51 protein-coding genes, 2 tRNA genes and 1 pseudogene (2 of these 54 only partly in view) are annotated in these 57671 nt (G+C 49.9%); 44 read left to right on the top strand and 10 right to left on the bottom strand.

Features of this window, described 5'->3' with window-relative positions:
- Both gyrB and gyrA read left to right on the top strand, forming a co-directional pair.
- Positions 1-1283: the 3' portion of a DNA topoisomerase (ATP-hydrolyzing) subunit B gene (gene gyrB / locus ACS5WU_RS08940; protein ID WP_046443431.1), read on the top strand. Its footprint begins 628 nt before the window's first position; the window shows 1283 of its 1911 coding nt (coding positions 629-1911); the start codon falls outside the window, past its left edge; the stop codon is at positions 1281-1283.
- A 39-nt stretch (positions 1284-1322) separates the two neighbouring features.
- Positions 1323-3863, top strand: a complete 2541-nt coding sequence (gyrA, locus tag ACS5WU_RS08945) for a DNA gyrase subunit A (protein WP_413815489.1) — start codon at positions 1323-1325, stop codon at positions 3861-3863.
- Positions 3864-3999: 136 nt separating this feature from the next.
- Here the strand turns inward: gyrA and ACS5WU_RS08950 are convergent, their stop codons facing one another.
- The 3 genes from ACS5WU_RS08950 to ACS5WU_RS08960 form a co-directional block, all read right to left on the bottom strand.
- On the bottom strand, positions 4000-5061 hold the full coding sequence (locus ACS5WU_RS08950) for a nucleoside/nucleotide kinase family protein (protein WP_302760558.1): 1062 nt from the start codon (positions 5059-5061) through the stop codon (positions 4000-4002).
- A complete protein-coding gene (locus ACS5WU_RS08955; RefSeq protein WP_046443432.1) occupies positions 5036-5578 on the bottom strand; it encodes an ECF transporter S component in 543 nt (180 codons plus the stop codon). Before ACS5WU_RS08955 ends, ACS5WU_RS08950 begins: the two co-directional genes overlap by 26 nt.
- 221 nt (positions 5579-5799) lie before the next feature.
- A complete protein-coding gene (locus ACS5WU_RS08960) occupies positions 5800-6204 on the bottom strand; it encodes a DUF3842 family protein (protein WP_302760554.1) in 405 nt (134 codons plus the stop codon).
- A gap of 206 nt (positions 6205-6410) precedes the next feature.
- Here ACS5WU_RS08960 and ACS5WU_RS08965 point away from each other — a divergent pair, with 206 nt between their 5' ends.
- From ACS5WU_RS08965 to ACS5WU_RS08975, 3 genes are all read left to right on the top strand, one after another.
- On the top strand, positions 6411-6968 hold the full coding sequence (locus ACS5WU_RS08965; RefSeq protein WP_131924776.1) for a sugar O-acetyltransferase: 558 nt from the start codon (positions 6411-6413) through the stop codon (positions 6966-6968).
- A gap of 152 nt (positions 6969-7120) precedes the next feature.
- Positions 7121-7211, top strand: a tRNA-Ser gene (locus ACS5WU_RS08970).
- Positions 7212-7424: 213 nt separating this feature from the next.
- Positions 7425-7518: transfer RNA gene (locus ACS5WU_RS08975), tRNA-Ser, on the top strand.
- Between the two features lie 74 nt (positions 7519-7592).
- Here ACS5WU_RS08975 and ACS5WU_RS08980 read toward each other — a convergent pair.
- Positions 7593-8711 (bottom strand): tyrosine-type recombinase/integrase, encoded by a 1119-nt coding sequence (locus tag ACS5WU_RS08980; RefSeq protein ID WP_302760552.1) that lies wholly within the window; start codon positions 8709-8711, stop codon positions 7593-7595.
- A gap of 326 nt (positions 8712-9037) precedes the next feature.
- Complete coding sequence (locus ACS5WU_RS08985) at positions 9038-9460, bottom strand: DUF4368 domain-containing protein (protein ID WP_302760550.1); 423 nt, start codon at positions 9458-9460, stop codon at positions 9038-9040.
- Positions 9461-9501: 41 nt separating this feature from the next.
- On the opposite strand from ACS5WU_RS08985, the gene ACS5WU_RS08990 reads away from it, so the two are divergent.
- The 5 genes from ACS5WU_RS08990 to ACS5WU_RS09010 all read left to right on the top strand — a co-directional run bounded on the left by ACS5WU_RS08990 (position 9502) and on the right by ACS5WU_RS09010 (position 13135).
- Complete coding sequence (locus ACS5WU_RS08990) at positions 9502-9684, top strand: hypothetical protein (RefSeq protein WP_082103477.1); 183 nt, start codon at positions 9502-9504, stop codon at positions 9682-9684.
- Between the two features lie 77 nt (positions 9685-9761).
- Positions 9762-10379 carry a TetR/AcrR family transcriptional regulator gene (locus ACS5WU_RS08995; protein ID WP_046443658.1) on the top strand — a complete coding sequence of 206 codons (618 nt, stop codon included), beginning with the start codon at positions 9762-9764 and terminating at the stop codon, positions 10377-10379.
- 61 nt (positions 10380-10440) lie between these two features.
- Positions 10441-11043 (top strand): MptD family putative ECF transporter S component, encoded by a 603-nt coding sequence (locus ACS5WU_RS09000; protein ID WP_302760567.1) that lies wholly within the window; start codon positions 10441-10443, stop codon positions 11041-11043.
- Complete coding sequence (locus ACS5WU_RS09005; RefSeq protein ID WP_302760548.1) at positions 11043-11741, top strand: energy-coupling factor transporter transmembrane component T family protein; 699 nt, start codon at positions 11043-11045, stop codon at positions 11739-11741. The genes ACS5WU_RS09000 and ACS5WU_RS09005 overlap by 1 nt, the downstream gene beginning before the upstream one ends.
- Positions 11738-13135: an ABC transporter ATP-binding protein gene (locus ACS5WU_RS09010; RefSeq protein ID WP_302760546.1), complete on the top strand. Its 1398-nt coding sequence runs from the start codon at positions 11738-11740 to the stop codon at positions 13133-13135. The genes ACS5WU_RS09005 and ACS5WU_RS09010 overlap by 4 nt, the downstream gene beginning before the upstream one ends.
- A gap of 197 nt (positions 13136-13332) precedes the next feature.
- Here ACS5WU_RS09010 and ACS5WU_RS09015 read toward each other — a convergent pair whose 3' ends face one another.
- Entirely contained in the window at positions 13333-13815 is a 483-nt protein-coding gene (locus ACS5WU_RS09015) for a TspO/MBR family protein (protein WP_059109715.1), read from the bottom strand.
- Between the two features lie 261 nt (positions 13816-14076).
- Here ACS5WU_RS09015 and ACS5WU_RS09020 point away from each other — a divergent pair, with 261 nt between their 5' ends.
- The 11 genes and pseudogenes from ACS5WU_RS09020 (at position 14077) to ACS5WU_RS09070 (ending at position 26319) form a co-directional block, all read left to right on the top strand.
- Positions 14077-16218: an ATP-dependent helicase gene (locus ACS5WU_RS09020; RefSeq protein ID WP_046443662.1), complete on the top strand. Its 2142-nt coding sequence runs from the start codon at positions 14077-14079 to the stop codon at positions 16216-16218.
- A 156-nt stretch (positions 16219-16374) separates the two neighbouring features.
- Positions 16375-16992: a TetR/AcrR family transcriptional regulator gene (locus tag ACS5WU_RS09025; protein ID WP_059109713.1), complete on the top strand. Its 618-nt coding sequence runs from the start codon at positions 16375-16377 to the stop codon at positions 16990-16992.
- A 184-nt stretch (positions 16993-17176) separates the two neighbouring features.
- Positions 17177-18964, top strand: coding sequence for an ABC transporter ATP-binding protein (locus tag ACS5WU_RS09030; protein WP_302760387.1), 1788 nt, complete (start codon positions 17177-17179; stop codon positions 18962-18964).
- Complete coding sequence (locus tag ACS5WU_RS09035; RefSeq protein ID WP_059109711.1) at positions 18961-20706, top strand: ABC transporter ATP-binding protein; 1746 nt, start codon at positions 18961-18963, stop codon at positions 20704-20706. Before ACS5WU_RS09030 ends, ACS5WU_RS09035 begins: the two co-directional genes overlap by 4 nt.
- Positions 20703-21083: pseudogene (locus tag ACS5WU_RS09040) on the top strand (metal-dependent transcriptional regulator); the annotation flags it as partial. The gene ACS5WU_RS09035 and the pseudogene ACS5WU_RS09040, both read left to right, overlap by 4 nt.
- A gap of 110 nt (positions 21084-21193) precedes the next feature.
- Positions 21194-21796 (top strand): class I SAM-dependent methyltransferase, encoded by a 603-nt coding sequence (locus tag ACS5WU_RS09045; protein WP_235811598.1) that lies wholly within the window; start codon positions 21194-21196, stop codon positions 21794-21796.
- A gap of 155 nt (positions 21797-21951) precedes the next feature.
- Positions 21952-22587: an HMA2 domain-containing protein gene (locus tag ACS5WU_RS09050; RefSeq protein WP_160295622.1), complete on the top strand. Its 636-nt coding sequence runs from the start codon at positions 21952-21954 to the stop codon at positions 22585-22587.
- Positions 22584-22985 carry a heavy-metal-associated domain-containing protein gene (locus ACS5WU_RS09055; RefSeq protein WP_059109710.1) on the top strand — a complete coding sequence of 134 codons (402 nt, stop codon included), beginning with the start codon at positions 22584-22586 and terminating at the stop codon, positions 22983-22985. The genes ACS5WU_RS09050 and ACS5WU_RS09055 overlap by 4 nt, the downstream gene beginning before the upstream one ends.
- The gene (locus ACS5WU_RS09060; protein WP_302760388.1) at positions 22982-25186 is read left to right on the top strand and encodes a heavy metal translocating P-type ATPase; all 2205 of its coding nucleotides are present in this window, start codon (positions 22982-22984) and stop codon (positions 25184-25186) included. Before ACS5WU_RS09055 ends, ACS5WU_RS09060 begins: the two co-directional genes overlap by 4 nt.
- Positions 25186-25932 carry a hypothetical protein gene (locus ACS5WU_RS09065; protein ID WP_052740471.1) on the top strand — a complete coding sequence of 249 codons (747 nt, stop codon included), beginning with the start codon at positions 25186-25188 and terminating at the stop codon, positions 25930-25932. Before ACS5WU_RS09060 ends, ACS5WU_RS09065 begins: the two co-directional genes overlap by 1 nt.
- Before the next feature lie 96 nt (positions 25933-26028).
- Positions 26029-26319: a hypothetical protein gene (locus ACS5WU_RS09070; RefSeq protein ID WP_046443670.1), complete on the top strand. Its 291-nt coding sequence runs from the start codon at positions 26029-26031 to the stop codon at positions 26317-26319.
- A 177-nt stretch (positions 26320-26496) separates the two neighbouring features.
- Here the strand turns inward: ACS5WU_RS09070 and ACS5WU_RS09075 are convergent, their stop codons facing one another.
- From ACS5WU_RS09075 to ACS5WU_RS09085, 3 genes are all read right to left on the bottom strand, one after another.
- A complete protein-coding gene (locus ACS5WU_RS09075; RefSeq protein ID WP_046443671.1) occupies positions 26497-27036 on the bottom strand; it encodes a DUF6144 family protein in 540 nt (179 codons plus the stop codon).
- A gap of 284 nt (positions 27037-27320) precedes the next feature.
- Positions 27321-28205 carry a glycyl-radical enzyme activating protein gene (locus tag ACS5WU_RS09080; protein WP_302760389.1) on the bottom strand — a complete coding sequence of 295 codons (885 nt, stop codon included), beginning with the start codon at positions 28203-28205 and terminating at the stop codon, positions 27321-27323.
- Between the two features lies 1 nt (position 28206).
- Entirely contained in the window at positions 28207-30570 is a 2364-nt protein-coding gene (locus tag ACS5WU_RS09085) for a glycyl radical protein (protein WP_059109706.1), read from the bottom strand.
- A gap of 286 nt (positions 30571-30856) precedes the next feature.
- Here ACS5WU_RS09085 and ACS5WU_RS09090 point away from each other — a divergent pair, with 286 nt between their 5' ends.
- The 14 genes from ACS5WU_RS09090 (at position 30857) to ACS5WU_RS09155 (ending at position 46729) form a co-directional block, all read left to right on the top strand.
- On the top strand, positions 30857-32410 hold the full coding sequence (locus ACS5WU_RS09090) for an aldolase/citrate lyase family protein (protein ID WP_059109705.1): 1554 nt from the start codon (positions 30857-30859) through the stop codon (positions 32408-32410).
- A 77-nt stretch (positions 32411-32487) separates the two neighbouring features.
- On the top strand, positions 32488-34029 hold the full coding sequence (locus ACS5WU_RS09095; RefSeq protein ID WP_046443675.1) for an FGGY-family carbohydrate kinase: 1542 nt from the start codon (positions 32488-32490) through the stop codon (positions 34027-34029).
- A 3-nt stretch (positions 34030-34032) separates the two neighbouring features.
- Positions 34033-36111 (top strand): BglG family transcription antiterminator, encoded by a 2079-nt coding sequence (locus ACS5WU_RS09100; RefSeq protein ID WP_302760391.1) that lies wholly within the window; start codon positions 34033-34035, stop codon positions 36109-36111.
- Between the two features lie 79 nt (positions 36112-36190).
- On the top strand, positions 36191-36496 hold the full coding sequence (locus ACS5WU_RS09105) for a PTS sugar transporter subunit IIB (protein ID WP_082103479.1): 306 nt from the start codon (positions 36191-36193) through the stop codon (positions 36494-36496).
- A complete protein-coding gene (locus tag ACS5WU_RS09110; RefSeq protein WP_082103480.1) occupies positions 36493-37728 on the top strand; it encodes a PTS transporter subunit IIC in 1236 nt (411 codons plus the stop codon). The genes ACS5WU_RS09105 and ACS5WU_RS09110 overlap by 4 nt, the downstream gene beginning before the upstream one ends.
- 93 nt (positions 37729-37821) lie before the next feature.
- Entirely contained in the window at positions 37822-38088 is a 267-nt protein-coding gene (locus ACS5WU_RS09115) for an HPr family phosphocarrier protein (RefSeq protein ID WP_046443678.1), read from the top strand.
- A 156-nt stretch (positions 38089-38244) separates the two neighbouring features.
- A complete protein-coding gene (locus ACS5WU_RS09120) occupies positions 38245-39744 on the top strand; it encodes a sugar ABC transporter ATP-binding protein (RefSeq protein WP_320606799.1) in 1500 nt (499 codons plus the stop codon).
- Complete coding sequence (locus tag ACS5WU_RS09125) at positions 39737-40711, top strand: ABC transporter permease (protein ID WP_052740473.1); 975 nt, start codon at positions 39737-39739, stop codon at positions 40709-40711. The genes ACS5WU_RS09120 and ACS5WU_RS09125 overlap by 8 nt, the downstream gene beginning before the upstream one ends.
- Positions 40704-41750: an ABC transporter permease gene (locus tag ACS5WU_RS09130; protein ID WP_302760445.1), complete on the top strand. Its 1047-nt coding sequence runs from the start codon at positions 40704-40706 to the stop codon at positions 41748-41750. The genes ACS5WU_RS09125 and ACS5WU_RS09130 overlap by 8 nt, the downstream gene beginning before the upstream one ends.
- A gap of 35 nt (positions 41751-41785) precedes the next feature.
- Complete coding sequence (locus ACS5WU_RS09135) at positions 41786-43030, top strand: sugar ABC transporter substrate-binding protein (protein WP_046443682.1); 1245 nt, start codon at positions 41786-41788, stop codon at positions 43028-43030.
- A gap of 254 nt (positions 43031-43284) precedes the next feature.
- Positions 43285-44592, top strand: a complete 1308-nt coding sequence (locus tag ACS5WU_RS09140) for a sensor histidine kinase (RefSeq protein WP_302760444.1) — start codon at positions 43285-43287, stop codon at positions 44590-44592.
- A gap of 332 nt (positions 44593-44924) precedes the next feature.
- Positions 44925-45344 (top strand): RrF2 family transcriptional regulator, encoded by a 420-nt coding sequence (locus ACS5WU_RS09145; RefSeq protein ID WP_046443684.1) that lies wholly within the window; start codon positions 44925-44927, stop codon positions 45342-45344.
- 18 nt (positions 45345-45362) lie between these two features.
- Positions 45363-46073 (top strand): LytR/AlgR family response regulator transcription factor, encoded by a 711-nt coding sequence (locus ACS5WU_RS09150; protein ID WP_059109701.1) that lies wholly within the window; start codon positions 45363-45365, stop codon positions 46071-46073.
- A gap of 191 nt (positions 46074-46264) precedes the next feature.
- Positions 46265-46729, top strand: coding sequence for a cell division protein SepF (locus ACS5WU_RS09155; protein ID WP_052740475.1), 465 nt, complete (start codon positions 46265-46267; stop codon positions 46727-46729).
- Between the two features lie 270 nt (positions 46730-46999).
- Here the strand turns inward: ACS5WU_RS09155 and ACS5WU_RS09160 are convergent, their stop codons facing one another.
- A complete protein-coding gene (locus ACS5WU_RS09160) occupies positions 47000-47275 on the bottom strand; it encodes a GIY-YIG nuclease family protein (protein ID WP_302760443.1) in 276 nt (91 codons plus the stop codon).
- Positions 47276-47511: 236 nt separating this feature from the next.
- Between ACS5WU_RS09160 and ACS5WU_RS09165 the strand changes: the two genes are divergently transcribed.
- The 9 genes from ACS5WU_RS09165 to ACS5WU_RS09205 form a co-directional block, all read left to right on the top strand.
- Complete coding sequence (locus ACS5WU_RS09165) at positions 47512-48447, top strand: DUF1848 domain-containing protein (RefSeq protein ID WP_302760442.1); 936 nt, start codon at positions 47512-47514, stop codon at positions 48445-48447.
- Between the two features lie 603 nt (positions 48448-49050).
- A complete protein-coding gene (locus ACS5WU_RS09170; RefSeq protein ID WP_302760441.1) occupies positions 49051-50547 on the top strand; it encodes a rhamnulokinase in 1497 nt (498 codons plus the stop codon).
- On the top strand, positions 50544-51716 hold the full coding sequence (locus ACS5WU_RS09175) for an apurinic/apyrimidinic endonuclease family protein (RefSeq protein WP_302760440.1): 1173 nt from the start codon (positions 50544-50546) through the stop codon (positions 51714-51716). The genes ACS5WU_RS09170 and ACS5WU_RS09175 overlap by 4 nt, the downstream gene beginning before the upstream one ends.
- A gap of 79 nt (positions 51717-51795) precedes the next feature.
- Positions 51796-53289, top strand: coding sequence for a sugar ABC transporter ATP-binding protein (locus ACS5WU_RS09180; RefSeq protein WP_302760439.1), 1494 nt, complete (start codon positions 51796-51798; stop codon positions 53287-53289).
- Positions 53290-53313: 24 nt separating this feature from the next.
- Positions 53314-54321 (top strand): ABC transporter permease, encoded by a 1008-nt coding sequence (locus tag ACS5WU_RS09185; RefSeq protein ID WP_046443690.1) that lies wholly within the window; start codon positions 53314-53316, stop codon positions 54319-54321.
- 22 nt (positions 54322-54343) lie between these two features.
- On the top strand, positions 54344-55339 hold the full coding sequence (locus tag ACS5WU_RS09190; protein ID WP_046443691.1) for an ABC transporter permease: 996 nt from the start codon (positions 54344-54346) through the stop codon (positions 55337-55339).
- A gap of 52 nt (positions 55340-55391) precedes the next feature.
- Positions 55392-56489 carry an autoinducer 2 ABC transporter substrate-binding protein gene (locus ACS5WU_RS09195; protein ID WP_302760438.1) on the top strand — a complete coding sequence of 366 codons (1098 nt, stop codon included), beginning with the start codon at positions 55392-55394 and terminating at the stop codon, positions 56487-56489.
- 85 nt (positions 56490-56574) lie between these two features.
- Entirely contained in the window at positions 56575-57603 is a 1029-nt protein-coding gene (locus ACS5WU_RS09200; RefSeq protein ID WP_160295624.1) for a LacI family DNA-binding transcriptional regulator, read from the top strand.
- A 27-nt stretch (positions 57604-57630) separates the two neighbouring features.
- Positions 57631-57671, top strand: partial view of a sugar phosphate isomerase/epimerase family protein gene (locus ACS5WU_RS09205; RefSeq protein ID WP_302760437.1) — the 5' portion only. Its footprint extends 943 nt past the window's final position; the window shows 41 of its 984 coding nt (coding positions 1-41); its start codon is at positions 57631-57633; its stop codon lies beyond the right edge, outside the window.

The following is a 57671-nucleotide window of genomic DNA, read 5'->3' on the forward strand; positions in this document are numbered from 1 at the left end:
GCGGGGACGAGCCGGTACGGCAGAATTACTGCTATGAGGGCGGTATCAAATCCTTTGTGCAGCACCTGAATAAGAATAAAAATCCGTTGTTTGAAGAGCCGGTATATTTTTGCGCGGAAAAAGGGACCTCTGTGGTGGAGGTTGCGATGCAGTACAACGAAGGCTACGCGGAAAATATTTATTCCTTTGCAAATAACATTTCCACGCATGAGGGCGGCACGCATTTAAACGGTTTTAAAAATGCGCTGACGCGCGTTGTGAATGATTATGCGAGGCAGTATAAGCTTGTAAAAGAAAACGAGCCAACGCTTTCCGGAGAGGATATCCGCGAAGGCCTTACGGCAATTATCAGCGTAAAGCTTACGGAACCCCAGTTTGAAGGACAGACGAAAACAAAGCTTGGCAACAGCGAAATGCGCGCATTGACGGATAGCACGGTAGCGGAAGGCCTCAGCACGTTCCTGGAGGAGAATCCGGCGACGGCAAAGGTGATCATTGAAAAATGCCTGACCGCAAAACGCGCAAGGGAGGCCGCGAAAAAAGCAAGGGAGCTGACACGCAGGAAAACTGCGCTTGAAAGCGCGGCGCTGCCGGGCAAGCTTGCGGACTGCTCGGAAAAAGATGCGAGCAAATGCGAAATATTCATCGTTGAGGGAGACAGCGCAGGCGGAAGCGCAAAACAGGGCAGGGACAGACGGTTCCAGGCGATCCTGCCGTTGCGTGGAAAAATACTGAATGTGGAAAAAGCGCGCCATGACAGGGCGCTTGCCAATAATGAGATCAAGGCCATGATTACCGCTTTCGGAGCGGGCATGGGCGAAGAATTTGATGTGGAAAAGCTGCGTTACCACAAAATTATCTGCATGACGGATGCCGACGTTGACGGAAGCCATATCCGCATCCTGATGCTGACGTTCTTCTACCGCTATATGCGCCCGCTGATCGAAAAGGGCTTTGTGTATATCGCGCAGCCGCCGCTTTACAAGGTGAGCAAAAAAGGTCTTGAAGATAAATATCTTTATAAAGACGAGGATTTGCAGGAATACCTGAAGGAGGTCGGCGACGGCGCCGCGATCCAGCGGTATAAAGGCTTGGGGGAAATGAACCCGGAGCAGCTTTGGGATACCACCATGGATCCGGATAAGCGCGTGCTTTTGCAGGTGGACATGGAAGACGCGATGGAAGTGGAAGAGACGTTCTCGATCCTGATGGGAGACAGTGTGGAACCGCGCCGCGACTTTATCGAGGAGAATGCGAAGCTGGTCGCGGATCTGGATATCTGATCATTGTATCGTTAATTAGGTGAGCAAAAGAGGTAATTTATTTTGGAGAAACCATTAAACAGCATTATACCCATAGACATCAACCAGGAAATGCAGAAATCGTTCATTGCCTATGCGATGGCGGTTATCATAAACAGGGCGCTTCCTGACGTAAGGGATGGACTAAAGCCCGTTCACAGGCGTATTTTATATTCTATGAGCGAGCTCAATATGTATCCGGACAAGCCTTACCGCAAAAGCGCGCGCCTGGTGGGCGACGTGCTTGGTAAATACCATCCCCACGGCGATACGGCGGTTTACGACGCAATGGTCAGGATGGCGCAGGATTTTTCCACGCGCTATATGCTGGTGGACGGACACGGAAACTTTGGTTCTGTGGACGGCGACGGCGCGGCGGCTATGCGTTACACGGAAGCACGTATGTCAAAGATTACGCTGGAGCTCCTGCGCGATATCGATAAGGATACGGTGGACTTCTATCCAAACTTTGACGAGACCTTGGAGCAGCCGGCGGTTTTGCCCGCGAGGTTTCCAAATCTGCTTGTAAACGGTACGGGCGGTATTGCGGTTGGTATGGCTACGAACATCCCGCCGCACAATATGGCGGAGACAATCAATGCAACGATAGCGCTGATCGATAATCCCGACATTTCGATCGACCAGCTGATCGACGTTATGCCCGGCCCGGATTTCCCGACCGGCGGCATCATTATGGGCGTGTCCGGCATCCGCTCGGCGTATAAAACAGGCCGCGGCAGGATTCGTGTACGTGCAAAGGCGGAAATTGAAAAGTATAACGAGGACAGGGAACGCATTGTGGTAACAGAGCTTCCCTATCAGGTTAATAAGGCCGCTCTGGTAGAAAAAATTGCGGAGCTTGTGCATGAAAAGCGGATCGACGGGATTTCAGACCTGCGCGACGAATCGGATAAATCCGGTATGCGCGTGGTCATCGAACTCAAACGCAATGCAAATGCGAATGTTGTGCTCAATCACCTGTACAAACACACGCAAATGCAGGATACGTTCGGCGTGATCATGCTTGCGCTTGTGGACAGCGAGCCGCGCGTTTTGAATTTAAAGCAGGTGCTGGAATATTATATTGAGCACCAGAAGGACGTTATTGTACGGCGCACCAAGTTTGAGCTGGAAAAGGCCCAAAAACGTGCGCATATATTGGAAGGGCTGATCATTGCCCTCGATAACATCGATGAAATCGTAAACCTGATCAAAAAATCTCCTGACGCGGCTTCCGCACGCGCGTCGCTGATCGAACGGTTCGGGCTGTCAGAGATACAGGCACAGGCGATCCTCGATATGCGCCTGCAGCGCCTTACCGGACTCGAACGCGATAAGATCGAAGGAGAATACAGGGAAATACTGGCGAAGATCGATCATTTCAACAAGATTCTTTCCACGCCGCAGATGGTGCTTGACATCATCAAGGACGACCTGATTGAGATTCGCGATAAATATTCCGACGCGCGCCGTACGCAGATCACCTTTGACGAGGACGATATCGATATCGACGAGCTCATTGCGCGCGAGGATATGGTGGTGACGCTCACGCATTACGGCTATATCAAGCGCATCAGTCTGGAGACCTACCGCGCGCAGCGGCGCGGCGGCAGGGGCGTAACCGCGATGTCAACCCGCGAGGAGGACTTTGCGGAGCAGGTGTTTGTGACGTGTACGCATAACCAGCTGTTGTTCTTTACCAATAAGGGAAAGGTATACATGAAAAAATGTTACCAGATACCCGAGGCGGGAAGGACTGCAAAGGGAACCGCGATCGTTAATATGTTGAACCTTGATCCGGATGAAAAGATTTCCGCAGTGTTCCCAATCGAGAGTGAGATCGAAAAGGATTCGAACCTGATGATCGTTACAAAGCGCGGCGTCGTCAAGAAAACGCCGTTCACGGAATATTCCAATATCCGCCAGAACGGCTTGAAGGCAGTTAATTTAAGGGATGACGACGAGCTGATATCCGTCATGGAAACAGACGGCTCGAAGCAAATCATCGTGGGAACGCGCGACGGAATGTCGATTATCTTCAGTGAAGAAGACGTTCGCCCAATGGGCAGGGTTGCGACCGGCGTGCGGGCGATCAAGCTGCGCGCGGGAGACAGCGTAGTGGATGCGTGTATCTCAGAAAAAGACAAGCAGATACTTGTAATCACAGAAAAGGGCTATGGCAAACGCACGCTGGCAAGCGAATACAGGCTGCAGTCGCGCGGCGGTATTGGCCTCAAGTCCATGAACATTACAGATAAAACCGGAAAGCTGTGCGGCCTTAAGGTTGTGGACGGAACAGAGGATATCATGCTCATCAACGACGCGGGCGTGGTAATCCGCATGAGCGTAGAGGAAATATCGCTGATCGGGCGTTCTACGCAAGGCGTGCGCCTTATGCGTGTGGATGACGATACAAAGGTTGTGTGTGTGGCAAAGATCGTCGAGACTGAAAACGACGACGAGGAGCTCGAGGGCTGCGGCTGCGCTGAACAGGAAGACGGACAGGCGCCCAAGGCGGAAGAAACACCGGAAGCAGAGCCGGAAAGCGAAAAGACGGAATAAATTGTTTCATAAAAACGGTATGGCCTTGGCCATACCGTTTTTTGATGCGTTAAAGGATAGTCCATTTGCCTTCCTGCAGTTGGTAAAACATTTCCATCTGAATTTGAATAATTAAACGACAAAGCGCTCGCATAGTTCAAGTGTGTAAAATAAAATCACAGTGTTCACGGACAGAGCAGCCGTCAAAATAAAGCTGCTCCATTGGAATCCACCGTTTCAAAAAGATATCAAGGGCATGCGCGCCGTCGCGTTTCAAAATGCGGCGCTTTTGCTCGCGTGCATCTATGGATAAAAAAGAAGTCAAATCATACTGTGCGCGAAAACGCGGATGCAGGCTGTAGGAGCCCTCGATTAACGTGAGCTTTTTGGGGGAAACAATCCTTTTCCCGGAATACCCGCCTTTTTCACAGTCAAAAATATGGTAAGAAAAAGGAACTTCCTGCGAAAGAGGCAGGAGAACCTCCGTTTCAAAGCGTTCATAATGGATGTTTCCGCCAGGCTCCCGCAGCCGTGCTTCGTTCCGCAGGGCGGGCGGCAGGAAAAAGTCGTCCATATGGATTATGTTCAGGTCAAAAAGATCGCCAAGCAATGCGGCTGCAGTCGTTTTACCCGCGGCTGCATTTCCGTCGATTGCAACGATAACGTGCTGCTTTTGTTTCAGCAGAAGGCCGATCCTGCAAATAAGAGGCAATAGCTGCATGTAGCGTTTACAAACAACGCGGTATGCCGGATGGTAAGCGCTCACATAGCCGGCGCTGTGGCTCACCGCAGGATAGCCTGCCTCTCGATATTGCCTGAGGTAGCAATCCAAATCCGATATAGAGAATGTAAAAATATGTTCCGCAGCCATCCCACGTAAAATGGCGAGTTTGTCCTGAAAGGCTTCCTGCGTCCCATGGGCATGCTTTGACGATGCAATGAAGATCCTGTTCAAAAGCTCCAAAGAAAGCTTCTGACGGCCTGCTGGCGACAAATAGAGCCTCTCGTAGCCATTTCCGATATCCTCGCGCAACGGGCTGCCTGCATCCGCTGCAAGAGAGGCAGCCTCAGCCCGTAAGCGCTGAAGGCTCAGGGCCTCGTCTGTAACGAGGTGCCCGCCGCCAAACTCGTGCTGGTACAGAAGCTTGACCACATCGCAGGGCTGCATCAGCGGGTATTTATGCGCGTGTGCCTTAACCAGCGTGACGAAGGGATTCATGGTTAATCAGCCTTGCTTTTTGCAGGGCAAAAACAAGAATTGGAATTACGACCAGCTGTATAATGATACCGGGGATCGAAGTCACAAAAGCGGACGTCAGCCAGATTTGCATAGAATAATCCCCGGCCTGGAAAATCAGCGAATTCAGGATACCGTAGGTGACGCGTCCACAGATCATTGCCCCAATCAGGGAAATATAGATGTTTGCGATGTTGTGCTTTGTATTCACCACGCGCAGCAGGATTCCGGAAACCAGCCCGTATACCGCAAGCTCGCACAGCATCCCGGGGAGATAGCCCATTGGGGGCATTCCGGTGATAAGGCTGGATAACAACGGCGCAAGCACGCCGCATGCAAGCCCGTAGTAAGGCCCGCAAATCAGCCCGCACAGCAAAACGGGGATGTGCATCGGCAAAAAGATGCTGCCGGCATTTGGAATCGAGTGAAAGGCAACCGGCAGAACAATACCAAGCGCAATACACAAAGCTGTCATAATCAGGTTTTTTGTATGATTCATAATAATACCTCCAAACAGAAAAGATGACGTAAAAAAAGATACCGGCTTTCTTCTGAAAGCTGATATCTTCCTGATATCATCCATAATCATTTTATAAAGATTAAAAAACTTTAAGGGCTATAGGGATATCCGGCTTCTGCCGGCAGGCATTGGCTTCGTGCCAACGACAGATTCAGTATAATAAAATTTGTTGTTTGTGTCAATGGTATGACCAAAACCCGTCAGCCGAGATCCTTCAGGGCGGCCACCGCATATTGGATTAAGCCTGTAATGGTCTGCCCCTGTGTGCCCGCTACGATTGCGCCGCATTTATTGATGGGAATCAATATTTTTTGTGCCGTACTGCTTCCTACCGCTGCCGACATCGCGGGAGTAATCTCACCAAAAAGGGCGTCCGCAAGCACAATGCCAATCGGGCCAATGATTACATCGGCGGTACGGCAACCTACGGTTACGGCGTTTTCACCGGTTGCGGCGTTTTTTGCGCCGCCTTTCATCATATTTGAGGTTGCAGTGCTGTTTGTACCTACTGCAAGGATTTCTGCCCCGGAAACACTGGCCAAAATCGTTTCGATCAGTTGCCGGCCGATTTTTCCGCCTTGTCCGTCAATCACCAATATTTTCAAAATGACGCTCCTTCGCGTACCTTTTATTGAACAAACGGGTACTATATCTATTTTACCACAGCCGTAAAAACAATGGCAATGGAAAAAACCGCATTGCGAAGCGGGTTACCGGCAAGCGAAAAACGCTGTGAAAATAAACGTTCAAAATGACAAAATAGAGCGGTCAAATGGTATAATAGAGGGGATTTTTGATTGAGAAAGGGAGCATAAATATGACAGAAAAAGAAAAGATGCTGCGCGGCGAACTTTATCTTGCATGCGATCCGCAGCTTTCCTCTGAGCACAGGCGTTCTTTAAAGCTGTGCAGGGAATATAACGATACAGATCCGACAGACGATCAGGAGCTTGACAGGATTATTCGCGAGCTTGTCCATGTGGATGGAGACAGAGTGGTGGTAAAGCAGCCGATCCGGTTTGATTACGGATGCAACACCTATTTTGGAAACAACGTATACATCAACTATGGCGTGCAAATCCTTGACGTTTGTGAGGTTCGCATTGGAAACGACGTCCTGATTGCGCCAAACGTTCAGATATTGGCTGCCTGCCATCCGCTCGATCCTGAGGAGCGCAGAAGCGGAAAGGAATTTGGAAAGCCGATCACAATCGGCGATAATGCCTGGATTGGCGGAGGCGTGATTATTTGTCCGGGCGTTAAGATCGGTGAGAATGCCGTGATTGGTGCGGGCAGCGTGGTCACAAAGGATATTCCGGCGAACTGCGTAGCAGCAGGCAATCCGTGCAAGATCATGAAAAAGATTTGAAGCCGCCGGTCATTTTAGGCGGGAAGAAAAAGCTGTAAAACCGCAGGGATACCGTATCATTAGAGAGCGGATTTATCATGACACAGTATTCCTGCGGTTTTCTATTGACAATAAAGGAATCTCTTTGATATAATATTAAAGCGTATTTGAATGGAGAGATGTCCGAGTGGCTTATGGTGACGGTCTTGAAAACCGTTGTGCGTTAGTAGCGCACCTAGGGTTCAAATCCCTATCTCTCCGCCATTTTTTACTGAATGGGAGAGGGGGAAGACGCAGAACCAATGGTTCGTCCTATCCGCTCCGCCATTTTACTGAATGGGAGAAGGGGAAGACAGGAAACGTAAGACTGCGGTTCGGTTTATCCCCGCTGCCGCTTTTTATTCGCGAAGGATGGGAAACGCAGGATCTGTGGTAGAGCCTATCTGTCAACAAAGTAAATAAAGATAAAATTCAGTTGGAGAAGTACCCAAGTACGGCTGAAGGGGCTCCCCTGCTAAGGGAGTAGGCTGAGGTAATCGGCGCGAGGGTTCAAATCCCTCCTTCTCCGCCAAAAAGAACCGCTTTGTTAAGCGGTTCTTTTGCATATAATTGAGAAGAATAACCCACTTTATAACCCGCTGCTGTTTATTGTGCCTGAATGAGTCTTGCAAAAACATTGTTTATAAGGGCGGCGGCTCTGTACTGTTCATCTCCTAAAATATGGCCGTAAGTACCAAAAGTATCGAAATCTTTTCCGTGCCCTACGATTGGTTTAATCAATTCAAGAGGGAGCTCCTTGTTTGCCGATATAAAAGTATGGCGCAATTCGTACAGAGTGACGGGAGAGATTTTATTGTGATTCCTATAATTTCGCCATCTCTTATAGTAGGTAATTTGTTTTGCGTGCTCGCCGTTTTGGTCTGGGAAAACATACGGGGAACTTACATCTGCATTTCTTAACATTGTACGCTGTTCATCCAATATTTGGAGCGCAATATCGGGCAGCACAAAAGAACGAAGCGCATTTTTATTTTTTCCGGTAGTGTGCTCGTTATAGACATTGATTGCGCCGTGCAGGGTACAAATATCGTCTTGTATATCTTCATTTTTTAAACCAATCAGCTCTCCCGGTCTTAACCCTGTAACTACCTCAAAACGATAAGCATGGATATACCATTCATCAATTTCTTTTTGATGATAAACTGTTTTTGTGCATGAGAACAAAAGCGAAAAATCATTAGGCTGTAAGACTTTTTTCTCACTTTTTTTTGCGGCTTTCGGAATATAAAGGCTTTCTGGGAACAATGTTGTTGCTTTATTCTTTCGACCATACTTAATAAACGCGCTCAGACAAGCTCGAATATTGCGAAGCGTTTTATCCGATAACTTCTTTTTATCATTTCCATTTTGATATGCAAATAAAATGACCTCCTGTAAATGCTGTTCATTAACATTTTCTAACTTTATTGTTCCTATCTGTGGTTTGATATAATTTCGCCCATATCCCTCATATTGCCGCCAAAAACTTTTGGATGTCGTAACTTTTAATTCTTCTATCCAACGGTCAAATAGTGTAGCTACCTTTACCGAGGCGTTAATGATATTATCATCCAACCAAGCATCAGCTTTTGCATGGCATTCGCGCTGTCCTTTACGCCCTTTTGTGGACGAATAGAACGTTTTGCGAATCCCGTCCTTCTGCACCTTGATTTGCCACCTGTTATATTTATCCATCCATACGGCACTATTTGTTCTTTTTCCCATTTCTAAAACCTCTTTTCTTTTTCGGACAATAACCAATCTTTATATTCCCCTATTCAAAATCATAACCCACTTTGTAACCCACTCCATCTCACAAAAACGGGTTATTAACCCACATTGAGAAAAAACAATCAATCATTGCTCATGCAAGAAAGTGCTTTGTTAAGCGGTTTTTATGAGCCGTTTTTTGGGGTGTGTTATGACTCTAAGGCTTCAAATCCCTCCTTCTCCGCCAAACAAATGGCCTTTTTGGCCTGAGAGATAGTTCTTGGTTAGGATATCTCTTAAAAACCAGATATTGCATGGGTTTATGCTCATGCAATATTTTTTTATTCAGCCTTCTGCAGCGTTTGCATCCATTTGCCGGAGTATTGCCAAAGCGGCCGATCGCCATTTGCTATTAAGGATAATAAATCACCAACAAACTTATAAGTGATTTCAACATCCTGTGTCCGTTTGCCATTCACCTTATACTGGGCGGATACTCGTATCTCTTCGATCAACGCAAGCACCATCTCCCGGTCGATTTTCTTTACCCCAATATATTTTCTCACTGTCTCGATCCATTTGTCAGCGTTTTTCTCATGGCGTATTTCGACCTCTTCGCGTATTGTATGCGACGCGCAAGTCTCCTTACCACTGTTGGTATATTTGCTACATCGATAGGTCATTTTACGGACTTTTCCTCCACCACGCAGCGAGGCGCACATCGTAGTACCGCAGTCCATACATCGTACTAACCCGGCAAACACAGAAATCTCCCGATCGATCTTAGGCGTGTAATAGCGCCCTATTGTATCACGCTACATCGATTGCGCACAGGCTGGCCACAGTGAAGAATGCCGACCAGATATTGGTGGTAGATGATGGAAAAATTGTCCAGCAGGGCAAACACAAGGAGCTGGTTAGCCAGCCAGGCATATACCGCGATTTTATCGACATCAGAAAAAAGTCGGCGGGTTGGCAGATCGGTTAACGCCTGCCCGGCCAGACACTTGACAAAGAGATGGAATTACAGTAATATATCACTGATATATTTTTTCGGAGGTTGCTTTGGCAGAGTTGAGCGACACACAGCAAAAGCTGTTGGACATTGGCAAAAAAGAATTTTTGGAGAAAGGCTTTCGGAATGCTTCTCTCAGGGGGATTGTCAAAGAAGCCGGTTTTACTTTGGGTGCATTTTATGGATATTATCCAGATAAGGAAACATTGTTTGACGCGCTGGTAGCGCCTGCTGCGGATGCGCTTGTATCCCGATTCAAAGAGGCGCAGGACAAACATTTTGATTTGATCGAGCAGGAAAATACCGCGCAGAGCAGACAGCTTTCCACAGAATATTTGATTCGATTTGTCAATGATATTTACGACAACTATGACGCGTTCAAGCTTATCATATGCTGTGCGGACGGTACAAAATATCAAAATTTTATTCATGAGCTGGTAGAGCTTGAGGTGCGTGTAACAGAAAAATATTACAGGAAACTAAAGAAGCTGGGCAAGATAGCACATACGGTCAGCAAGGATGTTCACCACATGCTCACCAGCGCATATTTTACAGCGGTGTTTGAGGTGGTGGCGCACGACATGAGCAGGGCAAAGGCGCTGCGATATGTACGGAAGATCGCCATGTTTTTTAACTGTGGATGGGATGGAATTTTAAAAATACAATAATTTTTTTAACAACGAGTTAGCTTATGCTAATTCAAGCGTTGGATTGGAGGAACATATGAGCATGGAGAATTGGAACAAATGGGTGGCAAGGGATATCATCACAACAGTGCTGTTGAGTTTGTTGCTGATCGTAATTCAGTTGGTGATCAACATGGTAGCCATGTTGAATGATTTTGTCAGTATGGTGCTATCCGTGGGGATCAGCTGTTTTCTATGTGCGCCTATCTATTTTCTTTTGGTGCGGCGGGTACGTAAACGCTTTGTTTCGCTCATTTATATGCTGATTTTGGGCGTTGTATTTTTGATCATGGGCGATTGGTTTTTGCTGCCGTACTTTGCAGTGGTGGGATTGATCTGTGAGGCGATCTTGTGGAAACAGGGCTCTTACGATAATCCGTGGCGGATTACGGCTGCGTGGACGATATACAGTGTGCTGTACATTGGTGTGAACCTTTTGCCGATGTGGTTTTTTTGGGATTCGTTTCACCAAAACGCGTTGGCCAGCGGAATGACGCAGGAATATATCGACGCATATGTGCGCTATTATTCTCAACCCGGTTGGCTGGTTGCCATTGTAGTAATCACTGCCGTTCTTGGCTTTTTGGGATGTATGGTGGGCAGACGGATGATGCAAAAGCATTTTAAAAAAGTGGGCGTTTTGTAATGAAATCAAATGCACGATATGAATTTGCCGTTCCTGCAAAATTATGTGCATTTTTCTGCACGCTGATTACTGTTTTTTTGATAACAGATAAGGACAACCTGTGGATGCTTACGGTGACGGGGCTGCTGTATGTTTTGGTGCAGAGGCAGTGGAAACAAGGTATCGGATTTGGAATATTTTATCTGGCATTGAGCCTGTTGCTGCTGCTGATACGCCAAGGAATGCGGATGCCTGTACTTTCTGAATTCCACATATTTATGTTTTGGTGGCTGACGCCTGTTTTTATTGTTGCATGGAGCTTGATGACCACGCCGCCTGGCAAATTGAGCGCGTTTTTTTCTAAACTGCATGCGCCGCGCAGCCTGACGTTGGGGATGTTGGTTGTGTTTCGCTTCTTCCCCACGATGCGCGCGCAATGGAGAGGCTTGCGGGAGTCCATGCACAACCGCGGCCTTACGACAGGCAAACAGATGGTCGCCCATCCGGCGGCAACCTTTGAGTATACGCTTATCCCTGTATTGATGAGCTGCCTGCAAATATCCGACCAGCTGGCAGTGTCTGCCGTCTCGCGCGGGCTGGATACACCAGGGCGGAGGGAAAGCTATTATGAATCAAAAATGAAAGCGGCAGACTATGCGTGCATGGCTCTTTTTATTGCTGCAATGATGGCATTGCTTATAGGTGGGAAAATGGCATGATAGAGCTCAATAATGTATCTTTTGCGTATGAAGGACAGGAGAACTGCATTCATAATGTAAACCTGACAATCAGACAAGGCGAATGTGTTGTGCTGGTGGGACGTTCGGGCAACGGCAAGACGACATTGACAAGGATCATAAACGGGCTTGCGCCTGCGTATTATAGAGGAACCCTGACAGGTGAAGTGAAAATCAATGGAAAAGATATCAGGGAGTATCGGGACTGGGAGCGCGCCAAGGCGATCGGCAATGTATTTCAAGATCCAAAATCGCAGTTTTTTTCTGGAGAGCTTGTGGGCGAAGTGGCCTTTGCGTGTGAAAATCTGGGATATGGGAAGGAGGCCATAAAAAAACGCACCGACAAAACAATCGCAGAAATGGGGTTAACCTATATAAAATCGCGAAGGCTGGATGTGCTGTCCAGCGGCGAAAAGCAAAAGGTAGCCATTGCTTCGGTGCGGGTGGTGGAACCGCAGATATATGTGTTTGACGAGCCTTCTGCCAATCTGGACGGGCAGGCCTCGCTTAAACTGACAGAAACGATGCGGCAGTTTAAGCAACAGGGGTATACCTTGGTTATATCAGAGCACCGGCTGGCTTACCTCACAGGGATTGCGGACCGCTTTGTGTATATTGAAAATGGAAAAATAATACGCAGCTATACAGCCAAAGAATTGATGGCGCTGGATGAAGGCGCCAGAAAAGAAATGGGTTTGAGAATTCCCTTTCCATACATTCACGCTGGATTGCCCGTGCCCAGAAAAGACAACACAAACCGCCCGTTGCTGACACTGGAAAATGTATCGTACCGTGCAAAAAAGCAACAGATATTGTCGTCAATATCGTTTTCAGCCTGTTCTGGGCAAATCGTTGCGGTCACAGGTCAAAATGGTGTGGGAAAAACGACCCTTGCCAAAGTAATTTGCGGATTGAAAAAAGAGAGTGGCGGCGCATTGTTTGTGAAAGGAAAGAAAGTGCCTGCGAGAAAACGGTGGCAGAATGTGTGGTACAGCTCTAACGACATCAATACGCAGTTGTTTACAAACAGCGTAGAGGATGAGCTTTTGCTGCAATCCCGAAACGGCAATGATATTGAAGCAGCCAGAAACATTTTGAAAGACTTTGATTTGTATGAATACAGGAGCTGTCATCCGCAGGCGCTCTCCGGTGGGCAAAAGCAGAGACTGTCCATTGCGTGTGGATTGTTGTCCGGCAGGGAAATCCTGATTTTTGATGAGCCCACCAGTGGACTGGATGGAGAAAACCTCGTGCGTGTTGCAGGGGCGTTTAAAAATGCTGCCAAAGACGGCAAAGCGATCATCCTTATAACGCACGACAACGAATTAATGAAGGAATGTTGTACCCATAGCTATGTGATGCAGACTGGAAAATAAAAGAATATCATTCACCATCCGGTCAAAATCGATCTGATATTGATAACCCTGTTCAAACGCAATAAATCGCAAAAGAGCTTGGAGGTTTATTGCTTCGCGTCCACTGTGAAACAACAATCCTGCTTTTGCGCGCAAAACATAAGGACAAATGAATGGGCCGGGAAGGCGGCTATCGATCCACATTGAAAAATATTTTGTCATGTATGCTTTTTATTGAGCTTTGCAACACCAAAGCTCAGGAAGGTTGCAAACAGGCACCAGCACAAATATGGAATCTGAAGCATCGTTGCAAGCGGGCTGTACGGATAAAATGCGGCCATCATCCATATGATCGAGCCAATCAGGGCCAACAGCCAAACAGAACCTGCAAGGTAGCCGCGGTTCCTGAAAAAGATGATCGACCATGTAAAGTTCAATGCAAGCTGGATAATATATGGCGTCAGGATAACCGCAACAGAAGCCCCTGCCAAGGCCGCTCCCTTATAGGCAAGATAGGACGAGATTCCCATCAACACATATAGAATTGTCCAGACGATCGGGAACAGGAACCCGGGCGGGCTTAACGGAGGCTGGCGGAAAGCTTCATATTTCTTTTTCGAGTTTCCCGCCGCCCTCGCAGAAAGCATCCCAACTACAAGTGGAACCGCAATAAAAACAATGACCATAATAACGTCTGACATATCAAAACCTCCGGAATTATCAAAATCCTTTCAATGCAGGTATTTTAAACAACCTGTGCTGTTTTAATCACCATTTTTTATGTTATCGTGCGTTTTTTTCGCTGGCGGATACCCGCGGCGATATTTTATCATTTCACAAAATGACGCTGCGCGGCCAAAATGCCCGTTCTTTTTTGCCAAACCGGGAAAAGTCCCGTATTCTTAACACATTTTGTACCATATGGATGATATAATAAAAGAAAAAGTAATCGGGAGATCGTTTTGGCAGGAATTTTGGAACAACTCAACGACAGGCAAAGGGAAGCGGTACAGCAAACCGAGGGGTATGTACGCGTCATTGCGGGAGCCGGAAGCGGAAAAACAAGGACGCTTACTTCACGCTATGTTTATCTGGTGGAGGAACTGGGCGTGTCGCCGGGCAAAATCATGTCGGTCACCTTTACCAATAAAGCGGCGGGAGAAATGAAGGCGCGAATCCGTAAAATGCTGGGGGATGTGGATACGGGCTTCATCAGCACATTTCACGGCTTTTGCCTGCAGGTGCTGAAAGAGGACATCCACAGGCTGAATTATCCGCAGTCGTTTTCGATTATGGATGAAACGGACCAGAAAAGCCTTCTTGAGGAAATCTACCATGAGCTCGGCCTGAGCCTGCGCGACTACACCTTCCGCGATATGCTCAAGGTAATCGATTTGTTTAAAGCGCCGTACGAATATGTCGGGCAGGTAACGGAGCCGGACGAGCAAAAGGCAATCCGGTATTTTGCAAGCTTTACAAGGGACGACAGGGACAGAATACTCGGCAAGTACGTCCAAAAGCAGCGCCGTAACTTTATGCTTGATTTTGACGACATTATCAATTACACGCTGTATTTGTTTACCCATTACGGGGACGTTTTAAAAAAATGGCAGGAAAAGCTGCAATATATACAGGTTGATGAATTCCAGGATGTGGACGGCAAACAGGCAAAACTTGTGTATCTGCTGTCCGGCGGATATGGAAACCTGTTTGTGGTGGGCGATCCGGATCAGACGATCTACTCATGGCGCGGAGCCGACGTTCACATTATCCTTGATTTCAACAAAGAATTTCCACAGGCAAAAACAATATACCTTAATTCAAATTACCGTTCCACCCCACAGATTCTCAGCGTGAGCAACGACCTGATTTCAAAAAACAGGGAAAGGCTTAAAAACGCACTTTTACCTGTCAGGGACGACGGCGCAAAGGTGTTTTATAAACACACAAAGTCAACCGCAGAGGAAGCCGCTTATGTTGCGCGCACGATCCGGTTTCTTTTGGACAGCGGCGTAAAGCCCTACCATATTGCGGTTCTCTACCGCGCGCATTACGTTTCGCGCAGCCTGGAGGAAGCGTTTGTCAAGGAGGATATCCCATACGCCCTGTTTAACGGCGTAGAATTTTATAACAGGAAGGAAATCAAGGACGTGCTTTGCTATTTGCGTATGCCGCTTACCTTTGACGATATATCGTTCCTGCGCACCATCAATACCCCGCGCCGGGAAATCGGGCGTACGAGGCTTAACTTCCTCACGGAATATGCGGAAAACAACAACGTAAAGCTCTATCAGGCGCTCAAAGACAACCTCGACCACGAGAAAATCAAAAACACCAGGGCAAGGCGCTATGCAGAGGTGATTGAAAAATACGCGGAGCTGACAGGCCGTATGAGCGTTTCGGATTTCGTAGATGGAATCCTGCGTGAATCCGGATATGAAGAAATGCTGATGAAGAACGCGGACCAGAACCGGATCGATAATGTCAGCGAGCTGAAAAACGCGATCCAGCAATATGAGTCAAGCGCTGGGGAGAAGGTGTCGCTTGACGATTACCTTGGAAAAATTGCGTTATTCACGAATCTGGATGTGACGGAAAAGCGCGAGAGCGTAAAACTGATGACTGTGCATACCGCAAAAGGGCTGGAATACCCATATGTATTTGTAGTCAGCCTGAACGAAGGAATCTTTCCATCGGCAAGGGTACGCAGCAGGCAGGAAATGGAGGAGGAGCGCAGGCTGTGCTATGTAGCGTTTACGCGCGCAAGGGATAATCTTTTTCTCGTGGACGCCGAAGGCCGCAATAACGACAGCAGCTACCGCTACCCGTCCAGATTTATTTTCAACGTGGACTTTGAGAAGCTCGAGATCGACGGGATTCCCGACGAAGAGTTTCTTTCCCAGGCAAAGGCGTACATCGGCAGCGCGGAAGGACGGCTGTACCAGTCGCAGGCGCGCCTCATGGCAGGAGACCGTGTAATTCATCCTGTCTTTGGAAAGGGCGTTGTTTTGCGGGAAACAGACAAAAGCTATGAGATTGAGTTTGAAACTATTACGGGACACAGGGACATCGATAAAAAATATGGAAAGCTGAAAAAACTCTGAGTATCCTAATACGGAAATTGCCGTCCCTTATGGCACCATACCACGGCGGGCGGTTGTTTCCGTTTTTTTCATATTATATTGACAAGACAGAAAAAACGCACTATTATGTTAATAGTGTTAGCGAACGGTGTTCGCAAAAATAAACGGAGACTTGTTATGCCCAAAGACAAAACAGAAACCTATCATAAAATCATACGGGCGGCAAAGGCTGAGTTTTTAGAGAAAGGCTTTGAGCAAGCCTCCATGCGTAATATTGCTTCTGCAATCGGCATGAGCGCAGCCGGGCTTTACCGCCATTTCAAAGATAAGGAAGACCTGTTTGACGCATTGATCGAGCCTCTGATGCAGGCCTTTGCAAAGGCGTATGCTGCGCAGCGAAAACGAGCTTACCGTTTTTTGGAGGACGACGGCAATATGGAGGAACTGTGGATGGGCAAAAATGACCTGACCATTTTTCTGGACCTCATGCACCGTTATTATGATGAATTCCGTTTGTTGCTTTGCTGTGCAGATGGGACAAAGCATGCGGATTTTATTCACGACTTCACAAGCTTCGAGCAAAAGGAAACGCTCGAATATATGGAAGCAGCCCGCAAAAAAGGCCTTCAGGTCAATGATATCAAGCCGCAGGAGCTGCACCTTCTGTTAAGCGCTTACTATACGGCGGTATTTGAAGTTGTGGTTCACAGCTTTGAGCGGGCAGAGGCGGAGCATTACCTGGACACTTTGCAACGCTTCTTTTTCCCGGGATGGCGGGCGGTGCTGGGGCTATAATGCGGCTATATTTTTTGTGTGCGAGTTAGCTTTTGCTAACTAAATTGGTAACGGGCGCTACCCGTGCCCAAAAGACTCCGAAAACAGCGTTTTACATTTTGGGTGTCGGCGTAGCGTCTGGAATACTGAATAACGCTCAATGGGTTAGTTGTTGCTAACTAAAATGACAAAAGGAGGATGCAAATTGAAACAGAAAAAGAAAGGAAATATTTCGCAGCTTCTGGATTATGCCGGCGGCCATAAAAAGCTGACGGTTCTGGGATGCGTATTGTCCGGTGTTTCCGCAATACTTTCCATGGCTCCCTATATTTTAATCTGGTTTGTGGCCAGAGGGGTTTTTTCAGCGATGCCTGATTTTTCCTCGTCCCAGGGGTTGGTGCAGTACGGCTGGGATGCGCTATGGTTTGCGCTCGTTTCGGCGGCGGTTTATTTTGGCGCGCTGCTGTGCACGCACCTTGCCGCCTTCCGCACAGCGAAAAATATGCGTTCGCAGGCGGCGAAGCGTCTCGTAAACCTGCCGCTTGGATATTTCACCTCAAACCAATCGGGCCGCCTGCGTAAGATGATTGACGACAACGCAGACATGACAGAGACACTTCTGGCGCACGAGCTGCCGGATTACGTGGGCGCAGTTGTTACTCCGCTTGCGGCTGTTGTGCTGTTGTTTGTGTTTGACTGGCGGATGGGGCTGTTGTGCCTGATTCCAATCGTCATATCGGTCATCACCCTGTTTCGAATGATGGGGGGCAAGCAGGCAAAATTTTTCAGCAAATACCAGCGGGCCATTGAGGACTTGAGCTCGGAGGCCACGGAATACGTACGGGGAATCCCGGTGGTAAAAGTATTCCAGCAAACTGTTTATTCCTTTAAAAGCTTTTATTCCTCAATTATGAGCTACAGCAGGCTGGCGTCGGATTACGCCATGGTAAACCGCACGCCCATGACGGTATTTACAACGGTTTTGAACTCGACATTCCTTTTACTGATCCCTGCGGGCATGATTTTGTGCGGCATTGCTTCCGACGGATGGGCGATTTTGGTGGACCTTGTATTCTATATCCTGTTTACGCCGCTGTGCGCAATGATGGTCAGTCGCATCATGTATGCGGGACAGGCCTCGATGGAGGCAAGCGAGGCGGTATATAAGCTGGAACAGATCACAGACGAAAAACCACTGGAGGAACCGCAAAACCCTGTAGCGCCAAAGGGCGCGGATGTGGAGCTCAGGAATGTTACGTTCACCTATCCGGGTGCGGGAGATCCGGCGCTTTCCGGAGTCAGCTTCCATGTTCCGGAAGGAAAAACGGTTGCGCTCGTCGGACCGTCCGGCGGTGGAAAAACCACAGCGGCAAGCCTGATTCCCCGTTTTTGGGATGTACAGGAGGGCGAGGTGCTTGTGGGCGGCGTGGACGTGCGGCAGATTTCGCCTGAGGTGTTGATGGACCAGGTGGCGTTTGTGTTTCAGGATACCCGCTTGTTTAAAATAAGCATCCTCGAGAACATACGGGCGGCGCGCCCGCAGGCCTCGCGTGAGGAGGCGCTGAAGGCAGCGCACGCCGCGCAGTGTGACGATATTCTGGAAAAAATGCCAAACGGCGTCGATACTGTGATCGGTACAAAGGGCGTGTATCTGTCAGGCGGCGAACAACAGCGCATTGCCCTTGCACGCGCAATTTTGAAGGATGCACCTATTATCGTACTGGATGAAGCGACCGCTTTTGCGGATCCGGAAAACGAGGCGCTCATCCAAAAGGCGTTTGAAGTACTGACCAAAGGAAAAACCGTTTTGATGATCGCCCACCGCCTGTCTACTGTGCGCGGGGCGGATCGCATCCTGGTACTGAAAAACGGCAGGGTGGCGGAACAGGGAACCCATGATCAGCTAGTGGAGAAAAACGGTGTTTACGCAGCCATGTGGAACGACTATCAAACTGCTGCGCAATGGAAGGTAGGAAAGGAGGCGGCGTCATGATCCGCAAACTGCAAAAACATTATGCCCTGACGGAAAGAGGGGCGAAAGATCTCGTAAAGGCGACGTTGTGGACTGTGGGTGCGAACCTGAGCCTGATGGTGCCGATCGGCCTGTTGATGCTGGCGCTCATGCAAATCATAAACGCCCTCATGGCCGGAGGGGATCCCGCTCAGGGAGTATGGGGATATACGGCGCTGGCAGCAGGACTTGTCGCCGTCATCTATATCGTCCATTGGTTCCAATATAAATCGCTGTATATCGCAACCTATCAGGAAAGCGCAAACCGGCGTATACGCCTTGCGGAAAAGCTCAGGGAACTGCCCTTGTCCTTCTTTGGAAAGAGGGACCTGTCAGACCTGACGGCTACGCTGATGTCGGACAGCGCATCCCTCGAGCAGGCGTTCTCACACTTTGTCCCGCAGCTTTACGGCACAATCATCTCCACGATCATTATCGCGGTCGGCATGATTGCGTTTGATTGGCGGATGGGACTGGCGGTGCTTTGGGTGGTGCCGGTTGCCGCGCTTTTGGTGCTCGCATCCAAAAAGGCTCAGGATAAAGCAGGGACGCGCACGCTTCTTGCAAAGCGCGTTGCAACGGACGGCCTGCAGGAACTTCTCGAAACGGTAAAGGACGTAAAGGCCTGCAACCAGAAAGAAACGTATCTGAGGGGGCTTGACGAAAAGCTTGATTTTGCGGAAAAAGCAACCATCCATTCAGAGCTCGTATCGGGAACCTGCATTACCTCGGCGCAGGCGTTCCTGAAAATCGGCCTTGCCACCACGGTGCTGGTGGGAATCGGATTGCTGGTTGCCGGACAGATCGACGTTCTGGTGTTTCTGGTCTACCTGATCGCCGCTTCCCGTATTTACGATCCGGTCAAGGCAGCGTTCGAAAATATGGCGGCGGTCTTCAATATGCAAATCAAGATTGAACGGATGCGCGCGATTGAGGAACAACCGGTACAGACGGGGATGGACCATTATTCCCCCAAGGGATATGATATCGTGTTTGACCACGTAAAATTTGCGTACAACGAAGATGAAGGAGTGCTTGAAGACGTATCCTTTACGGCAAAGCAGGGAGAGGTAACGGCTCTCGTCGGCCCATCAGGCGGCGGCAAGAGTACCGCCACAAAGCTTGCCGCGCGGTTCTGGGATGTGAACGGAGGAAAAATTACGCTGGGCGGCGTGGACGTTGCCACCGTAGAACCGGAGGCGCTTCTCACCAACTATGCAATCGTATTTCAGGATGTGGTGCTGTTCCACGATACGGTAATGGAAAATATACGGCTGGGGCGAAGGGACGCGTCGGACGAGGATGTGCTGGCAGCGGCAAAAGCCGCACAGTGCGACGAATTTGTAAAAAAACTGCCGGAGGGGTACCAGACGGTAATCGGCGAAAACGGATCCACCCTTTCCGGTGGAGAACGCCAGCGCATCTCCATTGCAAGGGCGCTCCTGAAGGACGCTCCGGTTATCCTGCTTGACGAAGCAACGGCAAGCCTGGATGTGGAAAACGAGACGGCGGTGCAGGAAGCGATTTCAGGACTGGTGCAAAATAAGACGGTGCTTATCATCGCCCACCGTATGCGCACCGTAATGGGCGCGGATAAGGTCGTCGTTCTCGCGGACGGCAACGTAGCGGAAACAGGCTCGCCACAGGAGCTCGCAAAAAAGCAGGGAGCATTCGCGCATATGGTGGAGCTGCAACAGGAAAGCGCGGGGTGGAGCATCTCATGAAGAAAAAGACAAAAAACCACTCCCACGCGTCAGGTGAGGATTACCTGGAGGCAATCCTGGTATTAAAGCAAAAAAAAGGCCTGGTCAGGCCGATTGACCTGGTTCGTTATATGGATTATACGAGGCCAAGCATCAGCAGGGCGGTTGCGGTACTGCGAAAGGAAGGCTATTTACAGCCGGATACCGGCAATGAGCTTGAATTGACGCAAGCCGGAATGGAGCTCGCGCAGAAGGTTTACGAACGCCACCGTTTTTTTACCCGCCAGTTGACCGAAGCCGGAGTCGATCCCAAAACCGCCGAGCAGGATGCCTGCCGGATCGAACATGTGATCAGCGACGAAAGCTTTGAAAAACTGAAAAAACACGTCGGCAGAGACGGCGGGAAAGGCACCGGCGAACAGAAGAAAACCGATATCCGGAGCGGCGTTGGGCAACAGTTGGGCCTGTATTCCAACGTGTGGAAGGAAACGGGCAAAGGAGGTCCAAATTGAAAAGCATATTACAGAATACAAGAAAGCCCACAGGTTTTTGGGGACGCGCAATCCTCCGCGGAATGAACGCGGGGCACGCGCAGCTGGCGGATTGGGGGCTTTCCCACCTCAGTCCTGCGCCCGGTGCAAGGGTGCTTGATATTGGCTGTGGGGGAGGCGCAAATATAGAAAAACTGCTATCCCTTTGTCCGAATGGATTTGTGGACGGGGTTGATTATTCAGAGGAAAGCGTGAAGATGAGCCGAAAGAAAAATGCCGCGGCTTTGGGAAAACGTTGTGAGGTTGTGCAGGGAAATGTGATGGCGCTTCCTTATGAAGACGGCCTGTTTGATGTGGTAACGGCGTTTGAGACCGTGTATTTCTGGCCGGACCTTTCCGTCGCATTTTTGCAGGTGCACAGGGTGCTTAAGCCGGGCGGCGTATTCCTGCTTGTTTGCGAGGAGAGCAACCCGGAAAATACGGCGTGGACAGACCGGATCGACGGAATGAAGATTTATTCGGGCGATGATCTGGAAAACAGGCTCCGTTCAGCCGGATTTACGGATATCGTTGCGCATCAGCAAAAAAAGGGATGGCTTTGCCTGTCCGCACGTTCCTGATAGAACGGTTGCCTGTCAAATACAATGGAGGAAACCTGTTTTCCTCCATTTTTTGCATTCGGTAAAATGAAATATCGATGAGAATCCATCTTGACATCTTTTTCAGGAACAGGTAAACTGAAAAATGGGTAAGCAAGAGCTAACCCATATATTTTATGCGGGAATTAGCACCGGCTTACTTCATTGCCGGTCAGGGGGATATTATGAGCGGTGGATTTTTAGCGGCGGCGTTGCTGCCCATTCTTGGAAACATGATTTTAAACGGCGGTAAAAACAAGCGTAAGCCAAACCAGCTGAATCTGCCTTCGTTCCGCGGCGTGCTGGAAGTGAAAAGCGCTGTTGACGGCAGGATCCGTTTTTCCATTCCGTTTTTGAAAGGCAACGGGCAGATGGCCGCACAGGCCGAGCAGCAAATCAGCAGGCTAAAGCCGGTTTCGCAGGTCTCGATCAATACGGTCACAGGCTCGCTTTTGGTCTGCTACGACAGTTGCGCAGTGCAGCCGCAGCTTTTGCAGGCGGCTGTTATGAAACTGCTGGGCCTGGAAGAAGCTGCAAACGAAAGCGGAGGTTCCCTGCTTGGACGGGAATGCCGCACATTTGCGCAATCCATGAACCATGCCGTTGCGGATAAAACCGGCGGACTGATGGACCTGAACTTTTTGATCTCAATTCTTATGATGGGCGTTGGGATGTTTTTTGTTTTGAAAAATCCGGCGAAGTTCCCCAACGGGTATACGCTGCTTCGTTGGGGAACCAATCAACTGCTTGGACAAAGGGGCGCCGGCGAATGAGCGGATGGAAGGCAGGAGCGATCAAGTCCTTTTTTCGCGTGGTTATAAATTCAGATATCCCCGGGCGGCTGCGCATTAAAATTAAGAATTTCCGACTGATTCCGGAGACGGGCGTAAACGCCTCGTTACCGTATATTTCAAAGGCATTTGGAATATTGCCGGGCGTAAAAAGCGCCCGGCTGAATCCGAAGGTCGGCAGCCTGCTGATTATTTATGATCCGCTTAAGGCCAATACGAAAAAAATACTTGAATGGATCAATATCATGATAGAAACAGGCGTAAAATATGCGCCGGTCATTGCCCGTTCCGGTATCAGGGAACCCGCGCGCATAGAGGCTTTTTTAATTGAGCGGCTTACAAGGCGCGTGCCGGATATGGAAAAAACGGAGGAACTATGATAAACAGCAAAATTACGTTTCATGGGGTGACGCTGCGGCAAACCACGGGACGCATACGCCTGCACTATGAAGGCATTCGTTACCTGAAAGATTATTATAAGGAAATCGGCAAAAAGCTGTGCGCAATGGCGCATATTGATTCCGTTACCTTTAATTCAGTAACGGAGAACCTCTTGGTTTATTACAGGCATAACAAGCGTGTGGCGGACCGGTTGCAGGAAACCATAGATTCCGTACTGGAGCCGTATGCGATGCAGGCATATAAGGCCATAAAAGAGGAAAATGCCCGCCAGTCTGCAACAGAGACAGAACAGCCGGGCGCGGATTCCAAATCTATTCTGAAAAGGCTGGCGGTTTCAGGTACTACGGTTGCCCTTGGAAATACCCTTTTGAGAAATTATGCCAAAACGGAACTTCTGAAGGTTCCCTATCTTGGAAAGTTTACAACCTTTCCCGCGATTGTGAGCCTTGGCCTTACCGTGCCGCTTTTTCAGTCGGCGTGGAAGGGGCTTGTGCGCGATAAAAAGCTAAACGCGGATTTTTTGACCGTGACTTCTATTGTGGCCAGCATACTGCTCGGGCAAAGCTTTTCCGCCCTCACCATTATTATGCTGTCGGATGTTGCTGAATTTATGACTACTTATACGATAGAGCGTACGCGCAAGTCTATCAAAAAGCTGCTCAGCGTGGAAGATGCGTATGCGTGGAAGATGCTGGAAAGCGGGGAGCTTGAGCATTGCCCGATTGAGGATATCATAATTGGGGATACGGTGGTCATTCACACGGGCGAAAAGGTGACGGTGGACGGAGAGGTGCTTACCGGCCAAGCGCTTGTGGACCAAAGCTCCACAACAGGGGAGTTTTTGCCGGTTGTGTGCAAGGAAGGCGATAAAATTTTTGCGGGCTCTATCATAAAAAGCGGCGTTGTAACAGTGCGCGCCCTAAAGGTTGGCGACGACACGGTTGTTTCGCGCATCATCAATATGGTGGAAAACGTTGCTTCGCAAAAAGCGCCCATCCAGCACTATGCAGATCAGTTTTCCAATTATCTTGTCCCGCTTAATTTCCTCGCCGCCATTGCGGTTTATGCGGTTACGCGCAGGCCGGATCAGGCCCTGAAAATGCTGGTGATCGATTATTCCTGCGGAATTAAACTTTCCACAGCGGCGGCTTTTTCCGCGGCAATCAACGCTGCCGTGCGGCGCGGTATATTAATCAAGGGCGGCGCTTTTCTGGAGCGCATGAGTGATGCGAACACCATCATTTTTGACAAAACGGGAACCATCACGGAAGGAAAACCGGAGGTGGTGGCCGCCAAAATACTTACAAAGGAATATACGGAGCGCGAGGTGGTGGCGCTTGCCTGCGCTGCGGAGGAAACCTCCAGCCATCCGCTTGCCGGCGCAATTTTGGATTACGGTACCAGGATGGGCGTTGAAATACCGGTCCACAGCGATACTGTGACCGTAATCTCCAAGGGCAGCAGCACCATGGTGGACGGAAAATGTATCCGTGCGGGCAGCCTTGCCTATATGCGGGAGAACAAAATCAGGGTGCCGCGATCCGCGCAGATGCCGGCTGAAGTTGGCATTGCAACCTATATTGCGGCGGACCATACCCTGCTTGGCGTGCTGTGCGCGATGGATAAGCCGCGCACCAATATCCGCAGGGCAGTCAACAACCTCAGGAATAAGGGAATCGACGAAATCTCCCTTCTGACAGGAGACAGCAAAGAGCAGGCGGGTGCGGTTGCCTCCCAGATCGGCGCGGATTCCTATCAGGCGGAGCTTTTGCCGGAGCAAAAGGCGGAAGCCGTATTAAAGCTGCAGGCCGACGGAAACAGGGTGGTTATGGTGGGCGACGGCATCAATGACGCGCCTGCGCTGTCCTATGCGGACGTAGGGATTTCGCTTGGAAGCAAATCCACGGACGTCGCCATGGAAACGTCCGATATTGTAATCGGGCGAAACGATCCCATGCTGATTCCGCAGGTCAGGGATATTTCGAGCAAAACAATGGAGATCGTCAAGCAGAATTTCGGAATGGTAATCGGCATCAATACGCTGGGGCTTATTTTGGGAGCGGCGAGCAACATATCCGTTTTCTGGAGCGCGATGCTGCACAATATGAGTACGATTGCAGTGGTTGGCAATTCCTGCCGCCTGCTGTTTTACGATAAGGAACGGGAGAAGGATTTATAATGCTGCATTCGGATTTGGAAGTATTGCATACGGTGCGCGGAAGGATCAGGGTGCGCCTGCCAGAAGGGCTTTCCGATCCCGGCGCCGCGGGCTTTTTCCTGTGCGGACAGAAGGAAGTGAACGGATTTCGCTATAATCCTGTGATCAGGACGGCGCTTGTGTGGTACGAGGGGATTTCGCAGGACGAGATACTGGCGCGTCTTGCGGTCGCTTACGCAAACCAAAACGGGATGAAATACATTCATTTAAAGAATTGCCAGGCAAAGAAAACGCCTAACATTACGCCAAGCGGAAGGATTGCCCTTGCAACCATTCTTGCAAACATTGCGGTGCAGGTTTTTATGCCCGCAACAATACTTGCCAATATCACAAAATGGTGCGCGGTCGGGACAACGGCGGGTGCGGTGATCGAGCATGGATATCATGAGCTGTGCGAGCAGGGCGCCTTTGATCCGGAGGTCATGTCCATCATGTATCTGGCCAATGCGGTAAATAAAGGGCAGACGATCTATGCCACGCCGCTGGTGTGGCTGATTACATTTGGGCGGCACCTGTTTCGTCCAAGTGACCGGGGCGTTATGCTCAAAATCGAAGAGGGCTGCGAAAACGAATATTACGTGCGCGTGGTGCGGGACACAAAAAATCCTAAGAAAACAGCTTTCCTGGGAGAGTTTTTTAACCGTTACCTGCAAACCTATCCGCAGATGCCGCTTGCTTCCGGCGGGCGTTTTATCGTGCAGGAGTAAAAACCGGAAGGGGGTTCCGCCAAAGGGACGGAGCGTGCCCGGAATATAGTGTGAAACCGGCCAAAAGCCGGATCGATAAAGGAGGATAAAAAACTTATGATGAGCGGACTTGCAAAAGGACTCTTGATCGGATTTGGAATCAGCGCGGTAGGATTTTATTTCTACAAAAAAAACGAGCAGAAGGTGGATTCGTTTTTGCGCGGGCATGGACTGCCGGTTCCGGATTCCGGAAAAATGAATCTTTCAGACCTGTCGCTTGAAGAACTCATGGAAACAAAAGAGGACATCGAGGATATCATTGCAGAACGTGAAATGAGCGGCGAAAGCAGCGTCATAACCTGCACGGCAGAAACCGTTAAGCTGGAAGAAAAGCCTGAAAAAGCATAAGGTTCCTTTGAAAGAAAAACATAATTCGTAAAAAACCGTACCCTTATTTGCTGTACGGTTTTTTGCGTATTGATTGCCCGGGATAAAGCAAAAAACCATGTAAAAAAGAAAGGCCAATGGCAGAAAAATTCTGCCATTGGCCTTTTTCCTGAAGTATAAACGGGTTTGGGTTTCGTATTACCAGACCGGCGATAAGGGGGTTATCCTCATCAGGCACATATCGTCGCCCGCTTTGATGCTTTTCAGCAGGTCGACCTCCACCTCGCAGCCCCATACGTCTTCAAAAAGCTCTTTGCTGTAACCCATCGTGCAGTAGCACCATGTTTTCGTGTCGAGCCGTTTTACGTTTGCGAGCATGGGGCAGGGGCAAAACGGAAAGCTCAGGTACAAGGCTCCGTCCTCTGTGAAAAGACCGGCGTTGTGCGCTTTTTCGCTGCCCGCAAATTCCTCCATATTGTTTGCCGAGCGGGTAAGCTCCCGTACCAAAGCCTTTTTTTCGTCCATGCCGTAACCGCACTGGCAGCCCATTCGCAGGCGCTTCAAGGTCTGTGTGTCAAAAGCGGCCTCCATTCGTTTCATGGTTTCACAAACCCATGCTGCGTCGTCCATACTGCCTGCGCCGCCTTCGTATACGATTGCCGCCGCAAGCTCTTCCCCCGCGGCAGCTTTTATCCTTTCAAACAGGGCTGTTTCCTGCATCTTCCTGATATCAAACATATCATTACCTCATTTCTGTATTTCATAAATTGGGTGCACTAAAACAACTGCGAAGCATAAGGCTGTTCGCACCGTTTTATTTTGGATTGTTTTATTGATGGTTCGATATCAGCAAAAGATTGGATCGAGCATAATGATGTCCTTTCAATTCAAATTACGTATCAGTTTAGCATGAAACCGGCAGGAGGTCAAACGCACGCAATCTGTACGGCTGTTTCTCCCCAAAACATAAAAACAAAAAGAACCGCCTTTGCAGAACGGTTCTCTCTGTTTTATCATGGGAATTACCCGTTGATCCTCAGCTTCACAGGCGTTTTGATTTTTTCGATACACGCTTTTACCACGCTGTCGTCAAGCCGTTCTATCCCCGGATTCCAGTATTCGCGTCCAAGAAATGTATACTTTTTCGCGGCAAACCGGTGATAGGGAAGAAAGTTGATCTCCGCCACTCCGATTTTTTCGGCAAACCGCACAATTTTAGTCAGCGAACCCACATCAAAATTGAACGATGGTATTACGGGAACACGGATGACGAGGCGTTTTGCCACTTTGGAAAGGCGTTCGCAGTTTTCCATGATGCGTTCGCACCGTACGCCTGTGTACGCAAGGTGGTTATCGCTATCCGTGCTTTTTATGTCGAATAAAAACACATCAACAAAGGGCGCGATTCGTACAAAATGCTCCCACGGAACATAACCGCACGTCTCAATGGCGGTTCCAATACCGTTTTTTTTGCACAAAGAAAGCGTCTCCTCAAGAAAATCCACCTGCAAAAGGGGTTCGCCGCCGCTGAACGTTACGCCGCCGCCCGTACGGGCGTAAAACGACGCGTCCCGTATTGCGATGTCCAAAACCTCCTTTGGAGTAACATATTCTCCCTTAAGGTATTTAGCTTCGGCATAGCAGGTCTGTACGCATTTTCCACAGCCCGTGCACAGCGAACGGTCAATATCGATTGTTTTTGTCGCTCCCGTGGGGCATGCCCTGATGCACATTCCACAACCGATGCACAGGTCAGGGTTAAAGAGGATCTCCGGCTGAGGATGGATGGATTCAGGATTGCAGCACCACCTGCAGCGCAAAGGGCAGCCCTTCAGGAATATTGTCGTTCGTATGCCGGGCCCGTCATGTATGGAAAACCGCTGGACGTCAAAAATACAACCCTTCATGTCAATACTGTAAAAGGCTTGTGCGGTCTATAATGTCGTCCTGCACATCCTTGCCAAGCACCGTGAAAAACGCACTGTAGCCAGCGACGCGCACAACGAGCGAACGGTATTCGTCCGGACATTCCTGCGCGTGTTTGAGATCGTCCTGCGTTACCACGTTAAACTGAGTTTCCCACACTCCGCAATCTACGATGCTTCGCATATATTCGCCAAACACCCGTTTGCTGTCCTCACCTTTGAAGATAGACGGATGCAGGAGCTGGTTCAATACGGAGCCATGCCCTGCGCGTACGTTGCACAGCTTACCGGCAGACCTCAAAATTGCAGTTGCGCCGCATTTATCGTCACCATGTGTGGGCGATACGCCGCCATCGTTAAGCGGCTCCCCCGCATGCCTGCCGTTTGGCGTAGCGGCAGTGTGTTCTCCGTTGGGGACATTTGCAGTCATATAATAGATGCCTGCCGTAAAAATACCGCCACGCGCGTTCCTGGGCCCCTCAAGCGCATCGCAGAATACCGCAACTGCAAAATCGCTCATGTCGTCGGCTTTGTCGATGTCGTTGCCGTATTTGGGCGCTTTGTTTTTGAGCATAAGCCTCAGGGGCTCGTTATCTGCAAAATCGTTTTTCAGTGCGGCGACCAGTTCCGCCATACTGAGTGATTTTTCATCAAAAACAAATTTTTCGATTGCCACCAGCGAATCGCCCACTGTAATCGGCCCGACTCCAAGCGGGGAGGTATAGTTATATGTTGCGCCGCCGCGTTCAAAATCAACGCCTTTTTCAATGCAATCGTCGATCACAACCGAGCAGAAGGGCAGGGAGAGGAATTTTTTGTGGCACATATCGATCACGCGGTCATACCTGATAAGGATGTCTGTAAAATAATTCACCTGCTTGCGGTAGGCGTCCTTAACGTCCTCAATGGAGGTAAAGGAGCACGGATCACCTGTCTGCGGCCCCATTTGCTGCCCGGTGAGCATGCACTTCCCGTCGTTAAGCGCCAGCTCGAAGCACTTTGCGAGGTTGATATGCCCGCAGTTGCCCCAACTGTTCGTCTTGCCGTCGATCACGGGCTCGCTGCAGCCAAGGAAGCTGAAATTATACGCATCCGCATCACTGGCGCCGATTTGCTTTACTGCCTGCCCAATCAGTTTGTCATTATATATTTTTACTTTGTTAAGTCCGGCCTTTACGTTTTCGGTTACCGCGTCGATCAGCCTTTGGGACGTGTGCTCATGAATCCTGACGGCAATATCGGGCTGTGCAAGGCCGATTCCCCTGTCTGCCTCCAGTACGAGGATCGATACATCGTTTGTAACGTCGCTGCCGTCGGCGAGCGTGCCGCCAATCGTGATCGTCTGCCCGTGTGCCGGACCGGTGTTCACAAGGGTGGATTCGTTCGAGGAAATTTTATCGATCTCGCTCAGCTTCAGGTAAAAGCATTCCATCAGTTCAAGCGCGGAATCATGGTCAATTTTTCCTGCGTCAAGGTCGGCCTTATAATATGGATAGAGATACTTATCCAGCCTGCCGATGCTGATCGCAAGGCCGTTTCCTTCGAGCTGGATGGCAAGCTGTGTCAGGTAGATAAACTGAAGCGCCTCCCAGTAGGAAGAAGCCGGCCGGGCCGGGATATTCGCACAGTTTTCTGCAATCTGCAGGAGCTCTTTTTTTCGTGCGGGATTGCTTTCCTTCTTTGCCATGTTCTTTGCAAGTGCGGAAAACCGATTCATGTATTTGATGACCGCCTTCATCGCCTCGATGCAGGATAAGTAAAATTCGCGTTTATCCACATAGTCGTCCATAAGGGAGTCCAGTGCGGACAATTTTTCCTTGCAGATGCAAATTATGTTATCAAAGCCGGTCGCAAGCAAATACTCGTAGTTTGGAACCAGATGTCCCGGCGATTTGGACGCGTAGCTGGCATTGTAAATCACGCCAAAATCAATGATCTTCTGCAAATCATCAGGCACACAGGCCATAACGCGTTCGTCGAGCGCGCGCCCCTTCCAGTATCTGAGGCATTTGTGCATCTCCTTTTTTTGTTCCTCGGTGATTGCGAACCGGTCTCCCTGGCGCGTCATAAAGTCGTCCATTTGAGTAGAAAGCCAGCCGGCGGCATAATCGGGGAACATAGGCGTGCTGCGGACTTTTTGGGCGTGACAGCCTACGATCAGCTCGTGATCGTGAATGGAAATCGTCATGTGTTCCATAATGTGCCGAAGCGCAAGCGCCCGCTTCATGGGATCCGATTTATTTTCGTTATTTTGATAGCTTTCCGTGACGAGTACGGCGCGCTCGATATCTGCGCTGCGCGTAGCCGAGAAAAAAGCATTTTTCAGTGCCGTTATTCTGTCGCTCATATCTTAAACCTCCAAATTAAAATCTGTGTGCTTTGGCACAAAATCCGTGAACGCGATAGATAATGCCGTCCAATCGGGCGTTTCGGTGCCACGGAAGCCGTAAGGCCCCTTTGATTCTTATTATAGTAAAGGCGCCGCAGCGTCTAAAGTCACAATTATGTCGCCCGCCCAGGACAAGAATTGCACGCAACAATCGATGGTTTAAGCGTGGCTTTCTGTTTTCTTTTCGCCCGGGATGATGATATGATAGAAAGAAATGGCAAATTGGTTTTGAGGATCGGCAATTATGCAGCGTTATAAAAAACAGGATGCGAGCATCGAATGCGAATTTATCGTCCCGGCAGAAGTCTGTGGAAAGGCCGTAAGGCTTGGCCTGCAAAAAGAGCAGCCGCAAATGCAGCAGGCGGGCAAACGGGCGCAGCTCCAGAGATTTGAAAGCGCGGCGTCCGCGTTTTGCCGCTCTCTTCGTGATTTGAAACATTATGCGCACGGTAAAACGCAAAAACAGGTATTGTCAGCCCTCCTTGTTTTGGCAGAGGATACTGAGCTCCATAATGATATTGCGGGGCGAATCCTGACGGGTGAAACGGCTGAGGCTGCCGTGAAAACTGTTGCGGAGCAATATGTGGGAATTATGCGGAGGGCGGAAGACGGACAAATGCGCTCGGGCGCGGTAGAGCTGGAAAGTATTTGTACTGGATTTTTGGAGCACATGTCCCGCGGATGCGAAACGGACTACGCAGGTTACAGAGATCGCATCGTTGTGGCGCTGGAGATATCGGCGATACAAATCATGCGCCTTTCCATGGCTGGCGCGCTTGGCGTAGCAGTGGAACGGGGGAGCAAAACAGGGCATGCGGCAATTTTCGCAAAAACCGAAGGAATGCCCTATGCTATTGCGGCGGAAGGTTTGTACGATGAAGTGGCAGACGGAGACATGGTTCTATTCGATCCGGAAAAGGAGCATATTGTGATACGGCCCCCAGATATACAGGCGTCCGGTCCCAAAAAGTGCGAAGAGAGCCAGGCAAAGCCAAAGCCGTTTTTTGCAGCGAACGTAACCGGACGGCGCGGCGCGCTCAGCGCAAAGAAAAATGGTGCGTGGGGAATCGGCCTTTTGCGGACGGAAGCGCTGTTGATGCAATACCACAGGGAGCCGGGGGAAAAAGAGCAGGAAGAATTGTACCGGACAATTTTGCAGGCGGGCCTGCCGGTCTATGCCCGTCTGGCCGATATGGACGAGGATAAAAGACTTCCCTGGCTCATGGCGGAAAAAGAGGGAAAGCGATTGCGCGGCATTGATGCGGTTTGTGAAAACAGGAACTTTTATCAGACGCAAATCAGGGCGCTTCTTGGCGCGGGTTATCTTGCGCCTCATGGAATTATGGCGCCGATGATACGCTGTGCTGAGGATTTTGTATACGTAAAAAGAATGGTTGCAGAAGCCGCGCAGGACAGGAAAATACCGGCGGAACGCCTGAAAACAGGCTGTATGGTTGAAACGCCGCAAGCGGTGGAAGACATTGAGGAAATCGCGGGGCTTGCCGGTTTTTTGAGCATTGGAACAAACGATTTGACGCGATACACGCTGGGCATGCCGCGGGAAGAGGACTTATCAACGTTGTATCCGGAAATCAAAAAAAGTATCAGCAAGGTTGTGCGGGAAAGCCACAAAAAAGGGGTAAGCGTAGGAATTTGCGGCGACGCAGCTGCAAATAAAAACAACTTGCTTTTTTTCGATGAGATTGGCGTGGACTATGTCAGCGTACCGCCTTCCCTGATCGCCGGGCTTGCCGATTTACATGATAAAAATGAGGAATCTGATTTCCGCGGGCGTTGACACCATTGTTACTTTTTCTTGCCCCTGTCTGAATTTATAATAAGGATCGATGTTAATATTATTTCAGGCAGGTTATTATGGCTAATTATTTGATTGGATGCGATATTGGAACGAGCGGTGCGAAGGCCATCGTGATTGACGACCAGGGGACACTGCTGGGGAGCGGATATATTGAATACCCACTGCTTGCTTCGCAGCCCGGATGGTCGGAGCACGATCCGCAGGATTATTGGAGGGTGTTCAAACACGTGGTGCGCGGCGCGCTCCAAAATTCCGGCGTGGATAACAGGGAAGTCAGGGGAATCAGCGTAAGCTCGTGTTCGCCATGCAGCGTTTTTGTAGACCGCCAGGGGAATGCGCTGGACAGAAGCCAGACATGGCAGGACCGGCGCGCGGTGGACGAGTGCCGGTATGTGCAGCAGTTTTATAGCGCTGATGAAATATTCGAGCTTACCGCAAACACGCTGGATCCGCATATTGGAGCACTGAAGTTGCTATGGGAAAAAAACAACCGTCCGGAAATCTACCAGAAAACCTTTAAGATGCTCAACCCCGCCAATTATATTACGATGCTGCTCACAGGGGAATTTGTAACGGATTACTCGAATGCGTCGCTCACCGGCTTGGTGTTTGACATCAGGAACCGGAAATGGCGGATGGATATCGCGGAAAAGGTCGGGCTTGATCCGGATAAATTCACGCGGCTCGCCCCGTGCGACGAGGTGGTGGGGGAAGTGACGCAAAAGGCGGCGCAGGAATGCGGCCTTGCGGCAGGCACGCCTGTTGTGGCGGGAACGATGGACTGCAATGCGGGATGGCTTGGAAACGGCGCAACGATGCCGGGCGACGCGAGCTTTGTCATGGGCACCGCGGGCGCGCTTGGCGTTGTGCACCAAAATCAGGTTTTCACAAAAACGATGACGAACGTTGTGCATACCGCGTATTCCGGCCAAAACTATACGACGCTTGCGGGAACGGCCTGTTGCGGCGGGCTGATGAGGTATTTCAGGGATGCGCTCGTGGAAACCGACGCGCGGATCGCCAAAGAGAACGGAGAAGATATTTATGATATCCTGACGGCAGAGGCGCAGAAAATACAGCCGGGCGCAAACGGCCTGCTCATTTTACCGTATCTGTCCGGCGAAAGGACGCCGCTATGGAATCCGCTTGCGCGCGGGGTGGTATTCGGATTATCCTTATCGCATACGCGCGGGCATTGGGTGCGTTCAATGATGGAAAGCGCAATTTATGCGGTTTACCACTGCGTGAAAATCATGAAGGAAAACGGGCTTGAAATGAAGCTGCCGATTGTAGTGAGCGAGGGCGGCTCAAAGAGCCCGCTATGGCGGCAGATTGCCGCGGATGTGATGGGAATCGAGTTTTCCTATACGCCCAACGCAAAGGGCGCGCCGATGGGCGATGCAATCAATGCGGGCGTAGGCGTTGGGATATTCAGGGATTACGAGGTCGCGAAGGATTTTATTGAGGTAAGCGAGTTTAACAAACCAGACGGGCAGAACCACGCGCTCTACCAAAAATATTTTGAACAGTATCTAAAGCTTTATGAAGACGTAAAACCGGATTTTGAATCTCTTGCACAGTTATTGAAGGCGGAGTAAGGAATGTTAAGTCAAAAGTGCGCCCAAATCATATCATATCTTTGCCAGCAGGCAAACGGGGAAGAATTTGTCCGCGTGGAAGAGCTGGCGAAAAAATACAACGTGTCGGAACGCACGATCCGTTATGATATCGATAAGATCGATTATTTTCTGAAAAAAAACTCCTTTCACGAGCTGCTGCGCGAAAAAGGCCTTGGGATTCGCCTTGACGAATCACCGGAAAACATCAGGAAAATAAAACAAACCATGCTTGAATCAAACCTGCAGAATTACGTAATGACAAAGCAGGAACGGGTGGTTTTTATTGTCATGATGCTTTTTGACGCAGAAGGGTTTATCAAATACGATGAAATCGCCGACAAATTTTTTGTGAGCAGGAAAACGGCGATTGAGGATGTACGTTCCTTAAAGGACGACATAGGCGAAGACAGCCTGCAATCAACAAAGTATGGTATTATGCTGCACGTGGACGAACCAAAGCGGCGCAGGGTTGTAATAGACTATGCCTTAAGCGTGTTCACGCCGCTTGAACTTTGGGAGATTACGCAGGATATATTTTCCAATATCAGCATCGTTATTGAACGAAAATGGCGTAAGATGATGGATGGAAAATTCGTCGATATGTGCGGGAAAGTCCTGCGTGAAACAGAAAACAAAAATAAAAAGCTGCTGACGGACGATTATTATTACCTTGTGGTAATCCTGACCGCGCTGTCCCTTTCGCGCGCGGCGCAGGGGTTTACGGCAGGCGGGGCGGAATACAGCGGGGAAGACGCTTTCCTCAATGAGTTTTTTGACGGGGTGCAGGCAAGCCTTAAGATGGAAATAAGCGCGAATGAAAGGGCGTTTATCGAAAGCGAGGTGAAGCGCATCCTGCAGCCGGATGGAAGCGAAGGGATTGAGATCAAGGCAGACCTGATTGCCGAACAGTTCATCATACGCATCAGCGATCTTACGGATGAAAAATATTACATGGATCAAACGCTCAGGCAAAGCCTGCGCCAGCATTTTGAAAGAGCCCTTAAAACAACGGTGAAGGCAAGGGCCGTTACAGGGACATTCGACGAATATGTGAAAAAAAACAAAGAGCTGTTCGGTGAAGTCAGAAGGCTGCTCGATGAAATCAACGCGTTTGACGCGGTGGTTGATAAGGAATCAGAGGCGGTACTTGTCATGCTGCATTTTTTGGCGGCAAGCGAACGAAAATTAAGTAAGTTTAATGATAAATACAGGGTGCTTGTGGTTTGTTTGAACGGGATTGGAACCGCAAAAATGATATCGGCAATCATGCAAAGGCATTTTCCTGAGGTTGAAATTATCGATACGGCTTCCCTGCACAGGGTGGATGAGCTTGTGGAAAAGGAACAGCCTGATTTTATTCTTTCCACAGTCCCCGTTAACAGCAGGAATATCACGGTAATCGAGGTGCATTCCATGCTCAGCGGTAACGATATTGAAAAGATACGCTCGTTTATCAAAGCGCACCCACAAAAAAGTTCCCGCGGGCAGCAAAATGTATTTGAAAGGCTGATCAATGCGATTGGTGAGACTTGCGACATCCGGGATATCATCGCCCTTGAGAGCAAGCTGAAAAACATTCTCAACCTCGAAAAACCGCAGAGGGAACGCAAGCTCAGGGATATGCTCACGCCGCAGACAATTCAGGTGGGGGCTTTGGCCGCGGATTGGGAAGAGGCGGTCAGGGTAAGCGCGCAGCCCCTTTTGGAGCTTGGATTGATCGAGCAGAGCTATGTCGACGCCATGGTGGATAATATTATTGAGATGGGCCCCTACGTTGTCATTGCGCCAGGCATCGCAATGCCGCATGCCTTGCCGGAAAACGGAGTGAACCAGAGCTGCATCGGGCTGGCGGTGCTGCAAAAGGAAGTCGAGTTTGGAAATGCCGCAAACGATCCCGTTAAGCTGATTTTTTCCATGGGCTCCCGGGACGGAAAAGAACATATGAACGCCCTTGCGGAGCTGATTAATGTGATCAGCGATAAAGCCCTCGTCAGGGGAATCGAAAACGCACATACAAAGGAAGAGGTTATGGAGCTTCTCCATGAGTTTTGGCAGGAATGAAAATTAATTTTAAATATCGGCGTAGATGCGCTAAACTGGACATAAACGCATTACGGCAATCACACAGGGCGCCGGAACTATGATGCGACGAAAAGGGAACGGAATGAAAATCATCACATTGTGCGGCTGTGGCCTTGGAACTTGCTTCCTGCTCAAGTTCACAGTAGAAAAAGTATTGGCAAAGCATGGCGTGAGCGCGCAGGTAACACCCTGTGATCTTGGCAGCGCGCCGCTGGAATATGCCGATATCTATGTATTCCCGCAGGGGCTTGAAACGAAGGGGACGCTTTCTCCTGGCGCAAAGTTCGTTGAAATAGAAAACGTAATCGATGAAGCGGAAATTGAGGCAAAGCTTACGCAGTATTTGGAACATGAAACGTTATGATGGATTGGTTTATTGAAATCTTAAAACCACCGATACTGCCCGCCGCTGTGGTGGTGGTGGGTTTGTTATTGCTGAAAAAACCGTTTTCGGGTGTACTGTCCGGCGCCATAAAAACAATGATCGGGTTTATGCTGCTGGTATTCGGCGCACAAATTGTCATGTGGTCGGTCTCGCCGCTTACGGATATCATATGGAATGGCTTTGGCACGCAATCGGTGCTTTTGAACAGTGAATTCATGGGAGCCGCATTGATAGCGGATTACGGATTCGAAGGATTTTGCGTCATGTTTATCGCGATCGTGGTGAACCTCTTGCTGGCGCGGTATACAAAAGCGAACGGAATCTATCTGACAGGGCATCACCTGCTCTATAGCTCGCTGCTTATTACGGTCATCCTCGGAACGTTAACGCCGCTTCCGCCCTGGGCGGTCATTGTAACGGGCGGGGCGCTGGTGGGCGTTTACGCCTGCCTGACGGTCAAAGCGACGCAGCCACTCCTGCACAGGGTTACAGGCAGCGGCGACATTGGCTTTGCCAATTCAGGCAATACGGGGGTTTTGCTTGGAAGCCTTCTTGGAAAGCTGTTTCAAGGGAAAAAGAAGTTTGAAAAAGGCCAAAAAAGCCGGTTTGAAATGAAGGATGTCGTGGTGCTTTCCACGGTCGTTATGTTTTTTTACTATTTGCTTTTCAGCATTGCCGCAGGAAAAACGCAGGGAAACTGGGGCCTTGACTGCCTGTTATATGCGGTGGGCTTCGGCGCGGCTGTATCGGTTGTGTTTTTGGGCATGAGAATGCTGCTTGCTGAAATCATCCAAATTATGTATGCGCTGCAGGCAAGGTTTGCGCCAAAAGCAGTGAAAGGGCTGGACGCATCGGCTGTGATTTCTTATTGCCCTGCCGCGTGGATGTGGGGCTTTCTTTTGAGCTTTGCCGCAGGGATTGCGGTAATGCTCATAGCATTGCTCGCCGGGGCCCGGTGCGTTGTGCTGCCAGGCGTGGCAAGCTGCTTTTTTACGGGCGGCTCTTCCGCCGTTTTTGCAAATGCTTATGGCGGCAAGCGGGGCGTTGTGATATCGTCCGTTGCAGTAGGGCTTGTGATCTCCCTGAGTATTATGTGGATGACGTCGTCAGTCCAGGCGCTTGATGGTTATGGAGTGGCTTTTGGAGAAACAGAGTATGGCGTGTGGGGCGGCCTTGCCGCGTGGTTTGCGCGTCTATTTGCAGGTGCATAAGAATTTTGGGCAGGCCAGTTATGAAACCGCCGTCTCCTGATAGCGTCAGGGCAGGGTTCCAATAAAATTCGATAGATAATGGTAGGACAAAACATGATTTGCAAAACGATGAAAATCAAAAATAACGTCGGCCTGCACGCAAGGCCCGTATCGGTGATTGCTGCCGAAGCCCAGAAATATTGTTCGGAGATCAGCCTGAAGCACGGGTGCGACGCGGTCAGCGCAAAAAGCTCGGTTAAACTCCTCTCCCTCTGCGTAGGCGCAGGCCACACGGTAGAGCTTATTTGCGATGGTCCGGACGAAAAAATCGCCATGGAACAATTAACAAAGGTATTTGAACACATCAACGAAGAAAACTAAATCAATTTCTGCAAAACTTCCAGGAATGAAATTATTGCAAAGTAAAAATGAAATGCTTGTGACTTTTTGAATTGGTCAAAACGTATTATGCTTGTACTAATCAAAAAAATCACATCTTTTTTTATTCATGGATTATTTAGGATAAGGGGAATCTTTATGGAATACGCATTGGTCATGAAAGATATTGTCAAAACATTCCCGGGCACGATTGCAGTAAACCACGTTAATTTTGACGTCAGGAAAGGCGAGGTGCACGCACTCTGCGGCGAAAACGGGGCGGGCAAATCCACCCTGATGAAAATCATTGCAGGGGAAAACGGAGAATATGAAGGACAAATCTTTATCAGCGGAAAAGAAGTCAGGCTGACGTCGCCGCAAAAGGCAAAGGATAACGGCGTTGAGATTATTCATCAGGAATTGAGCCTGGCGCAGCCGATCTCGATTGCGGAGAACATTCTTGTGGGCAGGCTTCCCAAAAAAGGTTTTTTGCTTGACCAAAAGGAGATGATGAACCGCTCGGCGCGTTATTTAAAGAAGGTCGGGCTGGATTATGTGGATCCGGCGAGCCCGGTATCCTCCTTGAGCCAGCACGAAGCGCAGCTGGTAGAGATCGCAAAGGCGCTCTCCAACGAACCGGAGATACTGATTATGGACGAACCAACCTCGGCCCTATCGCGTGAGGAAGTAAAGCGGCTGTTTGTGATCATCGACGAATTAAAGCGCAATGGCCTTGCAATCATCTATATCTCCCATTTTCTCAACGAAGTATTCACCGTTTCCGACCGCATCACAGTCATGCGGGACGGCAAATACGAGGGGACGTATCACGCGCGGGATACGAACCCCGGCGAGATTATTCACAAAATGGTAGGCCGCGACGTTGAAGATTTCTACGCAGCCAGCCGCAACAATGCCGGAGACGAAATGCTGCGCGTAGAAGGGCTCAGCAGGTACGGATTTTTCAGGGATATTACATTTTCGGTCCGGGCAAAAGAAATAGTGGGGCTGTGCGGGCTGACAGGAGCCGGACGCAGTGAAATTGTGAAATCAATCTGCGGACTGGATCCGCTCGATGAAGGGGAAATTTTTATCGAAGGCGGGAAAACAGAAATCAAAAACTACGAGTCGTGCATTCGCCAGGGGATTGCCTATCTTCCGGAAGACCGCAAAAAGCAGGGCCTGCAGCTTGGTTTCAGTATGGCGGATAATATCACCTCGGCAGTGGTTACGGCACAATCCAAAAGAAAATGGGTAAATAAAAAAAGATATGGCAGCGAGATCAGGGCGTTCATCGAAAAGCTCAAAATTGTACCAAACCAGCCGCAGAAGGTCGTAAAAACATTTTCCGGCGGGAACCAGCAAAAGGTACTGCTTGCCAAATGGATGGCAGTCCATCCAAAGCTCCTGATTCTTGACGAACCGACAAGGGGCGTGGACGTAGGCGCCAAGGAGATGATTCACAATGCCGTCAGGGAGTATGTAGCAAAAGGAAACGCGGCGATTGTCATTTCATCCGACATGATGGAGCTGAGTGGATTATCGGACAGGGTATTGATTATAAACCAGGGGCGGCTGACAGGCACCATGGGAAAAGACGAATGTACGGAGGAAAGCCTGCTTATGGCTTCAAATGGCGGGGTGGCAAACGATGAGTGAAAACAGGATCAATCGGTCGGAATTCGTAGGAAAATATGGCGCATATATTATTGTTGTGATACTTCTTGTGGTCGGCGCGTTTGTATCAGACAAATTTTTCAGCGCAATGAACATTATGAACATACTGGAATCGGTGGCGTTCCTTGGAATACTTGCCGCGGGAATGTCCCTCGTTACATATGCCGGACAATCTGTCGATCTTTCCGGGCCTTCCGTAATAGCGGTTGCCGGATTTGTATCGATCATGACACTTGGGGCCGGCCTTGTGGTCAGCATCATCGCAGCGCTCGCAGTTGGCGCGGCAATCGGCCTGCTGAATGGTTTTGTGATCGGAAAATTCAGGACGAACACAGTTGTGTGGACGCTTGCAGTCACATTTGTGGCAACAGGGCTCATCCGCGTCATTTTTGGCAGCACCAACATTTATCCAAACACGCAATACGATGTTTCAGGATTTGAAGCGATCTCGCGCACAAAACTCTTTGGTATCGTGCCGGTCAGCGTCGTGATTATGGTATCTTTGCTGATCGTATTACATATTATTGTATCGCGCAGCAAGTATGGAGCAAAACTTAAAATGGTAGGCAGTGCGGAATCCGCCGCAAGGTTTACGGGGATCAACGTCACGCGGGTTATCTGCTCAACGTTTATCATCAGCAGCGTTTGTGCGGCGCTTACAGGAGTCTTCATTGCGTCGCTTTCCAAGTCAGCCGCATACAGCTACGGAACAGGTTACGACTTCAAGGCGATCACTGCGATTGTATTAAGCGGCGTTTTACTGGACGGAGGCAAGGGCAGTATACTGGGCGTTTTGGGCGGCGTGCTTACGATTGGGCTGTTGAACAATATACTGACGCTGCTCGGAGTCAATTCATTTTTACAGGACGTTGTGGTCGGCGCGGTATTTATCCTAGTGGTTTGGATCACTTCGTTCTCAGCTAAGAAGATGGAGGAAAAATATGCTTAATACAAAATCAAATATCTGGACAAAAGTAAACCAGAACAGGATCTATGTCATATTCCTCGTCTTATTTGTGGTCATGTCAGTGATCGCGCCGAATTTTTTCAACGAATTCAATATTACAAATATTCTGGGGACTATGGTTTTAAACGCAGTGGTCGTAATCGGCTTCACGGTTGTGATCATATGCGGGCACCTTGATTTATCCATTGTTTCGGTGATCAACCTTGCGGGCAATATCGCAATTTACGTCAGCCTGCAAACAGGAAGCTGGGCGCTTTCAATCATCGCGGCAGTGGGCGCAGGTGCGCTTGTGGGCGTGATCAACGGCCTGCTGGTCACAAAAGCAAAGATCAATTCCTTTATCGCAACCCTTGGAATGATGACGCTGGTGCAGGGCCTTGTTTATTACTCTAATAATGCGGCGACACTTTCCACTACAAATTTTGAAGCGGCGGACTTTTTGGATAACGCGGTGGTGCCGCTGTTCCCCGTGAAGGCATTGATCGCCATTGCGCTTGTAATCGTATTCCATATTATCATTGCAAAAACGCCAAAGGGAAAAGGCTTTTATATGGTGGGCGGCAATCAGGAGACGGCATGGTTTGCCGGGCTCAATACAGACCGCTACCTTACGGTTGCATTCACACTATCCGGACTGTTTGCAGCCCTTGGCGGCGCGCTGTTCTCACTGAGTATGGCTTCGGCGATGGCAAACATCGGCGAACGCGGAATCAATCCGCTTATGACGATCATCGCGGCAACCGTGCTTGGCGGGGCAAGCCTTGCCGGGGGCAGGGGAAGCATACTCAACAGTTTTTTCGGGGTTCTTACACTCACCGTATTGTTCAATGCGCTCACATGCTTCAAGGCAGGATATGAAATACAGATATTTATCAGCGGCCTGGTGCTCATGGTCGTAATCCTGATGGAGGCGGTGGACACCTATAAGAAGCAGAAGATGGAGGGGGCTCATCCGGATTTGATGCGGGAAGCCGTACATCTGCCGGAACGTGCCGGACGGACAAAGCAAAGTAAAGTTTGAACGTGAAGTTCACTAAAAAATATGAGGAGAAAATTATGAAGAAGAGAATTTTGTTAGTAGTTGTCGCAATGCTGATGGTACTTGCGCTGTTTGCCGGCTGCGCTCAGCAGTCGCCGGCAGAATCTTCGGCAGACGCTTCCACGGCGACGGGTTCATCCGCTGCGGGGGAAAGCGCCGCTGCTGGCGGAGACGGAGGATCAAACCTCGAAAAATCGCTTGCGATCGATGTTTCCGGTTATACCACGCCGGACGGGAATCCGTTGTTTATCGATACGATTATTCCTGAGCCGCCGACGCGTCCCGAAGATCCGGATTCCCTTCCGGAAACGGATTCAGGCCACTGGTACGACTTCGAATATCCCTTTGCAAACGTAGAGAAAGAAACAATGCCGGAGTCCCCCGCGGATGGTTGTATTGGAAAAAAGATCATTGTAATCAAAAACGGCGACCATCCTTATCATACGGCCTATAACGAAGCGGCCGTACAGGCAGGCGAAATTTATGGCATGGATGTGGAAGTGATGTCCCCCAACTGGGATGTAAACGTGCAGACGCAGATGGTAGACCAGGCGATCAACGAACACCCGGACCTGATCATCTATCTGCCTGTTGACCAGCAAACATCCGCGCAGCACCTGCGTAAAATCTATCAGGCAGGCATTCCGGTGATTGGCTCGAACGTTATGCCCAGCCCGGAAGGAATGAAGTACCTGCTCAGCTTCAGCGCGCCGGACGATTGGGGACAATCAAGGCTCCTTGCACAGCAAATCGCCGAGGATGCGGGCTACAAAGGCGGCTATGCGATCATCACGCACAATCCCGGAGGATCGGCTTATTATGCGCGCGCTTACGGCGTCGTTACAGAGCTTGCAAAGATTGCGCCGGACATGAAGCTGCTTGATATCCAGACGCCGGGCATGGAGGCTGAGGAAGTTAAGCGCGTCGTATCCGACTGGATTACAAAATACGGCGACGACCTGAACGTAATTGCAACCTCAGAGACGACCGGCCAGGCAATCGGAGCGATAGAAGCCTGCGAAGCTGCGGGCCGTGACGATATCATTATCGGCGGGATCGACAACAGCGAAACAGCGCTCAATTATGTCAAAGAAGGAAAGCTTGCCTGCGCGACCAACCAGCCCCCCATGCAGGACGGCGCATTGCCCGTTCAGCTAGCAGCCAAGTGGTTTAACGGAGAAGAGCTTCCAACCGCAATTCTGATGACTCCCGGCGTAATCACAAAAGAAAACGTTGAGAATTATCTGCCGGCACAATGGTAAAAATTTGATAAAACCAAATCAAAAGGCCCGGACTAGTCCGGGCCTTTTGATATTCCGTGAAAAATGCGGTGATATTAAATTTCATCAATCCGCTTGCCTGATATAAGCGCCTGCAATGCTAATTTTAATGCGCGGTTCACAGGAATGCTTGTTAATTTTTGGCCTGGTTGATATAATATATCGGCGGTATAGTATGGAACAGGGGATTGACGCCGATTCGAAAAAATCGCATGGAAAGATAGGGTAACGCAGGCATGACTACAGTGGGATATATCAACGTATCGCTTGAAATATGGGGAAGCCTTCTAACGCTGATCATCGCAATATGCCTGATGATCGGCAAAAAATCAAAGAGCAGGCAAAACCGCCTTTTCCTGCGGATATTAATCTGTAATATTGTTATTCTGGCAAGCGATGCGGCGGCATGGCTGAGCAAGGGAAGTCCTGATCCGGCAAACTACTGGATGGTGCGGATAGCAAATTTTCTGGTTTTTTCATTTGGCTACCTGCTTCTCACGGCCTTTACCAATTATCTCACCAATTATATCGGGCAAAAGACAAATGTTTCGTATGCTCCGCTCAGGGCTGTACGGGTAATGTGCGTGGTTGCGGTACTATTTGTGGTTATTTCCCAGTTTAACCATATGTTTTACAGCTTTGACGGAAACAACCTGTACCACAGGGAAAGCTCCTTCTGGGTTTCGCAGATTTGGGGTATTGTTGGGCTGTGCATCAATGCGGGCCTTTTGATCCGGTACCGCAAAAGCATGGAAAGAATCGAGCTTATCGCGTTTTCTTCCTATATTATATTGCCGGTGGCGGCAATGTGTATCCAGATATTTGTTTATGGAATCGCATTGCTCAACCTTGCGACGACAATTTCGATTTTGATCATTTTCCTGTTCATTCAGGAGGAGCAGGCGCGCAGGATCCGGCAAAGGGAGGCGGAACTTGCGGATGCAAAGGTTTCTATTATGCTAAGCCAGATACAGCCCCATTTTTTGTGCAATTCGCTGGCTGCCATTAAGCAGTTGTGCGATATCGAGCCTGAACAGGCGAAGGAAGCGGTCGTGGAATTTTCAAATTATTTGCGGGGAAACCTCGATGCGCTCACAGCCAAAGGGTGCATTCCGTTTGAACGGGAAATGATACAGGTCAAAAGCTATCTTTCCCTGGAACAAAAACGGTTTGGAGATATTTTGAAAGTGGTTTATGATCTGCGGGCACAAAGCTTCCTGATTCCGCCTCTTACAGTGCAGCCCATTGTGGAAAACGCCGTGCGCCACGGCATTACCAGAAAGGAAGATGGCGGGACGGTAACGATTTCAACCTGTGAGACGCAGGAATCCTTTGTCATAACTGTTTCAGATGACGGGGCAGGCTTCCGGGTGCCAGACAGGGACGATGGCGGCAGCCATCTGGGCCTTGAGAATGTGACAAAACGGGTAAAGGATATCTGTGGGGGAGAGGTTGTGGTAAACAGCCTGCGGAATCAGGGAACAACAGTTACGATTACAATCCCAAAGGGGGACGGCGAATGCGGAGCATTGCCGCGGTGCTGATCATTATCACCAGTGTGATTGGCAGGTAACGCGGGCGTTTCCCTGCAAAAACAGAAGCAATAAATACAAGCCCGGCAACAATTTTTGTTGCCGGGCTTTTTGTGTTGCCGAAAATCTGGCGCATGCGAACCAAAAAGCAGAAATCACACAGAAGTCACACATGCGGCGTGAGTGATCCGTTTGACTCCTTAAAATCAAGTACAAACTACCTTATCATGAAAACTCAGGAATGAATATATGAGTGTGGTTATATTCATTCGCGCGGTCTGCATATTGTAAAGGGCCGTGTATGGGCAAACCAGGCTTATGAAAGAGGAATTGCAGGAAAAAAGATGCAGTTGACAGTTACAACAGATTACGCAATCAGGATTATTATGTATCTCGCCAAAACCAAACGGGTAACCTCGGCGGGAGAGATATCTGAAAAAGTAGGGATTGCGAAAAAGTCGCTGCTTGCGACGGCGAATAAATTAAGGAGCGCAAACCTGATCACCGGGCATATGGGGGTATCGGGAGGCTACAGCCTCCTGCAAAAACCGGAGAATATTACAATTCTGGATATTTTGAAGGTAACCGAGGGACCGTTTAAGATTATGCGTTGCCAGGAGCATGAGCCGTTCTGTTCGTGTTTTGCGGCGCAGGAATGCCCAACCCACAGCTTTTATCGTGAGGTACAGGAAAAACTGGAAAGGCAGTTTGAGGAAACGACGATCCAGAAGCTGATTGACGGAAGTAAAAAAAGCACACAATAAACACCGAAGGAGATACTTGTGAACGTAGCATTTTGTGACGACTGCAAGGAAAATATAACTTTATATACGGACATACTCAGTACGATCTGTGAAAAACACCGTATTGACCTGGATATTACCCCATATCTGAGCGGAAAGCAGATGCTGTTTGAATTGAGCGACACAAAAGAGGAGCCGGACCTGATTTACCTTGACGTCGATATGCCCGGGATTAATGGCATAGAGACTGCAAACAGGCTTCGCGATAACGGAAGCGAAAGCGAGATCGTGTTTTTAACGTCGGCGACCTCGCATAACGTCATCCTGCAAGCGTTTGACGTGGGCGCCTTCCACTATGTAGTCAAAGAGGAAACCAGCCGGGAGCAGTTTGAAAAAATATTTTTGAAGGCGTTTGAAAAATGCCGGAATAAAACGCGTGAAACGCTGATCTTTTCCTGCGCGGGGGAGATACGCAAGGTTTTTGTAAAGGATATCCATTATTTTGAGATACAAGGTCACTATATCAATGTATATTATGACAACACCAGCTTTGAGTTTTATTCCACCTTCGGAAAGATAGAAAACATGCTGTATGATCACGGCTTTTTAAGAACGCACCGTTCCTATATCGTATCGGTGGATAAAATCGCACGGATTAATATAGGGATGAAGGAAATAGAGCTTTCGAACGGGGAAAAGGTTCCCATCGGAAGGGTATATTTGAAGGCGGTAAAAGAGGCATGCAGCTGAACCCGCAAGGTAAAAGGCGCGTATGCTCCCTGAAAATTTTAATCTGAAATATGCGGAGGGTTTCGAAAGTTTTGGTTTCGCGGACATTGGACGGGTTAATGTAATGTTGGCAGAGCGGCAAGCCGGTAAAGAAGAGGTCTGCCGGAGCTGCCGGAAAACATGAGAAAGAAACACAATGAAGGAGAAGCCAAATGGGAAGCTTTGGAAACAGATTATTTGCAGCAATCGGGCTGGAGCGCGTTCCGGTGGATGAAGCTTACGCATATGAACCGGAGCGGGAAGATTACGACGAACAGAAACAACCTGCCAAAAAAAGAAAGAAGAAGACGCAGAAAAGCGACGGCGATAATATAGTCAGGCTTTATGATTATGAGGCCAATATTATGATTTTCAGGCCGGAGCATTTTGAACAGGTCAATGATATTGTAGGCAACCTGGAACAAAATACGCAGGTGGTAATCAACCTTGACGATGCAAAGGAAGAAACGGCGCGCCGCATCGTTGATTTTGTCAGCGGGGCGTTGCTGGCGCTCAGGGGCAGCCTGTGCAGGGTATCGCAAAGCATATACGTCGCCACGACGGCAAATGTGTTTATTGAAACCAGCGGCAACATCGATTGCCCGTCAAACCTGGAAGAAGCTGCCGTCGCTGACTAAAACGGAACGAATACCAAAGGCCCGCACACAAAACGTGCGGGCCTTTGCCGTTTGTGGAAATAGTATGTGATATCGTACAAAGGATTCAGTGCCGGGCGCATAAAACGCCTCCCTTCGGAGACGCGCCGTACAGTTCAAAAAATCAAAACTGAGTACGGCGCGCTGCATCCGCCTATTCAAGCATAAGCGGCGCAACGTGGTCATGGCTTCTCAAGCTCCTCGGCGCGGCATCTTATGCGCTCGCCCGGTGGCCTTTTTGACACGGCAAAATCAACCGCCCGGAATTTCCGGGGGCGCGGCACGTTCGATGAGCGCAAGCTTTTCGCCGCGGGACAGCTGCTTGATTTCGTATTCGCGCCGCATGGCCGCCTGCTTGCTGTCGGCGCATTCCAGATAGACAAGCTTCACGGGCCGCCGCGCCTTGGTATATTTTGCGCCGTTCCCGCTTTTGTGGGCGTTCAGCCTTTTGCTTATGTCGTTTGTCCAACCGGTATACAGCGTGCCGTCTGCGCACAAAAGGATATAGATGCAGTTTTGCTTTTCCATTCGGCTCCGTTCCGGCCCGGATTAGGGCCTTTCTATCACAAATCATACCAAAATAAAAGGTCTGCCTCAAGCGCCGTTTTGCCGGGGACGCGTAAATGCGCTGCCATGGTGGGGGGTTAAAACGCTTACAGAAAAATCAGGTTTATCTCAGGAGGCGCTTACTGCTAAAATTAATTTGCTTTTGGCCGGGCGGGGGTGTTTACTAAAATAAAGAGAAATTGGCAAGGAGGCGGGAAATGATACTCAGTGTAAGCAGGCGCACGGATATTCCGCGGTTCTATTTTGACTGGTTTTTGAACCGGCTAACGGAGGGCTATGCGCTTGTGCGAAATCCCATGAACTTTCATCAGGTGAGCAGGATAACGCTTTCGCCGGACGTAGTAGACTGCATTGTGTTCTGGACCAAAAATCCAAAGCCCATGCTGGAAAAACTTGACCGGATTGCCGCTTATCCTTACTATGTCCAGTTTACAGTCAATCCCTACGGCAGAGAGATTGAAGGCAACCTTCCGGGGAAAAACGAGCTTGCCGATACGTTCAAACGCCTGTCGGAGCAGCTTGGCCCGGAGCGGACCGTTTGGCGTTACAGCCCGGTTCTCATCAACGAAACCTATACGGAGGCGTTTCATGTCGATTTTTTTTCGATGCTTGCGGAGCGGCTTTCGGGCTATACGGAGCAGTGTAAGCTAAGCTTTATCGACCTGTATGCCAAAATCAAAAAACGGATGGCTGCGCTTGGCGTGGGAGAGATTCCGCAGGAACAGAAAAACCGGCTTGCACAGCAGTTTTTCAAAATCGCGGCTGGGCAGGGTATTGCGGTTTCCGCGTGCGGAACCATCGACCTTGCGGCAGCGGGCGTGCCGCCCGCAAAATGTATTGACGACGCGCTTATTTCGCGTATCACGGGGTATCCCTTCCATTTGAAAAAAGATCCCGGTCAGCGCGGGGACTGTTATTGTGTTTCCAGTGTGGATATCGGCGCGTACGACACCTGCGGCAATGGCTGCGCTTACTGTTATGCCAATGATTCCGGGCAGGCCGTAACGCGTAACTGCAAACAGTACGATCCCGCTTCGCCGCTTTTGTGCGGAAGCCTGATGCAAGGGGATAAGGTTACGGAACGCGCGGTGAAATCATGGAAGGAAAAGCAGACGCAAATGCGGCTTTTTTGACTGGTTTCAGGATTTCTGCGCCCCGGACATATTTTCGGCGGCTTTGCAGACGTGCCGCATTGGTGTGAACGTTCCCCTAATCAGTGCCGGTTTTTGACGAACCGGGACGACAAAATATCAAAAATCGATTCGTTTGCCTTTAAAAAGCATGCTCTCGAAATAATTCCAATGGATGAAATATATTTCTTACAATTTGAATTGCGAAATATATTTCCAAAATAAAAAATTATCTTGACTTTGCGCCCTGATGCAATTATTGTATTAAAAAAGAGACACGGAAACAATCCAGAAAATTCTTACACATAAAAAGCAACCGAATTCGATTTTACATACGGCGTTCCCAAAACAGGGAAAAACCGCCGGTGTTTTAAAAATTCGAAATGTGGGAACGTTCACAGAATTTGTGGAAAAGCGGCTTCAGGATACTGTCAGAATCTGAACGCAAAAATACACATTTTCGTTCAGCCAGAATTTTATGGTAATCAATTTATTTTTGATTGAAAACGCCTGAACAGGCGTTTTTTTTTGCCCTTTTTTCGGGAACGAAAATGTGTACGCTGTCAGTCAGGTTACAAAAAAGCGTTTTGTTTGGGGGAAGCGGCGATGGCGGAACAAAAATATCTGGTGCTCGATTTTGGCGCGAGCCACGGAAGATGTATTGTGGCGAAATATGACGGCGAAAGCTTTGAAATGGAGACTGTGCACGAATTTGACAATATTCCGGTAAGGTTTGCGGGAACCCTTTATTGGGATGTGCTGCGCCTTGCGAATGAAGCCAAAACAGGGATCAAGGCGGCATATCAAAGGCACCGGGATCTTTGCTCGGTTGGAATCGATACCTGGGGCTGCGATTTTGGATATCTGGACAAATGCGGACGGCTGCTGGAAAATCCGGTCAATTACAGGGACGAAGCACGTTATATCTACAAAAAAGAACTGGACGAGGCGTTTGGAGAGTACGAAATTTTTAAGCTCGGCGGCACAAATACCAATAACATTATGGGCCTTTACGAGCTGTACGCGCAAAAGCAGCAGGATGCAAGCGCGCTATGCGCGGCAGAGCGGCTGCTTATGATGCCGGACCTTCTGAATTATAACCTTACAGGCGTTGCGGTAAATGAATATACGAACGCGACCATGACGCTGATGGTGGATCAGGAAAACAAGCAATGGGAAAAACGGTTTTTTAAGCGCCTTGGGCTGCCGCAGCATATCTGCAGGGAAATCCTGCAGCCGGGTACGCTGATTGGCGAAATACAGCCGGGCGTTGCACGTGAATACGAGGTTCCGCAGCTACCGGTTGTCGCCGTGGCGACACACGATACCGCAAGCGCGATGGCGGGCGTGCCGGTCAGCGCAGAGCAGACGCAGGACTGGGCGTATATCAGCCTTGGAACATGGGCGATCTTTGGCGTCGAAGGGAATACGATCCACCGGGACAGGAGAACCTTTGAGCTGGGCTTTGCCAACCAGGGCGGCTGCGAAGGCAAAACAAATCTTGTAAACCTCTTCACCGGCTTGTGGGTGATTCAGGAATGCCACAAACGCTGGAGTGAAGAAGCGGGCAGGAAGCTCAAATGGGATGAGGTAATCGATGCGGCGCAAAAAGCCGGGGGCGGCAGGGCGTTTATCGACCTTGACGCGGAGGAGTTCGCGCATCCAAATCCCAATATGCCGCTGCGGATACAGGAGTACCAGAAAAAGCGCGGCGGTTATGTGCCGCAGGGCATGGGAGAGGTCGCGCGGTGCGTGTACGACAGTCTTGTGCTTGCCATCAAATATTGCGGCCTTGCGATTGAGCGGATCACAGGAAAAAAACTGGAATTGCTCCATGTGGTCGGCGGAGGCTCCAAAAGCAGTGTTTTATGCCAGTGGATTGCGGATGCGATTGGCGTGCACGTAAAAGCGGGACCTGCGGAAACAACGTCGGTTGGGAACCTGCTGATGCAGATGAAGGGTCTCGGACATATCGGCTCGCTGCAGGAGGGAAGGCAAATTGCCGCGCGTTCGGCGAACACAAAGGATTATTATCCTGCCAAAGGCGGCGGCTGGGACGATCTATTTGAACGTTATATGAAGGCAGTGGGGAAAACAATATGAAACAGTCGCCTGAATTATACCTTGTACTCGATAACTGTTTTGCGATCAAGCGCTGGGTAAGGCCTGCTGAATGGATGCGCGTGGCAAAGGAAATCGGTTTCTCCTACGTGCAGGCCAGTACGGACAACGAAATGGATCCGTTGTTCTCTACGGAAGGTTATATGGACGAGTGGTTCCGGGAAGTGGAAAAGGCGCAGCGGGAAACAGGCGTTACGGTCGCCAACTTTTTCACCGGCTACCAAACCTACCGTACCATAGGCCTTGCGCACCACAACGCGGGTATGGCGGAGCACCTCAAACAAAACTGGATATTCGAGCTGATGCGGCGTGCAAAAGGCCTTGGGGCAAAGGGCCTTGGCTTTAGCTTCTGGGCGATACCCGAGGCGGCGATGCAGCAGCCGGATGAATATAAAAAGCGCGAAGGACAGATCATACGCATCATGCAGGAAACAGCCGCTTATGCCCGGCAGCTTGGCGGGTTTGAAGTAAGCTTCGAGCAAATGTACGTACCCTACCAGCCGCCCTTTACCATTGGACAGACGGAACGGTATTTACAGCGCGTCTATGAAGCGAATGGGAATCCGGCCTATGTCACGCTGGATACGGGGCATATGATCGGTCAGGCAAAATACCAAAAGCCCACGCGTGAACAGCTTGTGGAAAGCTTTGGCAAAGAGCGGCCCGGCATATGGCTGGGCAGCGACAGGCAGTACGCGCAGTGGCAAAGCTTTCGCAAGAGCGGCGATTACGAGAGGGGCGCGGACGAAATCCTTTCCGGCATGGAGGAATACGGGTACCTGTTTGCAGGCCCGGAGGATACGGACGAATACGAGTGGTTCCGCAGGCTCGCAAAATATTCGCCGATCGTGCATATGCAGCAGACGGACGGCGTAACCGCGGGGCACGTTTCATTTACGCCGAAGGCCAATAAAACGGGCATCATTACTGGAGAACGCCTGCTCTCAGCAATCGCGGAATCCTATGCCCGCGAGGATGAAATCATGCCCCCGGCAGAAAAGATTTATCTCAGCTTTGAGCTTTTTTATTCCAATATGGCGACCAAATACAGCATTTTCGAGCAGCTTCGCGAGACGCTTGCGTACTGGCGCAGGTTCATCCCGAGGGATGGGATCACACTTGCCGAAGCGCTCAAAAATAGAAAGGCATAACAGGAAGGGGAAGTCCTTCCGGAAAGTTTATAGGTACCTTTTCAAAAATCTAAATCGAGGGTGAAGGAGAATTTCAGGAATGAGTAGGGAAGAGTTGATCCGTCTGAAACACGTGAGCAAAACGTTTCCGGGCGTGAAAGCGCTGCAGGATATTTCCTTTGGGATCAATAAAGGAGAAGTACACGCTTTGCTTGGCGAGAACGGCGCGGGGAAGTCCACGCTGATCAAAATACTGGCGGGTACTTACGAACCGGACGAGGGCTCGGAGGTCTATATCGAAAACGAAAAAGTGACGAGCCTTACGCCAATCACCGCAGTCAAAAAAGGAATCGCAGTCACTTATCAGGATTTTTCACTGTTTCCAAACCTGACGGTTGCGGAAAACATCGCGATCAGCGGGGTGATCGAGGAAGGGAAAAAAACTGTTAACTGGAAGGCGCTCAAAAAAACGGCGCAGGCGGCGCTTGACAAAATCGGCGGAGGAATCAGCGTAGACGCGCGGCTTGGAAGTTATTCCGTAGCAAAGCAACAGCTTGTAGCAATCGCGCGTGCGCTCGTGTACGACGCAAAGCTCATTATTCTGGACGAACCGACCTCGTCGCTTTCGTCCTCAGAGGTACAGCTTTTATTCGATATCATAGACGGCCTCAAGAAAAAAGGCATGGCCGTGCTTTTCATCAGCCATAAGCTTGACGAAGTGTTCCAGATCGCCGACAGAATGACGATCATGCGCGACGGGCAGTATATGGGAACCTACGAAACAGGGGATATGGACAGGCGTAAGGTCATATCCCTTATGGTAGGCCGAAACGTGGAATTTGAGCGTACGGGTATTACGTCCGCAACAGACGTGCCGCTGCTCGAGGTAAAGAGCCTTTCCAGAAGGGGAAATTATAAGGATATCAGCTTTACCCTGCATAAGGGTGAGATACTTGGTATCACGGGGCTTGTGGGCGCGGGACGGACGGAGATGTGCGAGACGCTGTTCGGCCTTTCGAAGGCAGACAGCGGGCAGGTCGTCCTCAATGGAAAAAAGGTATCGTTTTCAAATTCCAGCGAGGCTGTAAAGGAAGGCTTTGCGTTCGTGCCGGAAAGCCGGCAGACGGAAGGGCTGGTGCTCGAGAACAATGTGGAAGAAAATATAACGATCAATATTCTGGACCAGCTGGTCGGCAAGCTCAGTATCGTGGATAAAAAGCAGCGAAGTGAAAAGGCGAAGGAGTATATCAATATGCTCAACGTAAAGCCGCCCTATCCGGAGATGCAGGTGTCAAAGCTGTCCGGCGGGAACCAGCAAAAGATTGTAATTGCAAAATGGGTAGCAACGCATCCCAGGGTAATGGTGATCGACGAGCCAACCAACGGCGTAGACGTCGGAGCCAAGCAGGACATCCACAACATCCTGCGCGAGCTTGCCGCACAGGGAATCGGCGTGATCATGATTTCTTCAGACCTGCCGGAAATACTGGCGGTGTCAGACCGGATACTTGTCATGAGAAGAGGGCACATCGTCGCCGAGTTCAATGGTGACGACGCCACGCAGGAACTGATCATGAATGAAGCAATTCTGTAAGCAAAACGATTGTGGGTGATTACTATGAATAATGTAAAAAAAGTACTAAAGACAAAAGAAGGAATGCTGCTGGGCATCATTATTATCATCGTAGCAGTTATTTCAATCGTAAATCCGGTTTTCTGGAGACTGGATAACCTGATGGACATCCTCAAAAACTGCGTTGTGCTGGGCATCCTGTCCTGCGGAATGCTGCTTGTGGTGCTCACCGGCGGCATCGACGTATCCGTAGGCGCGGTCACCGCGGCGTGCGCGTGTATTGTGGGGACGTTCCTCATGCAGGTTTCGGATAATATTTTCCTGGCGCTGCTTGTGGGGGTGGGCGCAGGCGCGCTGATGGGGCTCGCCAACGGACTGCTCGTAGCGCGGTTGCAGATTCCTCCTATTGTAGCCACGCTGGGCACGTTCAACATCATAAACGGCATCGTAAAATATGCAACGAACGGTACCTGGATCACAGGTATCCCCCAGAATTTTATCGATTTTGGGCAAATCAGCTTTTTCAATACCACGGTGGACGGCGTTACAAAGCCGGTCGGCCTGCCCATACAGGTGGTGTTCCTGATCGTTGTGGCGGTCGTCACCTGGGCGCTTCTGAAATACACCCGTTTTGGCAGGAGCGTTTACGCGGTGGGCGGCAGCCGGGATTCGGCGCAGCGCATCGGCTATAACATCAAAAAGACGGAGACGCTGCTGTATATGTACCTTGGCGCGCTCGCGGGAGTTGCGGCGCTGGTGCACACGTCCATTTACCGCCAGGTGGATCCCAATTCCTTCGCGGGATTCGAAATACAGGTCGTTGCGACCGTGGTAATCGGCGGAACCAACATCCAGGGCGGTTACGGCTCCGTATTTGGGGCGATCCTTGGCGTGGTGTTCATGACGATCCTGAATAACGGCCTGATCCTGATGCGTATCCCAACCTTCTGGCAGCAGATCGTGGTCGGGATCATCATCGTGGTCGCGGTCAGTATCGACGCGATCAGCAGGTACAACACCGAAAAGAACCGCCGCAAGGTCGACGTGGCGTAAGCGGAAGGAGAGGTAGGGAATTATGTTTAAGAAAAATCCAAAAGAAAGCGTTCTGCTGATCGTATGTATCGGTGCGTTCATACTGATGTCCATCCTGTCTCCCAGGGATTTCCTGACGGCCACAAACCTGCAGTCCATGGCATTCCAGATTCCGGAGCTTGGCATCATGGCGCTCGCCATGATGGTGGTGATCCTCACCGGGGGCATCAACCTCTCGCTGACCTACGTGGCGTCGCTGTCCGGCATTACCATGGCGCTTGTAATCAGCAATCTTTATTCATCCGGTGCAGATCCGGCGGTTTCGATTGTACTGGGGCTTGTGGCCGGTCTTGCAATGGTGCTTGGATGCGGGCTGTTAAATGGTTTTCTGGTCGCGCACCTTCACGTATCGCCAATCCTTGCGACGCTTGGAACGATGATGCTTTTTGAAGGGATTGGGCTCAATCTCACGGAAGGACGGGCGATCTCCGGATTCCCGGAAAGCTTCAGCGTAATCGGCAACGGTACGGTGGCGGGAATACCAATTTCACTGATTATTTTCATTGTGATTGCGATCGTCGCGTGGCTCGTTATGGAGCGCTCGCCCTGGGGCACAAAGCTGCACATGCTGGGGAGCAACGAAACGGCGGTCAGTTATTCCGGCGTCAACGTCAAAAAACAGCTGATGCAGGTATATCTCTTAAGCGCGGTGTTTTGTTTCCTCGCAACGCTCGTTATGACGGCGCGCTACAATTCCATGAAGGTGGATTACGGCTCGTCATATCTGCTGCAGAGCATTCTTGCAGTGGTGCTTGGCGGGGCGAGCATCGCGGGCGGCTATGGAAAGGTGTTTGGCACGGTGGTGGCTGTATTCACGCTGCAAATTGTGTCGAGCGGGCTCAACATTTTCGGACTCAACCGGTTCTTTGTGGATATCGTGATGGGCTGCCTGCTGATCGCAGTGCTTGCGCTCAACTTCGTCTATTCCAAAGTACAGGATAAAAATATGCTGAAAAAGATCAAGGCAAACGAAGCATGAAATTTGCGGGGAAAAACCCTGCAGAAAAAATAGATTCAGAGGAGGAATCAATATGAAAAAAATAGTTGTATGGGCGTTATGCGTCATCATGGTGTTCTCTGTGGTACTCACCGGTTGCAGCGCCGCGCCGGCTGCTTCTTCAGCTCCTGCGGAGGCTTCGTCTTCACAGGCTTCTTCAGACGATGGCGGCGCGGCTGCTTCTTCGGACGGCGGCGCAAAAACAGACGGCTCCAAGGTGAAGGTAGTTATCATGCCCAAGCTCGTTGGTATCCCTTACTTCAACGCGGCTGAAAAGGGCGCGAAGCAGTGTGCCGAGGATATGGGCTTTGAAGTGATTTACGCAGGGCCGACGGAAGCGGACGCAACGCAGCAGTTCAAAATGGTGGAAGACTACATCGCGCAGGGCGTAAACGCAATCTGCGTGGCGCCAAACGATCCGGCAGGCCTCACTCCGGCGCTCAAAAAGGCAAAAGAAGCGGGCATTGCGGTTATTGACTGGGATACGGCTGCGGAAAAGGACGCGGTGGACTATTCCATCCATAACGCGGACGACCAAGAGCTTGGCGAGCATATGTTCCAGAAGCTGTTCGAAGCAATCGGCAAGGACGAAGGAACCTACGCAATCCTCACAGGCGGCCTCGAGGCGGAAAACCTCAACACATGGATCAAGTACGGTATGGACTGGGCAGAGCAGAACTATCCCAACATGAAGCTCGTGACGGATAAAATCCCCACGAATGAAAAACAGCAGGAAGCTTATTCCAAAACGCTTGACCTGATGAAATCCTATCCTGACCTTGACGGTATCATGGGCATGAGCACGCCCACGGTTCCCGGCGCCGGGCAGGCCATCCAGGAGCTTGGCCTGCAGGATCAGGTTGCGCTTGTCGGCCACGCGATGCCTGCGGATGCAGCCGAATATATCAAAGACGGCTCTGCAGACTGCGGCGTTCTGTGGGATATCTATAACCTTGGCTACCTCACGGCTTATGTCGGCTATATGGCGGCAACCGGCGGCGAGATCAAGGACGGCGTAGACGTTCCAAATGTCGGCGCGCTCCAGCTCAAGGAAGACGGCAAGACGATCATCTTAGGGCCTCCGCTTGATATCACAAAGGAAAACGTAGACGAACTCTCCAGCAAATTCTAACGGCAGAAAAATGAAATGAGTGGTTGCGGGCGGGCTGCGGTCCCGCCCGAATCACTGTATGGGTGAAAATCCCCGCAGGTTTAAAATGGAAAACAAAAAGAAAATCAATATACTGGATGTTGCGAGCCACGCGGGAGTATCAAAAACGACCGTATCGCGGGTGATGAACAACAACGGATATGTCGCGCAGCGTACGCGGGAAAAGGTAAACAGGGCGATCAGCGAGCTCAATTACGCGCCCAGCGCATTTGCGCAAAACATACGGACAGGCAAATCAAAGACGATTGCAATGATGATCCCGGACACGTCAAACACCTTCTACATGGAAATTTTCAAGGCGGTGGAGGATATTGCGCTCAAAAACGGCTATATGGTCATATTGTGCAATACCAGAAGATCGTTTGAAACGGAAGTAAAGTATGCGGATAAACTCATGAAACGCAATATTGACGGCCTTTTGTATTTTACACAGCAAAGGACGCCAAAAAACGAAGCGTTTTTCAGGGAGCTTTCAAAAAAAGTACCGTTGGTTTTTATGGACTATGCGTTTGCGGACGTGGAAGACATCTGCTGCGTTGCGATGGAGTGCAAAAGCTGCTCGATGGACGCGGTAAAACTGCTCTACGATAAGGGAAAACGCAACATTGCCTATATCAACCTTCCGGACGCCAACAACGTAACGCTCAACCGCTGCGAGGGATATAAGCAGGGCCTGCGGAATTTAGGGCTCTCCTGCCGTCCCGGGCTTGTGATCCTGCCAAAGGAGAGCAAAACGCGCACCATGGTGGAGATCGGTTACGGCGCTGCAAAAAAGCTGATCACGGAAAACAGCGACGTTGACGCTGTGATGACCGCGTCCGACCAGCTTGCCATCGGCGTAATCAAATATCTGAAGGCAGCAAAAATAAGGATTCCGGACGACGTCAGCGTATTGGGCTTTGACGATACCGTCATGTGCGAAATTGTAAACCCGCCGCTTACGACGATTCGCCAGCCAATCCGGAAAATGGGCAACGAAGCGGCAAAGCTCCTGATCAAAATGATTACGGAAGAACAGATATCGCAGATCAAGATCATTTACAATGGTTCTGTCATAGAGCGGCAGAGCACTTAATACCTACAGGAAAAGGGAGATATAGTCATGAAATACAGTGCAATTATCGGATCGCTTGGGCAGACGAG

The organism is Christensenella sp. KGMB01412 (assembly GCF_055522415.1).

Bases quoted from the DNA above. Each gene is read 5' to 3' on its own strand.
- ACS5WU_RS08950 (WP_302760558.1), bottom strand. From the start codon at position 5,061: ATGAATCCCTTCGTCACGCTGGTTAAGGCACACGCGCATAAATACCCG.
- ACS5WU_RS08955 (WP_046443432.1), bottom strand. From the start codon at position 5,578: ATGAATCATACAAAAAACCTGATTATGACAGCTTTGTGTATTGCGCTT.
- ACS5WU_RS08980 (WP_302760552.1), bottom strand. From the start codon at position 8,711: ATGGGAAAAAGAACAAATAGTGCCGTATGGATGGATAAATATAACAGG.
- ACS5WU_RS09000 (WP_302760567.1), top strand. From the start codon at position 10,441: ATGGAGAATTGGAACAAATGGGTGGCAAGGGATATCATCACAACAGTG.
- ACS5WU_RS09005 (WP_302760548.1), top strand. From the start codon at position 11,043: ATGAAATCAAATGCACGATATGAATTTGCCGTTCCTGCAAAATTATGT.
- ACS5WU_RS09010 (WP_302760546.1), top strand. From the start codon at position 11,738: ATGATAGAGCTCAATAATGTATCTTTTGCGTATGAAGGACAGGAGAAC.
- ACS5WU_RS09015 (WP_059109715.1), bottom strand. From the start codon at position 13,815: ATGTCAGACGTTATTATGGTCATTGTTTTTATTGCGGTTCCACTTGTA.
- ACS5WU_RS09025 (WP_059109713.1), top strand. From the start codon at position 16,375: ATGCCCAAAGACAAAACAGAAACCTATCATAAAATCATACGGGCGGCA.
- ACS5WU_RS09035 (WP_059109711.1), top strand. From the start codon at position 18,961: ATGATCCGCAAACTGCAAAAACATTATGCCCTGACGGAAAGAGGGGCG.
- ACS5WU_RS09050 (WP_160295622.1), top strand. From the start codon at position 21,952: ATGCGGGAATTAGCACCGGCTTACTTCATTGCCGGTCAGGGGGATATT.
- ACS5WU_RS09055 (WP_059109710.1), top strand. From the start codon at position 22,584: ATGAGCGGATGGAAGGCAGGAGCGATCAAGTCCTTTTTTCGCGTGGTT.
- ACS5WU_RS09060 (WP_302760388.1), top strand. From the start codon at position 22,982: ATGATAAACAGCAAAATTACGTTTCATGGGGTGACGCTGCGGCAAACC.
- ACS5WU_RS09065 (WP_052740471.1), top strand. From the start codon at position 25,186: ATGCTGCATTCGGATTTGGAAGTATTGCATACGGTGCGCGGAAGGATC.
- ACS5WU_RS09070 (WP_046443670.1), top strand. From the start codon at position 26,029: ATGATGAGCGGACTTGCAAAAGGACTCTTGATCGGATTTGGAATCAGC.
- ACS5WU_RS09075 (WP_046443671.1), bottom strand. From the start codon at position 27,036: ATGTTTGATATCAGGAAGATGCAGGAAACAGCCCTGTTTGAAAGGATA.
- ACS5WU_RS09080 (WP_302760389.1), bottom strand. From the start codon at position 28,205: ATGAAGGGTTGTATTTTTGACGTCCAGCGGTTTTCCATACATGACGGG.
- ACS5WU_RS09085 (WP_059109706.1), bottom strand. From the start codon at position 30,570: ATGAGCGACAGAATAACGGCACTGAAAAATGCTTTTTTCTCGGCTACG.
- ACS5WU_RS09090 (WP_059109705.1), top strand. From the start codon at position 30,857: ATGCAGCGTTATAAAAAACAGGATGCGAGCATCGAATGCGAATTTATC.
- ACS5WU_RS09095 (WP_046443675.1), top strand. From the start codon at position 32,488: ATGGCTAATTATTTGATTGGATGCGATATTGGAACGAGCGGTGCGAAG.
- ACS5WU_RS09100 (WP_302760391.1), top strand. From the start codon at position 34,033: ATGTTAAGTCAAAAGTGCGCCCAAATCATATCATATCTTTGCCAGCAG.
- ACS5WU_RS09105 (WP_082103479.1), top strand. From the start codon at position 36,191: ATGATGCGACGAAAAGGGAACGGAATGAAAATCATCACATTGTGCGGC.
- ACS5WU_RS09110 (WP_082103480.1), top strand. From the start codon at position 36,493: ATGATGGATTGGTTTATTGAAATCTTAAAACCACCGATACTGCCCGCC.
- ACS5WU_RS09115 (WP_046443678.1), top strand. From the start codon at position 37,822: ATGATTTGCAAAACGATGAAAATCAAAAATAACGTCGGCCTGCACGCA.
- ACS5WU_RS09120 (WP_320606799.1), top strand. From the start codon at position 38,245: ATGGAATACGCATTGGTCATGAAAGATATTGTCAAAACATTCCCGGGC.
- ACS5WU_RS09125 (WP_052740473.1), top strand. From the start codon at position 39,737: ATGAGTGAAAACAGGATCAATCGGTCGGAATTCGTAGGAAAATATGGC.
- ACS5WU_RS09130 (WP_302760445.1), top strand. From the start codon at position 40,704: ATGCTTAATACAAAATCAAATATCTGGACAAAAGTAAACCAGAACAGG.
- ACS5WU_RS09135 (WP_046443682.1), top strand. From the start codon at position 41,786: ATGAAGAAGAGAATTTTGTTAGTAGTTGTCGCAATGCTGATGGTACTT.
- ACS5WU_RS09140 (WP_302760444.1), top strand. From the start codon at position 43,285: ATGACTACAGTGGGATATATCAACGTATCGCTTGAAATATGGGGAAGC.
- ACS5WU_RS09145 (WP_046443684.1), top strand. From the start codon at position 44,925: ATGCAGTTGACAGTTACAACAGATTACGCAATCAGGATTATTATGTAT.
- ACS5WU_RS09155 (WP_052740475.1), top strand. From the start codon at position 46,265: ATGGGAAGCTTTGGAAACAGATTATTTGCAGCAATCGGGCTGGAGCGC.
- ACS5WU_RS09160 (WP_302760443.1), bottom strand. From the start codon at position 47,275: ATGGAAAAGCAAAACTGCATCTATATCCTTTTGTGCGCAGACGGCACG.
- ACS5WU_RS09165 (WP_302760442.1), top strand. From the start codon at position 47,512: ATGATACTCAGTGTAAGCAGGCGCACGGATATTCCGCGGTTCTATTTT.
- ACS5WU_RS09170 (WP_302760441.1), top strand. From the start codon at position 49,051: ATGGCGGAACAAAAATATCTGGTGCTCGATTTTGGCGCGAGCCACGGA.
- ACS5WU_RS09175 (WP_302760440.1), top strand. From the start codon at position 50,544: ATGAAACAGTCGCCTGAATTATACCTTGTACTCGATAACTGTTTTGCG.
- ACS5WU_RS09180 (WP_302760439.1), top strand. From the start codon at position 51,796: ATGAGTAGGGAAGAGTTGATCCGTCTGAAACACGTGAGCAAAACGTTT.
- ACS5WU_RS09185 (WP_046443690.1), top strand. From the start codon at position 53,314: ATGAATAATGTAAAAAAAGTACTAAAGACAAAAGAAGGAATGCTGCTG.
- ACS5WU_RS09190 (WP_046443691.1), top strand. From the start codon at position 54,344: ATGTTTAAGAAAAATCCAAAAGAAAGCGTTCTGCTGATCGTATGTATC.
- ACS5WU_RS09195 (WP_302760438.1), top strand. From the start codon at position 55,392: ATGAAAAAAATAGTTGTATGGGCGTTATGCGTCATCATGGTGTTCTCT.
- ACS5WU_RS09200 (WP_160295624.1), top strand. From the start codon at position 56,575: ATGGAAAACAAAAAGAAAATCAATATACTGGATGTTGCGAGCCACGCG.